General features: G+C 40.1%; 77 protein-coding genes and 4 pseudogenes (1 of these 81 cut by a window edge). 68 read left to right on the top strand and 13 right to left on the bottom strand.

Annotated elements, in window-relative coordinates; genetic code table 11:
* On the top strand, positions 1-412 hold the 3' portion of the coding sequence (locus BAE31_RS01505) for a fatty acid--CoA ligase family protein (protein ID WP_076839283.1). The gene continues 1,142 nt to the left of window position 1, outside the view; 412 of the gene's 1,554 nt are visible here — the last part of the coding sequence; the start codon falls outside the window, past its left edge; its stop codon occupies positions 410-412.
* An 81-nt stretch (positions 413-493) separates the two neighbouring features.
* On the opposite strand, the gene BAE31_RS01500 is transcribed toward BAE31_RS01505, so the two are convergent.
* Positions 494-901 (bottom strand): YhfM domain-containing protein, encoded by a 408-nt coding sequence (locus BAE31_RS01500; protein ID WP_041109996.1) that lies wholly within the window; start codon positions 899-901, stop codon positions 494-496.
* A gap of 176 nt (positions 902-1,077) precedes the next feature.
* Here BAE31_RS01500 and BAE31_RS01495 point away from each other — a divergent pair, with 176 nt between their 5' ends.
* Entirely contained in the window at positions 1,078-2,361 is a 1,284-nt protein-coding gene (locus BAE31_RS01495) for a M48 family metallopeptidase (protein WP_076839281.1), read from the top strand.
* Positions 2,362-2,407: 46 nt separating this feature from the next.
* Here the strand turns inward: BAE31_RS01495 and BAE31_RS01490 are convergent, their stop codons facing one another.
* The 5 genes and pseudogenes from BAE31_RS01490 to BAE31_RS01475 all read right to left on the bottom strand — a co-directional run bounded on the left by BAE31_RS01490 (position 2,408) and on the right by BAE31_RS01475 (position 7,507).
* A complete protein-coding gene (locus tag BAE31_RS01490) occupies positions 2,408-3,553 on the bottom strand; it encodes a serine alkaline protease SapB (protein WP_076839295.1) in 1,146 nt (381 codons plus the stop codon).
* 387 nt (positions 3,554-3,940) lie between these two features.
* A complete protein-coding gene (locus tag BAE31_RS01485; protein ID WP_024426547.1) occupies positions 3,941-4,525 on the bottom strand; it encodes a histidine phosphatase family protein in 585 nt (194 codons plus the stop codon).
* 61 nt (positions 4,526-4,586) lie between these two features.
* Positions 4,587-5,102 carry a methyl-accepting chemotaxis protein gene (locus tag BAE31_RS20110; protein ID WP_394336034.1) on the bottom strand — a complete coding sequence of 172 codons (516 nt, stop codon included), beginning with the start codon at positions 5,100-5,102 and terminating at the stop codon, positions 4,587-4,589.
* Between the two features lie 240 nt (positions 5,103-5,342).
* Positions 5,343-5,882, bottom strand: a pseudogene (locus tag BAE31_RS20105) (protoglobin family protein); the annotation flags it as partial.
* A gap of 92 nt (positions 5,883-5,974) precedes the next feature.
* Complete coding sequence (locus BAE31_RS01475) at positions 5,975-7,507, bottom strand: FAD-dependent oxidoreductase (protein ID WP_076839280.1); 1,533 nt, start codon at positions 7,505-7,507, stop codon at positions 5,975-5,977.
* A gap of 141 nt (positions 7,508-7,648) precedes the next feature.
* Here BAE31_RS01475 and BAE31_RS01470 point away from each other — a divergent pair, with 141 nt between their 5' ends.
* The gene (locus BAE31_RS01470) at positions 7,649-8,509 is read left to right on the top strand and encodes an SDR family oxidoreductase (RefSeq protein ID WP_024425480.1); all 861 of its coding nucleotides are present in this window, start codon (positions 7,649-7,651) and stop codon (positions 8,507-8,509) included.
* A gap of 56 nt (positions 8,510-8,565) precedes the next feature.
* Here the strand turns inward: BAE31_RS01470 and BAE31_RS01465 are convergent, their stop codons facing one another.
* Complete coding sequence (locus tag BAE31_RS01465) at positions 8,566-8,802, bottom strand: IDEAL domain-containing protein (RefSeq protein WP_008348804.1); 237 nt, start codon at positions 8,800-8,802, stop codon at positions 8,566-8,568.
* 289 nt (positions 8,803-9,091) lie between these two features.
* Between BAE31_RS01465 and BAE31_RS01460 the strand changes: the two are divergent.
* A pseudogene (locus tag BAE31_RS01460) lies at positions 9,092-9,340 on the top strand (competence protein ComK); the annotation flags it as partial.
* Positions 9,341-9,412: 72 nt separating this feature from the next.
* Here BAE31_RS01460 and BAE31_RS01455 read toward each other — a convergent pair.
* From BAE31_RS01455 to BAE31_RS01440, 4 genes are all read right to left on the bottom strand, one after another.
* On the bottom strand, positions 9,413-10,606 hold the full coding sequence (locus tag BAE31_RS01455) for a site-specific integrase (protein WP_076839277.1): 1,194 nt from the start codon (positions 10,604-10,606) through the stop codon (positions 9,413-9,415).
* Between the two features lie 13 nt (positions 10,607-10,619).
* Positions 10,620-11,123 carry an ImmA/IrrE family metallo-endopeptidase gene (locus tag BAE31_RS01450; RefSeq protein WP_076839275.1) on the bottom strand — a complete coding sequence of 168 codons (504 nt, stop codon included), beginning with the start codon at positions 11,121-11,123 and terminating at the stop codon, positions 10,620-10,622.
* Positions 11,124-11,188: 65 nt separating this feature from the next.
* Positions 11,189-12,121, bottom strand: a complete 933-nt coding sequence (locus BAE31_RS01445) for a hypothetical protein (protein ID WP_076839274.1) — start codon at positions 12,119-12,121, stop codon at positions 11,189-11,191.
* Between the two features lie 194 nt (positions 12,122-12,315).
* Positions 12,316-12,675 carry a helix-turn-helix domain-containing protein gene (locus tag BAE31_RS01440; RefSeq protein ID WP_076839273.1) on the bottom strand — a complete coding sequence of 120 codons (360 nt, stop codon included), beginning with the start codon at positions 12,673-12,675 and terminating at the stop codon, positions 12,316-12,318.
* A 162-nt stretch (positions 12,676-12,837) separates the two neighbouring features.
* On the opposite strand from BAE31_RS01440, the gene BAE31_RS01435 reads away from it, so the two are divergent.
* The 60 genes from BAE31_RS01435 to BAE31_RS01160 all read left to right on the top strand — a co-directional run bounded on the left by BAE31_RS01435 (position 12,838) and on the right by BAE31_RS01160 (position 48,472).
* On the top strand, positions 12,838-13,062 hold the full coding sequence (locus tag BAE31_RS01435) for a helix-turn-helix domain-containing protein (protein WP_076839272.1): 225 nt from the start codon (positions 12,838-12,840) through the stop codon (positions 13,060-13,062).
* A gap of 11 nt (positions 13,063-13,073) precedes the next feature.
* Positions 13,074-13,379 (top strand): hypothetical protein, encoded by a 306-nt coding sequence (locus BAE31_RS01430; protein WP_008348790.1) that lies wholly within the window; start codon positions 13,074-13,076, stop codon positions 13,377-13,379.
* On the top strand, positions 13,376-14,065 hold the full coding sequence (locus BAE31_RS01425; protein WP_083703960.1) for an ORF6C domain-containing protein: 690 nt from the start codon (positions 13,376-13,378) through the stop codon (positions 14,063-14,065). Before BAE31_RS01430 ends, BAE31_RS01425 begins: the two co-directional genes overlap by 4 nt.
* 63 nt (positions 14,066-14,128) lie before the next feature.
* Positions 14,129-14,695: a helix-turn-helix domain-containing protein gene (locus BAE31_RS01420; RefSeq protein ID WP_076839270.1), complete on the top strand. Its 567-nt coding sequence runs from the start codon at positions 14,129-14,131 to the stop codon at positions 14,693-14,695.
* Positions 14,692-14,976, top strand: coding sequence for a YqaH family protein (locus BAE31_RS01415; RefSeq protein ID WP_237727709.1), 285 nt, complete (start codon positions 14,692-14,694; stop codon positions 14,974-14,976). The genes BAE31_RS01420 and BAE31_RS01415 overlap by 4 nt, the downstream gene beginning before the upstream one ends.
* A 206-nt stretch (positions 14,977-15,182) precedes the next feature.
* Positions 15,183-15,362 carry a hypothetical protein gene (locus tag BAE31_RS01410; protein WP_076839268.1) on the top strand — a complete coding sequence of 60 codons (180 nt, stop codon included), beginning with the start codon at positions 15,183-15,185 and terminating at the stop codon, positions 15,360-15,362.
* Between the two features lies 1 nt (position 15,363).
* A complete protein-coding gene (locus BAE31_RS01405; protein WP_076839267.1) occupies positions 15,364-16,314 on the top strand; it encodes a YqaJ viral recombinase family nuclease in 951 nt (316 codons plus the stop codon).
* Entirely contained in the window at positions 16,307-17,182 is an 876-nt protein-coding gene (gene recT, locus BAE31_RS01400) for a recombination protein RecT (protein ID WP_076839265.1), read from the top strand. The genes BAE31_RS01405 and recT overlap by 8 nt, the downstream gene beginning before the upstream one ends.
* Positions 17,183-17,343: 161 nt before the next feature.
* Positions 17,344-18,051, top strand: coding sequence for a DnaD domain protein (locus tag BAE31_RS01390; RefSeq protein ID WP_139336361.1), 708 nt, complete (start codon positions 17,344-17,346; stop codon positions 18,049-18,051).
* Positions 18,041-18,844 (top strand): ATP-binding protein, encoded by an 804-nt coding sequence (locus BAE31_RS01385; protein ID WP_076839264.1) that lies wholly within the window; start codon positions 18,041-18,043, stop codon positions 18,842-18,844. The genes BAE31_RS01390 and BAE31_RS01385 overlap by 11 nt, the downstream gene beginning before the upstream one ends.
* Before the next feature lie 13 nt (positions 18,845-18,857).
* Positions 18,858-19,034 carry a hypothetical protein gene (locus BAE31_RS19560; RefSeq protein WP_170871264.1) on the top strand — a complete coding sequence of 59 codons (177 nt, stop codon included), beginning with the start codon at positions 18,858-18,860 and terminating at the stop codon, positions 19,032-19,034.
* Between the two features lie 223 nt (positions 19,035-19,257).
* A complete protein-coding gene (locus BAE31_RS01380; protein ID WP_076839262.1) occupies positions 19,258-19,722 on the top strand; it encodes a DUF1064 domain-containing protein in 465 nt (154 codons plus the stop codon).
* Positions 19,723-19,835: 113 nt separating this feature from the next.
* Positions 19,836-19,991 (top strand): hypothetical protein, encoded by a 156-nt coding sequence (locus BAE31_RS19555; protein ID WP_162842487.1) that lies wholly within the window; start codon positions 19,836-19,838, stop codon positions 19,989-19,991.
* 73 nt (positions 19,992-20,064) lie between these two features.
* Positions 20,065-20,271: an XtrA/YqaO family protein gene (locus tag BAE31_RS01370; RefSeq protein WP_076839259.1), complete on the top strand. Its 207-nt coding sequence runs from the start codon at positions 20,065-20,067 to the stop codon at positions 20,269-20,271.
* 15 nt (positions 20,272-20,286) lie between these two features.
* A complete protein-coding gene (locus BAE31_RS01365; RefSeq protein ID WP_076839257.1) occupies positions 20,287-20,535 on the top strand; it encodes a hypothetical protein in 249 nt (82 codons plus the stop codon).
* Positions 20,532-21,464, top strand: a complete 933-nt coding sequence (locus BAE31_RS01360) for a DNA cytosine methyltransferase (protein ID WP_076839256.1) — start codon at positions 20,532-20,534, stop codon at positions 21,462-21,464. The genes BAE31_RS01365 and BAE31_RS01360 overlap by 4 nt, the downstream gene beginning before the upstream one ends.
* Positions 21,465-21,485: 21 nt before the next feature.
* The gene (locus BAE31_RS01355; RefSeq protein WP_076839254.1) at positions 21,486-21,938 is read left to right on the top strand and encodes a hypothetical protein; all 453 of its coding nucleotides are present in this window, start codon (positions 21,486-21,488) and stop codon (positions 21,936-21,938) included.
* On the top strand, positions 21,935-22,585 hold the full coding sequence (locus tag BAE31_RS01350) for a dUTP diphosphatase (protein ID WP_076839252.1): 651 nt from the start codon (positions 21,935-21,937) through the stop codon (positions 22,583-22,585). Before BAE31_RS01355 ends, BAE31_RS01350 begins: the two co-directional genes overlap by 4 nt.
* Positions 22,585-23,013, top strand: a complete 429-nt coding sequence (locus BAE31_RS01345) for a YopX family protein (RefSeq protein ID WP_076839251.1) — start codon at positions 22,585-22,587, stop codon at positions 23,011-23,013. The genes BAE31_RS01350 and BAE31_RS01345 overlap by 1 nt, the downstream gene beginning before the upstream one ends.
* The gene (locus BAE31_RS19865) at positions 23,010-23,384 is read left to right on the top strand and encodes a hypothetical protein (protein ID WP_249895834.1); all 375 of its coding nucleotides are present in this window, start codon (positions 23,010-23,012) and stop codon (positions 23,382-23,384) included. Before BAE31_RS01345 ends, BAE31_RS19865 begins: the two co-directional genes overlap by 4 nt.
* A gap of 2 nt (positions 23,385-23,386) precedes the next feature.
* Positions 23,387-23,653, top strand: coding sequence for a hypothetical protein (locus tag BAE31_RS01335; RefSeq protein ID WP_076839249.1), 267 nt, complete (start codon positions 23,387-23,389; stop codon positions 23,651-23,653).
* 14 nt (positions 23,654-23,667) lie between these two features.
* Entirely contained in the window at positions 23,668-24,096 is a 429-nt protein-coding gene (locus BAE31_RS01330; RefSeq protein ID WP_076839290.1) for a hypothetical protein, read from the top strand.
* Positions 24,097-24,108: 12 nt separating this feature from the next.
* Positions 24,109-24,258, top strand: a complete 150-nt coding sequence (locus BAE31_RS19550; RefSeq protein ID WP_170871263.1) for a hypothetical protein — start codon at positions 24,109-24,111, stop codon at positions 24,256-24,258.
* The gene (locus BAE31_RS01325) at positions 24,255-24,464 is read left to right on the top strand and encodes a hypothetical protein (RefSeq protein ID WP_076839247.1); all 210 of its coding nucleotides are present in this window, start codon (positions 24,255-24,257) and stop codon (positions 24,462-24,464) included. The genes BAE31_RS19550 and BAE31_RS01325 overlap by 4 nt, the downstream gene beginning before the upstream one ends.
* 102 nt (positions 24,465-24,566) lie before the next feature.
* Entirely contained in the window at positions 24,567-24,689 is a 123-nt protein-coding gene (locus BAE31_RS19990) for a hypothetical protein (RefSeq protein ID WP_255233654.1), read from the top strand.
* Between the two features lie 9 nt (positions 24,690-24,698).
* On the top strand, positions 24,699-25,187 hold the full coding sequence (locus BAE31_RS01320) for a sigma factor-like helix-turn-helix DNA-binding protein (protein ID WP_076839245.1): 489 nt from the start codon (positions 24,699-24,701) through the stop codon (positions 25,185-25,187).
* 3 nt (positions 25,188-25,190) lie between these two features.
* Entirely contained in the window at positions 25,191-25,646 is a 456-nt protein-coding gene (locus BAE31_RS01315; protein ID WP_076839244.1) for a hypothetical protein, read from the top strand.
* Between the two features lie 153 nt (positions 25,647-25,799).
* Entirely contained in the window at positions 25,800-26,021 is a 222-nt protein-coding gene (locus tag BAE31_RS01310; RefSeq protein ID WP_076839242.1) for a hypothetical protein, read from the top strand.
* 123 nt (positions 26,022-26,144) lie between these two features.
* Positions 26,145-26,312, top strand: coding sequence for a hypothetical protein (locus tag BAE31_RS19545; protein ID WP_165378732.1), 168 nt, complete (start codon positions 26,145-26,147; stop codon positions 26,310-26,312).
* A gap of 48 nt (positions 26,313-26,360) precedes the next feature.
* A complete protein-coding gene (gene terS / locus BAE31_RS01305; RefSeq protein WP_076839241.1) occupies positions 26,361-27,092 on the top strand; it encodes a phage terminase small subunit in 732 nt (243 codons plus the stop codon).
* Positions 27,079-28,281, top strand: coding sequence for a PBSX family phage terminase large subunit (locus tag BAE31_RS01300; RefSeq protein ID WP_076839239.1), 1,203 nt, complete (start codon positions 27,079-27,081; stop codon positions 28,279-28,281). The genes terS and BAE31_RS01300 overlap by 14 nt, the downstream gene beginning before the upstream one ends.
* Before the next feature lie 4 nt (positions 28,282-28,285).
* Positions 28,286-29,731, top strand: a complete 1,446-nt coding sequence (locus BAE31_RS01295) for a phage portal protein (protein ID WP_076839237.1) — start codon at positions 28,286-28,288, stop codon at positions 29,729-29,731.
* 33 nt (positions 29,732-29,764) lie between these two features.
* On the top strand, positions 29,765-30,346 hold the full coding sequence (locus BAE31_RS01290; RefSeq protein WP_076839235.1) for a DUF4355 domain-containing protein: 582 nt from the start codon (positions 29,765-29,767) through the stop codon (positions 30,344-30,346).
* A gap of 12 nt (positions 30,347-30,358) precedes the next feature.
* Complete coding sequence (locus tag BAE31_RS01285; protein WP_076839233.1) at positions 30,359-31,261, top strand: phage major capsid protein; 903 nt, start codon at positions 30,359-30,361, stop codon at positions 31,259-31,261.
* Positions 31,261-31,407, top strand: coding sequence for a hypothetical protein (locus BAE31_RS19540; RefSeq protein ID WP_170871262.1), 147 nt, complete (start codon positions 31,261-31,263; stop codon positions 31,405-31,407). The genes BAE31_RS01285 and BAE31_RS19540 overlap by 1 nt, the downstream gene beginning before the upstream one ends.
* Positions 31,408-31,418: 11 nt before the next feature.
* Complete coding sequence (locus BAE31_RS01280; protein WP_076839231.1) at positions 31,419-32,276, top strand: phage minor head protein; 858 nt, start codon at positions 31,419-31,421, stop codon at positions 32,274-32,276.
* On the top strand, positions 32,276-32,611 hold the full coding sequence (locus BAE31_RS01275; RefSeq protein WP_045034742.1) for a phage head-tail connector protein: 336 nt from the start codon (positions 32,276-32,278) through the stop codon (positions 32,609-32,611). The genes BAE31_RS01280 and BAE31_RS01275 overlap by 1 nt, the downstream gene beginning before the upstream one ends.
* Before the next feature lie 4 nt (positions 32,612-32,615).
* Positions 32,616-33,116 (top strand): hypothetical protein, encoded by a 501-nt coding sequence (locus BAE31_RS01270; RefSeq protein WP_076839229.1) that lies wholly within the window; start codon positions 32,616-32,618, stop codon positions 33,114-33,116.
* Positions 33,116-33,466 carry a hypothetical protein gene (locus BAE31_RS01265; RefSeq protein ID WP_083703956.1) on the top strand — a complete coding sequence of 117 codons (351 nt, stop codon included), beginning with the start codon at positions 33,116-33,118 and terminating at the stop codon, positions 33,464-33,466. The genes BAE31_RS01270 and BAE31_RS01265 overlap by 1 nt, the downstream gene beginning before the upstream one ends.
* Complete coding sequence (locus tag BAE31_RS01260) at positions 33,459-33,935, top strand: phage neck terminator protein (RefSeq protein ID WP_083703955.1); 477 nt, start codon at positions 33,459-33,461, stop codon at positions 33,933-33,935. The genes BAE31_RS01265 and BAE31_RS01260 overlap by 8 nt, the downstream gene beginning before the upstream one ends.
* 4 nt (positions 33,936-33,939) lie before the next feature.
* Entirely contained in the window at positions 33,940-34,974 is a 1,035-nt protein-coding gene (locus BAE31_RS01255; protein WP_076839226.1) for a DUF3383 family protein, read from the top strand.
* A gap of 16 nt (positions 34,975-34,990) precedes the next feature.
* Positions 34,991-35,392: a phage structural protein gene (locus BAE31_RS01250; protein ID WP_076839224.1), complete on the top strand. Its 402-nt coding sequence runs from the start codon at positions 34,991-34,993 to the stop codon at positions 35,390-35,392.
* 91 nt (positions 35,393-35,483) lie between these two features.
* Complete coding sequence (locus BAE31_RS01245; RefSeq protein WP_139336360.1) at positions 35,484-35,786, top strand: hypothetical protein; 303 nt, start codon at positions 35,484-35,486, stop codon at positions 35,784-35,786.
* 7 nt (positions 35,787-35,793) lie between these two features.
* Positions 35,794-35,934, top strand: coding sequence for a hypothetical protein (locus BAE31_RS19535; protein ID WP_170871261.1), 141 nt, complete (start codon positions 35,794-35,796; stop codon positions 35,932-35,934).
* The gene (locus BAE31_RS01240; RefSeq protein WP_076839221.1) at positions 35,935-39,564 is read left to right on the top strand and encodes a tape measure protein; all 3,630 of its coding nucleotides are present in this window, start codon (positions 35,935-35,937) and stop codon (positions 39,562-39,564) included.
* Positions 39,564-40,109, top strand: coding sequence for a LysM peptidoglycan-binding domain-containing protein (locus BAE31_RS01235; RefSeq protein WP_076839220.1), 546 nt, complete (start codon positions 39,564-39,566; stop codon positions 40,107-40,109). Before BAE31_RS01240 ends, BAE31_RS01235 begins: the two co-directional genes overlap by 1 nt.
* 10 nt (positions 40,110-40,119) lie before the next feature.
* On the top strand, positions 40,120-40,470 hold the full coding sequence (locus tag BAE31_RS01230; RefSeq protein ID WP_076839218.1) for a phage baseplate plug family protein: 351 nt from the start codon (positions 40,120-40,122) through the stop codon (positions 40,468-40,470).
* Positions 40,457-41,452: a phage protein gene (locus tag BAE31_RS01225; protein WP_076839216.1), complete on the top strand. Its 996-nt coding sequence runs from the start codon at positions 40,457-40,459 to the stop codon at positions 41,450-41,452. The genes BAE31_RS01230 and BAE31_RS01225 overlap by 14 nt, the downstream gene beginning before the upstream one ends.
* On the top strand, positions 41,452-41,796 hold the full coding sequence (locus BAE31_RS01220; RefSeq protein ID WP_076839215.1) for a Gp138 family membrane-puncturing spike protein: 345 nt from the start codon (positions 41,452-41,454) through the stop codon (positions 41,794-41,796). Before BAE31_RS01225 ends, BAE31_RS01220 begins: the two co-directional genes overlap by 1 nt.
* Positions 41,793-42,155, top strand: coding sequence for a DUF2634 domain-containing protein (locus BAE31_RS01215; RefSeq protein ID WP_076839213.1), 363 nt, complete (start codon positions 41,793-41,795; stop codon positions 42,153-42,155). The genes BAE31_RS01220 and BAE31_RS01215 overlap by 4 nt, the downstream gene beginning before the upstream one ends.
* Positions 42,142-43,320: a baseplate J/gp47 family protein gene (locus tag BAE31_RS01210; RefSeq protein ID WP_249895833.1), complete on the top strand. Its 1,179-nt coding sequence runs from the start codon at positions 42,142-42,144 to the stop codon at positions 43,318-43,320. The genes BAE31_RS01215 and BAE31_RS01210 overlap by 14 nt, the downstream gene beginning before the upstream one ends.
* A complete protein-coding gene (locus tag BAE31_RS01205; protein WP_076839210.1) occupies positions 43,317-43,946 on the top strand; it encodes a DUF2612 domain-containing protein in 630 nt (209 codons plus the stop codon). The genes BAE31_RS01210 and BAE31_RS01205 overlap by 4 nt, the downstream gene beginning before the upstream one ends.
* A 14-nt stretch (positions 43,947-43,960) precedes the next feature.
* The gene (locus BAE31_RS19860) at positions 43,961-44,986 is read left to right on the top strand and encodes a hypothetical protein (RefSeq protein ID WP_249895832.1); all 1,026 of its coding nucleotides are present in this window, start codon (positions 43,961-43,963) and stop codon (positions 44,984-44,986) included.
* Between the two features lie 5 nt (positions 44,987-44,991).
* Positions 44,992-45,339 (top strand): hypothetical protein, encoded by a 348-nt coding sequence (locus tag BAE31_RS01195; protein ID WP_076839208.1) that lies wholly within the window; start codon positions 44,992-44,994, stop codon positions 45,337-45,339.
* On the top strand, positions 45,340-45,486 hold the full coding sequence (locus BAE31_RS01190) for an XkdX family protein (RefSeq protein ID WP_076839206.1): 147 nt from the start codon (positions 45,340-45,342) through the stop codon (positions 45,484-45,486).
* A 65-nt stretch (positions 45,487-45,551) separates the two neighbouring features.
* Positions 45,552-45,830, top strand: coding sequence for a hemolysin XhlA family protein (locus BAE31_RS01185; RefSeq protein WP_076839204.1), 279 nt, complete (start codon positions 45,552-45,554; stop codon positions 45,828-45,830).
* Positions 45,831-45,850: 20 nt separating this feature from the next.
* The gene (locus BAE31_RS01180; protein ID WP_076839203.1) at positions 45,851-46,114 is read left to right on the top strand and encodes a phage holin; all 264 of its coding nucleotides are present in this window, start codon (positions 45,851-45,853) and stop codon (positions 46,112-46,114) included.
* A 56-nt stretch (positions 46,115-46,170) separates the two neighbouring features.
* Positions 46,171-46,974 (top strand): peptidoglycan recognition protein family protein, encoded by an 804-nt coding sequence (locus BAE31_RS01175; protein WP_076839201.1) that lies wholly within the window; start codon positions 46,171-46,173, stop codon positions 46,972-46,974.
* Between the two features lie 422 nt (positions 46,975-47,396).
* A complete protein-coding gene (locus BAE31_RS01165; RefSeq protein WP_076839198.1) occupies positions 47,397-47,642 on the top strand; it encodes a helix-turn-helix domain-containing protein in 246 nt (81 codons plus the stop codon).
* A gap of 131 nt (positions 47,643-47,773) precedes the next feature.
* Positions 47,774-48,472, top strand: coding sequence for a DUF3800 domain-containing protein (locus BAE31_RS01160; protein WP_076839196.1), 699 nt, complete (start codon positions 47,774-47,776; stop codon positions 48,470-48,472).
* 314 nt (positions 48,473-48,786) lie between these two features.
* Here BAE31_RS01160 and BAE31_RS01155 read toward each other — a convergent pair whose 3' ends face one another.
* Together BAE31_RS01155 and BAE31_RS01150 are read right to left on the bottom strand one after the other, a co-directional pair.
* On the bottom strand, positions 48,787-49,107 hold the full coding sequence (locus BAE31_RS01155; RefSeq protein WP_076839194.1) for a hypothetical protein: 321 nt from the start codon (positions 49,105-49,107) through the stop codon (positions 48,787-48,789).
* An 82-nt stretch (positions 49,108-49,189) separates the two neighbouring features.
* On the bottom strand, positions 49,190-49,522 hold the full coding sequence (locus BAE31_RS01150) for a YolD-like family protein (RefSeq protein ID WP_076839193.1): 333 nt from the start codon (positions 49,520-49,522) through the stop codon (positions 49,190-49,192).
* 304 nt (positions 49,523-49,826) lie between these two features.
* Between BAE31_RS01150 and BAE31_RS01145 the strand changes: the two are divergent.
* From BAE31_RS01145 to BAE31_RS01130, 4 genes and pseudogenes are all read left to right on the top strand, one after another.
* Positions 49,827-50,183 (top strand): annotated as a pseudogene (locus BAE31_RS01145) (competence protein ComK); the annotation flags it as partial.
* Positions 50,184-50,350: 167 nt separating this feature from the next.
* Positions 50,351-51,453, top strand: a pseudogene (locus BAE31_RS01140) (alanine racemase).
* Positions 51,454-51,683: 230 nt separating this feature from the next.
* Positions 51,684-52,580: a nuclease-related domain-containing protein gene (locus tag BAE31_RS01135; RefSeq protein ID WP_076839190.1), complete on the top strand. Its 897-nt coding sequence runs from the start codon at positions 51,684-51,686 to the stop codon at positions 52,578-52,580.
* A 238-nt stretch (positions 52,581-52,818) separates the two neighbouring features.
* Positions 52,819-53,301, top strand: a complete 483-nt coding sequence (locus tag BAE31_RS01130) for a hypothetical protein (protein WP_076839188.1) — start codon at positions 52,819-52,821, stop codon at positions 53,299-53,301.
* The last annotated feature ends 145 nt before the right edge of the window (positions 53,302-53,446 follow it).

Genomic DNA, 53,446 nt, shown 5'->3' with positions numbered 1-53,446 from the left:
TACGGAAGCTGCACTAAGAGACGGCTGGCTGTATACTGGTGATTTGGCGAGAAGAGATGAAGAAGGATATATTTATATTGTCGATCGGAAAAAGGATATGATTCTTGTTGGCGGTTATAATGTTTATCCAAGAGAAGTAGAAGAAGTACTCTATCAACATGAAGCTGTAGCAGAAGCCGTCGTCATCGGTGTGCCAGACCCAAACACAGGAGAGGCAGTCGTCTGTTACATTTCCCCTAAGAAACATGCTCACATCAATCAAGAAGACATCATCACACATTGTTCACGCTATTTAGCAAAATATAAGCAGCCCCAAACGATCCATTTCATAGATGATATTCCTAAAAACACAACAGGTAAAATTTTAAGAAGAGCGCTAAGAGAAAAGTATCAAGCAGAAGAAAGTAAATAAAAAAAGGGAGTCTCTGATGAGGAGACTCCCTTAGCATGTAGACAAATCCTCGCAATTCAAGGTTTTCTCTCAAAGATCATTTCAGCTCTTTTGAATGGCTTCTTTTAACTGTCTTTGAAAAGAATTCGACTGTTTTTGATTCAGTTCATAAAACGTTCCATCAACTAAAAAAACGACCTGTGATCGGTTGGTCCAAAGCTGGAAGGTGGTGCCGTTTGTTCGTCCGAACATCACCTTGGCGATATAATCGGGCTTTTTTAAATTTTTCTTGAGATGATTGCTTGTTTGTTTGCCTTTATTTAATTCTTCAATTAAATCTTCTACTGTGTCTTTATCATCTATTTCATAAGAGATGGCTTCATTCGCAGGTGAGAGCAGCAATTTTTCTGCTCGATTCTCATCAAAGATTTCGCTCGTCCGGCTGAACACATAAAAGAAGGTGATTAATAAAAGTCCAAAAATCACAACTCCTGCAAGGATTTTCTTCATTTTGATCCTCCAACTTACTGTTTTACATGTAGCTTCTCCGATTTTTGAGTCGCATAATCATTTTTTTCGCGAAAGCTTTTTCAGATGGGGCATGCTATGATGGAGCCACATGAGACAGGTTCTAAACGAAAAAATGCGTGACTAGAATAGAGAGAGGATGGAAAGGAGGCTGACCTGTGCGAGTACGTAAATGGGTAGCTCTTGCAACGGTAGCATACATATTGTACGGTCTTTTTATTTATTCGTATCTGTTTCTAATGGGGGATTCATCGGTACCTGAAAGTGTAAAAGGGACAAGTGCAGATCCGCATACCTTTATGACGAGTCATGAGCTTGTGATCAGCGAGAATTTCTCGAATATACGAAATCTGCTGTATTTCATAACCATCCCATTAGATTGGTATGTCTTTTTTCTTTTGCTCATTTTAGGGTTTTCACGGAAAATAGCAGACTGGAGCCTGGCAGCAGCTCGTTTCAAGTTTTTAAGCAAACTTGTGTATGTGTTTGTGCTGTCACTTCTAACAATGATCATTTCATTGCCAATTAAGTGGATTGGCTATCAGCTGTCTTTGCACTACGGAGTTTCTGCACAAAGTACGGCAAGCTGGTTAAAAGATCAAACACTGGATTTTTGGATTCAATATCCGCTCCTTGCCCTTTGTGCTATTGTGTTCTTTTGGCTGATTCAAAAGAGAAGAAAACGCTGGTGGCTGTATGCGTGGTGTTTGACAGTCCCAGTTACGCTGTTTCTCTTCTTTATACAGCCGGTCGTCATTGATCCGTTATATAACAATTTTTATCCACTAAAGGATCAAGCTCTAGAGAAGAAAATATTAACGCTGGCAGACAAAGCGCATATTCCGGCAGATCATGTATATGAGGTCAATATGTCTGAGAAAACGAATACGATGAACGCTTATGTCACAGGAATTGGTGAAAATAAGCGTATTGTCTTATGGGACACAACACTGCAAAAGCTGAAAGACCGAGAAATTTTATTTATCATGGCGCATGAAATGGGTCATTACGTCATGAAACACGTCTATATTGGATTAGCAGGATATTTAGTGCTGTCATTGGCCGGATTATTTGCGATCGACCGTCTTTATTTTTATCTTTATCAAAAAGGAGCGACCACATTTCGTCTCAAGGTGTCACATGACATTGCTGCTCTTCCGCTTCTTTTAATTATCGTATCGATGCTGTCATTTGCAGCTTCACCTTTTACAAATGCAGTGTCAAGGCATCAAGAACGGGCAGCCGACGAATATGCGGTGAACATGACAAAAGACGGGGAGGCAGGCGTAACGTCTTTTCAAAAGCTTGCAAAATCAGGGCTGTCCCAGGTAAATCCACCGTTTTTAGTGAAGGTCTTCCGCTATGGACATCCGACCATGATGGAGAGAATCATGGATATGGAAAAAGCGGCGGAAAAAGAGAAAACGCCGAAAAAGCAGTAATAATTAAAATCCGGCTGGATCAGCCGGATTTTTTTATCACACTTGGTTAGTTAGAAGCCGCTTGAACGTTAATTAACCCTTTTCCGTAATAGAATGAGTCACCAAGCGGTGTCGCTGTGTTTTCTAAGCGCTGGCGAACCTGTGAATTTGTTAGGTTCGGGTTTTTAGAAAGAATAAGCGCTGCTGCTCCTGCTACATGAGGAGACGCCATAGATGTTCCAGTATAAGAAGTGTATCCACTGCTTGGCACTGTACTTAAAATAGAAGTACCAGGTGCAGAAACATCTAATTCAGGACCTGCGCTAGAAGATGAGTTTCTGACATTGTTACTGTTTACATTGGCAACAGCAATTGTAGAATCGTATTTTGCTGGATAGCCAACGGTGCTAGTAGAGCCAAATGAACCTGAATTTCCTGCTGCGGCAACGACAACTACTCCGCGGTTGTTTGCTGTATCAACGGCATTTTTAAGTGCTGTTGAACCGCTTGCTCCTCCTAAGCTCATATTGATGACATCCATGTTATTGGCAACAGCCCATTCAATACCGCTAATAATCCAGCTGTATTGTCCGTCGCCATTACGGTCTAATACTTTCACAGCATATAGGGAAGCGCTTGGAGCGACCCCAAGAACACCAATTGTGTTATCAAGGGCAGCAATGGTTCCAGCTACGTGAGTTCCATGTGATTGAAAGTCTTGGGTGGCATTTGGCTCTGAAGGGACGAAGCTCGCACCGCCTGCAACATTTAAGTCAGGGTGTGCAGCGTGGATTCCAGTATCAAGGACAGCTACTTTGACATTAGCACCTTTATAACCTTGAGCGTGTACAGCTGGAGCTTTGATTTGAGGGATTCCATAAGGGACGGTTTGTGCATATGCTTCTGCTTTATGGTCTTCTTCTACGTAAGCAATGCTAGGGTCATGTTCAAGTTTTTTGGCGGCTTGTTCGGACATTTTCACTTGTGCAGCATTAATGAGGCGGTATTGTTTTTCTAGTTTTCCACCATTTTGAACGACAGCTTGTTTCTTAGAGCTGTTTGTGGTGGCAGAGGCTTTAAAACCAACAATATAGCTTTTTTCACTATCTGTTTTGGAGACCGTCTCGGCATTTGCCATGGATCCTCCAAACCCTGCTGAAAACAGAAGAGGGACAGCCAATAAAACACTTGTCATCACATTTTTCTTTTTCACGCACATTCCACATCCCTTTTTTCTTATTTCAGAATAATCATCCGTAGTCTATAAGAATGAACCGTTTGATTATTCTGTATATTCAGTTTAAGGGAAGTAGGCAAATAAGAGTAGACCCGAATTTTTGTGAAAGTCCTAGCGAAAATTGGGGAATTAAGTCACTTGGAACTGGTGGTAAAATATGTTTATTCTATCATTTCAGCGATAATCTATTAAAAAGGGAGTGTGCTTTTTTTCTCATGATCCATTTCCGGTTAAATATTCGATACCCGAAAAGCCATAAAATAGGTAGAATCGTCTAGCATCTATTTCGAATTTCGATATAAAAAAATATTATTTTATCATTGTTTTTGTCATAAAAAAGAACCTGCTCAGATAACAGGCTCTTTAAGAAGGGGCGGATTGAGTTAAATGGCTGACCACGTTGTAATCACGGACCTTCCATTTACCATCTGACCATTCCACATAATTTAAGCAAGCATTAACAAGTCTCGTGTTCTGTAGACCCATATGTTCATCAGCCAAAGTGGTGAGTAAAGCATGGATAGCAGCTCCGTGAGCCACGATCAGGACATGTTGATCTGGATAGGCGGCTCTGACTTTCTCAATACCTTCTAGCATTCGGTTTTGAATCGTCTCAATTGGTTCCATATTTGGATACTGTTTATCTGGAAACAGCTTCTGACGCTCCTCAAACGACATGCCTTCAGCGTCACCATAATCTCGTTCTATAAAATCATCCATGATGACAAGTGGGGCATGGACATGATTTAAAATCAAGTGTGCCGTTTCTTTTGCCCTTGTTAGTGGACTGGAAATGACAACATCCCAATGGACATCCTTTAAGTAAAGTCCAGTTTGTTCAGCCTGCCATTTACCTGTATCGTTTAAAGGGATATCTGTTCGTCCTTGAATTCGTTTCGCTGCATTCCAATCTGTTTCCCCGTGTCTGACTAGGCAAATTGTTGTCAATCAAATCCCGCCTTTTCTATCTTTTCTTCTATTATACTAAAGCAGAAGAAAAAAGACTGTATTAGCGATTTGTCAGGCTTGTTAAGGATTCGACGGAGCTTGCGACTTGAGACACCGTTTGTTTGACTTCCTTCAATTCGTTAAGGAAGGTCTGAAGGTCAATTTCAATTTTTCCGTTTTGGTTTTTGCTTAAGTTCATGCTGCTGACGATATCATCAAAGAGTGAATTGATTTGTGTCATTTTTTCTTTACTGTCTGTCACAAGTAAATTCACGTCTGCAATGTGCTGAGACACAATGGCGATTTGTGAATTGGTATTGTTGACGAGTTCAGATACAGTTGAAACCGTTTTCTTTGTGTCCTCAGATAATTTGCGCACCTCGTTTGCAACGACAGCAAAGCCTTTTCCATGTTCTCCTGCTCGTGCAGATTCGATTGAGGCATTTAAAGATAACAAGTTTGTCTGCTCTGCAATGCCTGTGACAATCCCAAAGATTTGTTCAATTTGTTTGGCGATTTCCTCAAGGCGCTTAATTTCTGTTTCAATCTTCGTCATGCTGCCATCAATTTGGTTCATTTGTGTTTGCTGAATTTCTAATTCTTTTTTACCGCCGATTGATTTTTCTTCGACCTGTGCTGAAATTTGTGTTCCAGCTTGTGACATGTCCGCCATCTCATCCGATTTTGAGACAAGCTTGTCGACTGCACTTGTTGTGTTTGAGAAGAGCGAAGCAAGCGAATTTGAAGTCTCTGTGATTTTTGTATGAAGCTCCTGCTGCTGCTCTTCTGCTTCATCACGAATTTTAGAATATTCATTTTGGAATGTATCTAGGACTAACTGCTGTTCTAAATTTAAAATTTTCGTCGTCGCTTTGACCGCTGTCTGATATTCTTTGAAATCTTGGATATGATTAGCGAATAAATCCATAATGGATAGCAGAAGGTCTTGGAATGCTGCCATATACCATTTAGGCTGGAGTCCAATCCGTAAATGAACTTGCGCAATTTTAATGCGTTTTGCCACATAGGCTTCGTCAATCACACCTGCAAACATTTCGCTAATATGAATGCGGAGTGTTTTTTTCAAACGATCGACAGAACTATTGTCTTGAATGATATGCATCAAGGAAGACTCGACTTCTAAATTTTTATAAAACTTATCAACAATATGTGCAATATCATCCTGAACAATTGGATTGAGCTGCTTTAATATCAATAGGTCATGCTGCGTCAGGTCAATCATTTTGATTTGTTTGGCGATGTCCGTATTGTTCGAGAAGTTGATTCGTTTTATCCCATCATCCTGCTGTGTGAAAAAAGCAGTGTTTTTTCTTTTCGGTTCTTTTTTAAATAACAATGTGTTTGTCCCCCCATAATCATCAAAAATATCAGACTTTATGTTTTTTATCGGATAATATTGGATTTTTTAAAGGGGGGACGAGTGAAATTTCACTGTTCTTTATATGACCTTTTTAGTGGTTTTTTAGCAGGGCCTTCTACTACTTCTCCAGTAATGGAAAAACGTGAACCGTGACACGGGCAATCCCAAGTGCGGTCACTATTATTCCAAGCCACTTCACAGCCTAGGTGAGTACACGTTGTATCGACTAGAAAGACATTCCCATCCTCTGATTTATAGGCCCCGCACTTTTTATGTTCATACGAGATAATGCCGCCCTCGCCTGGTTTTAAATCATCGATTGTTTGATCAGTTCGTTTGAATTTACCACTGATCAGCTTGGCAGCGACATTGGCATTTTCTTTAACGAAATCTTTGACGAAAGAGTCAGTAACAGGTCTTGATGGCGTAAAGATTGATTCATATGGATTCGATTTTCCTTCAATTAAATCACCGATAAGAGTGGCTGCGACGTGGCTTGTGGTCATGCCCCATTTTCTAAAGCCGGTTGCTACAAAGATATTCTGGTGGTGTTTGGTCAGGCGGCCAATGTAAGGGATTTGATCCATTGTGACCATATCGTGTGTCGACCAGCGATACAGCACTTCTTCTATTCCAAGGGTGGCGTCTCCAAACGTTTCTAGTCCTTCATAGTGAGCGGATTCATCTCCGCCTTGTCCAGTTTTATGGCCTTCTCCTCCGATGAGGACTACTTCTTCACCGTGCCAATCTGCTGTTCTTAAAGAGTGAGCAGGCTGGTCAATTCCTAGGTACATTCCGTCTGGGAGTGGTTTGGTTGTTCTAGCTGCTACGACATAGGATTGCTCTGGATGAATTCGGGTGAAATAAAGTCCTTTTCCATCATAAAAAGGAAAGTGTGAGCATGAAATGACATAGCGCCCTGTCAGATGATGTCCGCTTTTTGTGACGACAGCAGGGCGGTTCCCTTCTTTTACATCAACAGCGGTTGTTTGTTCAAAGATACGTACACCTCGCTCTAGGAGCTTGTCGATTAGTGCATTGAGATAATGAAGGGGATGAAACTGTGCCTGCTTGGTCATCGCAAGGGCTGCTTTGATGTCAGCGTCAAAAGGAAGCTTTGTTTTCCATTCCCGGTCAATACCAAGCTGTTTGTAGGCATCTAATTCCTTCTTTAACTTTTTTACACCGCTTTCTTCCTTTGTATAAAGGTAAGCATCTTTTATCTCTAGCTGACAATCGATGTCGTGCTCTTTGATACGAGCTTGAATGAGGTCTTTTGCTTTCTCATTTGCTTCTACATACAAACGTGCTTTTGGCATCCCAATTTGTTGAATCAGCTCATAATAGTAGACATCATGCTGTGAGGTGATTTTAGCCGTTGTGTGTCCGGTCGTGCCTTGCAGCAATTGTTCGGCATCAATGATGATTACATCTAATCCTCGCTCTGTCATTTCAAACGCCGCAGCGATACCGGTAATACCGCCGCCGACAATGATCACATCTGTTGTGAGATCTTCACTGACAGCAGGAAAAGAATGTTTCTGACTGTCCGCCAGCCATAATGATTTTGCCTGTTCCATTCCTTTATGTTCTTGTTCCATGTTGTCGCCTCCATTGACTTGTTGTGTATAATTTTTCCACAATGCTGAAAATCATACATCTGAAAGGAAACAGGGGTGCCATACATAAAAAAGCCGCCAGCACATAAAAATAAACAAGATAAAAGGAAGGAGTGGACTAACGTGTCAACAAAGCAGCCGAAGAAAACATTGCCACCTCAGCACCAAAATGAACGTCCGGGTCTTGAATATAAAATGAACCCTAGACCTGTCTTTGATCGTGAGGTACAGGATAAAAAGTTAGCAGGAAAAACAGCCATTGTGACAGGTGGAGACAGCGGGATTGGAAGAGCAGTTTCTGTTTTATTTGCGAAAGAAGGTGCCAATGTCGCCATTGTTTACTTAAGTGAACATCGTGACGCCGAGGAGACGAAGGACTATATTGAGAAAGCGGGAGGCCGTGTCATTCTAATTGCAGGTGATTTAGGGGATGAGGCTTTTTCGAATGAGGTCGTCAAAAAAACAAAAGATGCCTTCGGTTCCATTGATATTTTGGTGAATAACGCCGGGGAACAGCATCCGCAAAAAAGCATTGAGCAAATTACCTCGCATCAGCTTCTTCGGACATTTCAAACGAATATTTTTGCCATGTTTTATTTAACAAAGGCTGTTCTTCCTCATTTAAAAAAAGGAAGCAGTATCATTAATACAGCATCTGTCACCGCCTATAAAGGGCATGAAACATTGATCGATTATTCATCCACAAAAGGGGCGGTCGTAACCTTTACGAGATCATTATCTTTATCGCTCATTAAACAAGGGATTAGAGTGAATGGAGTAGCTCCTGGCCCTATTTGGACACCGCTGATTCCCTCAACCTTTACGGAAAAAGAAGTCTCTGAATTTGGCGGAGATGTCCCAATGGAACGTCCTGGTGAGCCAGTAGAGCTTGCGCCAAGTTATTTATTTTTAGCGAGCGAAGACTCATCTTATATGAATGGACAAATGCTGCATGTGAATGGCGGGACCATTTTAAATGGATAAACAAAAAACTTGCGGTAAAGAGACGAGTTGATGTCTCTCTGCCGCAAGTAAAATCATCATGATTGATGTAAGCAGTGTTCTGCATATTGAGCTGACAGGTCATTGAATCGCTTTTCATCACGCTGATCCAGTGCCTTATCAATCTCTTCTCTTAAGAAGGTTAAGCGCTGTTTATAAAGCGCCTCATCTAAAACCATTTGAATATAGATGTCTAAAATGGTGACGCCGTTTTCTTCGGTTTTTTGGGTGTTGCGGGACTTCATGAGCTCAGCGTACGTTTTTTTCTCTTTCATAAAGAATCCCCCCGATGCCTTTTTTATAGTATATGGATTGGCGGAGAAAAAATCAACAAGAATTTATAATTTTTAGACAATTTATTTTTGAGCAGAATCGACACCTCTTGTCCAATCGACAGGATGTGATATATCTTTAAAAATGGCTTTTCGATAGATCGAATGGACTAAAAAATATGATAAAAAGATGATTTTTAATAAATTTTGAAAAAATCCTGTCGTTTCTTATATGTTGGTGATAGATTAATAGTATCTTAAATAACCAAATATTAACACAGGAGGAAATGAAGTGTCAGGAATTAGTGAAACACCTTTAGATTCATACGTCATTAATCAAACAACAATGGCGGTCCTTCCAGTTGAAGAAGGAAAAAGAGTATATTCAAAAGTCATAGAAAGAGAGACAAGCTTTTACGTTGAATTAAAGCCCCTGCAAATTATTGAACGCAGCTGCAGATTCTTCGGCTCAAGCTATGCAGGCAGAAAGGCGGGAACATACGAAGTAACAGGAATTTCTCACAAGCCTCCATTTGAAATATAAACCCTTGATATATAAGGGTTTATAGGCGGTTTCCCTGTTTTTTGATGCCGTATTGATGCCGAAACATTTTTAAACAGTTCTCATGAGGTCTCCAAACATCTTTGAAGCCTCTTTTTTTCTGTCACTGGTAATGTGTAAATAAACTAATCTGGTTGTTTTATCTTCGGTATGTCCTAAGCGAGCCATAATCCTGTGAAGATCTACGCCTGCTTCTGCGAGAAGTGAAGTGTGAGTGTGTCTGAGAGAATGAGGAGTTAATTTTTTCTGAATACCTGACTTTTTCAATACTGAATTGAAACGGTTCTCAATAGTTTTAACAAATGGCGGATAACCATAATATTTTGTTCTCTTCATTCTACCAAAAATAAAGTTGCCATCAAACCATTCATTTTTAATTGCAATCTTAACTGCATTTTGATTAGCCTTGTGTTTTTTTAATACTGCAATTACTTCAGGTTCAATGTCAATGACTCTAACGGAACCTTTTGTTTTTGGAGTTAAAATTTCAAATTCCTTGGTATTGTCACGATCATTAAAATATGTTTTTGTGATACTAATGCTGTTATTCTCAAAGTCCACATCACTCCATTTAAGTGCAGCTAATTCGCCGACCCTTATGCCTGTCCATGCCAACAAGAAAAACATTGTATAGTATTCATGATCAAAGTTCTTATTTGCTATATCAAGAAAAGTCTTAAGCTCGTATTTTTCAAAATATTTATCTTCAATTGATTGTTTTTCTAAATCCTCAACAGTTTTAATGTCTTTAGGTTTTTGAGCGTATTCAGTGGGGTCATCTAAAACGATTTTTTGTTGTTTAGCTCTTCTGAAAATCAATCTAGCTACAGCATGTATATTGCTAATATTTCCTTCTGACAAACCATCTTCATCTTTTAATTTCACTAACATTTTTTGGTAATCCTTATCGGAAATATCTTTAACTTTTTTATTTCCTAAATGCTTATTTAAGTACCTGATTTCTTTCCTTCTAGTTCGTAAAGTGCTGTTTTTAACTCCAGACAGCTTGTATACTGAGTGCCATTCTTCGCAAAGCTCTTTGAAAGTTATTTTGTTCTTCATATCGAGTTTAACTTTACCAAGAATATACTCCATTTCAGCAGCAGCTTGCTTGGCATCTTTTTCTCTCAAAAAACCACGCTTTGGTATCCTTTGTCTTTTACCGGTTTTTGGGTCAATGCCATTTTCAATGACATACATCCATCGGATGCCTTTTTTAGTTTCATACTTTTGAATACTTGCCATGTTAAAATCCTCCTCAATTAATTTGTTTTAAAGTATTCTCATATAAAGCAAAAGCAAAGCTTTTTCTTCTAAACATTTCTAAGCGGGTAGCAGCAAAAGAATAAGTCACATTAAAGGTGTCTCCAATTAGCTTTATCGCTTCAGATTGCAAAGAAGGCAGGTTCAATTTTTGCAGCATAAAGGAGGGCACACAGAAATGATACATAAAACTATTAGCCTGATATTCTTGTAATTCTCGAAAGAGCTTATGCATATCGAACTGATTTCCGTAGTGCTTCATCACATGACATAATTCGTGACCAAACTCTTCCCATTGTTGTTTTTTGTTTAAACGTTTATCAATGACCATGCTGTAAGAACCATTAACGCAAATAACAAAACTAGTCCTTTTTTCAAAATGAAGCCATATTCTTAAAGAAGCTGCTATACGTTCCATATCAATTGCCTCTGGTGTAAACATATTTAATTTTGTGTAAATTTTCTTCACTTCTTCTTCCAAATGTGATAGTCCTTTCAATTAAAACACCCCTAAAATAAGAATATATGTTCTGTTTTTGTTTTAAAAGAAAAGCCTTTATCAGGCTAATCCTTAATTTTATAAGATTCATTGAATGTGTCTGGAACTGCTAGCTTTGACTGATCTTTATAAACAAAATAAATTCGGGGATCTTCAGCAATACCGCCGCCTTTAATTCTATTTTTAATATCTGATCCAGTTTCATTAACCCAAGATTCCTTTTCAGATAATGGCATAGTTTTGAAGGAATCTGAAACAAATGCATAAACATTGTCCCAACTGTTTGTCATAGGTTCGATTTTTATTAATTGGCCATTACTGTTATCTATATATTTTTGCAAGCGATCTATAGTATTAGTCACTAATTCTTTATCATTTTCTTTTTGTTGTTTCTTATTAGTAGCCTGCTTCTTATTGAATTCTTCAGCTTCAGCAGCTTCTTTATCTCTATTTTCTTTTTCAGTAGCTTCTTTTTTTAGTTTAGCTGCTTCAACGGCTAGACGATCTTGTTTTGCGCTTGGAAGGTTGTACGCAACGATGGGTACAACAATTAGTAATATTGTTATTAAGTATATTGCTGTTGCAATGGCCATCTTTAATTTGTTTTGAGAGCGAAACCCTAGAATTTTATTTTGCCACTTTCTCTTTTTGGAAATCATCTTAATATTATGTTTCTCGAGCTGCGAGTAAAAAGGTTTGTCTTCTGTAATTTTTAAAGTGACTTCTTTTTCTCCTAACAATGAAAATTCTGTACTAAGAGCAAATTTATCTATCTCTACCTCAGAAAATTGGTTCCAGTTATAAGAAACCATATTGCTAACCGCTTCATCCTTTAATAAAAAGATATCAAAACCAGTATCATATACAGATATTAGAACAATATCCAGCATGCCATAACCTTTAACACTGCCGCTTGTTAAACTTCCTTTTTTAAGCCCATGATGGCCAATATATTCTTCGATAATTTGAGTGTGATTCTTTTTCTTCTTTTCACTCATCTGTAAAACACCCCTTTTATCGCTGTAATTTTTACAGTTGAGCAGGCATTCAATTGTAGACTTTGCTGTAAAAATTACAGTTGAATAGCTGTTCAACTGAAGATATTACTGTAAAAATTACAGCAGAACCTTCAGCATTAATTAAATAAAACTAAACAAAGAAATATAAACAAAAGAATAATTAATGTATTAGTTTAGTCTTTTGGTTTACGACCCTTCATCTTTTCCTTCTGTTTTATGTAATTAATAAAATTGATTGTTTCTTGTCTAGCTTCTTCGGAAAAATCAGAAGCGTCTTTGAAAGCAATCTGTAATTCAGGATCGTTTAAATCATATTCAACTTGTTCCGAGGAAATGTTTTCGGTTCTGCCAAGTAGATAATCAGTAGTTGTATTTAATGCATCGGCCAAATCTTTCAGCATTTCATTAGATGGCGTACTATGGCCGTTTTCATAATTGCTTATAGTTCCTTTTGTTGTTTTAACACGTTTAGCTAGCTCTTCTTGTGTTAATCCTTTATTCTTTCTGACACTCTTTAATCGTTTAGAGAGCATGACAGTATCCTCCAATTTAAAAGTACAAGTTTATTGTACTATAAAGAAAAGATTATTAAACAAAAGTATAAGAAATTCATACTTTTATGTTGACATACAAGATTCTTATACTTATAATCAAAGTAACAAGTACAAGAATCTTATACAAAGGTGGTGAGCAAGATGAAAAACCTCAAATTGGTTCAAGCTAGAAAAGCTAAAGGCTTAACGCAGGAAGAGCTTGCTTTTAAACTCAATTGTAAGAAATCAACTATTTCTAATTGGGAGAATGGTTACTCTAAACCTAAAATGGATGATGCGTTTAAAGTCAGTGAAATTTTAGGTACGGATATAAAGGCTCTTTTTTTTAATCAAAAAGAACAAGATTCTCATACAAATACAGCGTAGGAGGTTATGACATGCCACAGACAGTTATCACTTTTGACGAAATGACAGCAACAGTGTTTCAGGATCAAATGCAAAAGCTGTTTCAGGCAGCTTATGAAAAAGGCGTTGAAGACGGAATGAATAAAAACTCGTACCCGCCTTTACTGACAAACCAGCATTTACAAGAAATCTTTTCAGCTTCAAGAAGCCCTGTATGGAAAATCACATCAAGGCCGGACTTTCCAAAATTCAATGAAATTAGTGGTCGTTATCCAAGAGACCTAGTGTTTCGATGGATTGAACAAAATTCCTCATACATTCAGGAGGTAACAGCATGAACAACCCACAGTTATTCAAAAATGAAATGTTTGAAGTATCAGCAAAAATCGAAGGTCATCTAATCATTTTTGATGCTGAACAAGTTGCGAAATCTCTAGGGTTTGTCCAAGAGAAAAATAACAAACAGTACATTCGATGGGAGCGAGTGAATGAATACCTTCCGAAAAATTCCCCAGAAGTGGGGAGAGGTGATTTCATTCCTGAACCACTTGTGTACAAGCTGGCGTTTAAAGCATCTAACGAAGTTGCAGAACAATTTCAAGACTGGCTGGCAATTGAAGTCATCCCTTCAATTAGAAAGAATGGTCACTTTGGTGTTCCTAAACCTTTAACCGAAAGAGAGCAGAGAATTGAGTCTCTTAAACTCTTATTAGAAACATCACAGCGACAAGACGAGATGTCTAAGAAATTAACCATTCATGAAAAGAAAATCCTTGAATTGAACACCAAAGTGGATGAGCAGATCACACTTGATCATGGTGAACAAAGACGGATTCAAAAAGCCGTTGCTTCTAGGGTTTACAGTTTTACAGAAGATGGATCAGAGCGTAAGCGGCTTTTCAGCGAACTGCATCGAGAAATTAAAGATCGTTTCGCCGTATCCAGCTATAAGGATTTAAAGAGAAAAGATATGCAAGTAGCTGTGAATTACATTGTTAACTGGGTTCCACGCAGGGTTTCCTAGATCCTGCCTGTCCCTTCATTAATATTTTAGCACCACAAAAAGTATAAAGCAGGAGGCGAACATATGGCGAACAGCCCTTATAACGTAGCGAACCTATGCAAGATGATGCATAAGAAGCGTCTTGAGATAGGAATTTCACAAATAGCAATGGGAAAACTTTTAGGGAGGAATCAGAAATATGTCTCAAACATTGAAAATGGCCTTGCCCCTATTTCCCCTGAAATTTGTATCCGTTGGTTTGAGATATGCGGTGCCTATGAACATATTGACCTTGTTCATTTCATTTTCAAGCTTCACCCAATGGCAGCCGCGCCAATTGATCCCGCCTTAAATGATAGTGCTCATAAAGCCCTTATCAATCTAGTGCAAGAAATGAAAGACGCACAAAAGGCTATCGGTGATCTTGCGGAATGGTTGAACAATACCCGCCCGGGAAAACACGGGGAGCTTCCAATGCAGGCTATCAAGCAAATATACGACCTGACACAAGCAAACAAAACGCTGATGTACTCAATGTCGAGGGAGTTTGGACTAAAAATTCAAGACCTAACAGAAAAATGGTCAAAAAAAGCCATTGTCGCAGAGGTGGCAATGCACAAAAGACAGGATAGGGAGGCTGTACTAGCATGAGCATGATTGAAAAACAGTTTTTAAGTGATGACGTTTCGAGAGCAAAGACGAAAATTGATTGTGTGAAAGAGCTTTTATATCTTGCTCATCAAGAACTGAAAGACGGAAATTACGAAGAAGTTGCAAGTCTAGCTGGAAGCATTAGAAATATCAGCGAGGATCTTGTACGGATGAATAACAAGGGGCTTCTAATTAAAACGGCTGCGGAAATACAGAAAAAACATGGCGTGCGGCTTGAGCTTGTTACACGCACTGAAAGGACTGAAATCATTGAATATTGAGCATCCGATGGTAACGCAGATTAATAGCTTTGGTTATCCAAAAGACTACTGGAAGGACGAAGCAGAGCGCGATGGCTACGAAGAGGAAGACGATGAAGACAAATAAAAAAACCCGCTTGGTATAGCGAGTTTTAAGGTGTACTGCTTCTGATTGGTTACGGACAGTATACCAAATCTTTAACAAAAATTCAATGGAGGTATACACGATGTCAAAATTTCAAATCAGCTTTGACCACAGAAGAGAAGCGCAAGAGCGTTTAGAGCAAGCAGGCGGTTGGATCGATTACAAAAAAGGTTTACCGGTCTTCTGTTTCCCGAATGCTCAAGCAAAACAAAAATACATTCAATTGGGGCAGGCGGCATATCGCCAAAAGGTGGGGATGTAGTATGCAAGCAAAGGTCCTTATCTCAACCGAGAAGATGACAGAAGAGCAATGGCTTGAGGCTAGACGTGCTGGTATAGGCGGTTCAGATGCCGCCGCCATTGCTGGTATGAGCAGATGGAAGTCACCTGTTTCAGTTTACTTGGATAAATTGGGTCAGTCACCAAAGGAAGATGAAGCGGGAGAAGCCGCATACTGGGGGCATGTACTCGAAGAAGTGGTAGCAAGAGAGTTTAGCAACCGCACGGGAAAGAAGGTCCGGCGAAGAAAGGCCATTCTTCAACATCCTTTATATCCTTTCATGCTTGCAAACGTTGATAGATTAATTGTTGGTGAAAATGTGGGGCTTGAATGTAAAACGGCATCTGAATACTTGAAAGAAGAATGGACAGGGGAAGAGATTCCAGATGCTTATCTGATCCAGTGCCAGCATTACATGGCTGTGACGGGTTATAAAGCATGGTGGATCGCTGTTCTGATCGGCGGAAACAAGTTCATTTATAAAAAAGTCGATCGTGACGAGGAATTGATAGGTTACTTAATTCAGATTGAAAAAGATTTTTGGGAGAATCACGTTCAAAAGCAAGAGCCGCCAATGTTTGACGGTTCAGATTCATCAACAGAATTGCTTAATCACATGTACCCCATTGGAATTGACGAAGAAACAAGCCTGCCTTTAAAAGCGGATGAAATCATAGTCCGACTAAAAAGCGCAAAAGAAGAAAAGAAAGAAATTGATGAACGAATTAAAGCGGATGAAAACCAACTCAAATCCATGCTAGGCGAAAACGAAATCGGTCTTGCTACTAAACATCGGGTGACTTGGAAGACCATTCAAACAAACCGCTTTGATACAAAGAAGTTCGCCAGTGAACATCCTGAATTATTTGAGGAATTCAGCGAAACGAAGCCGCAGAGAAGATTTTATGTAAAGGAGAGCGTAGACAATGGCTAAAAACGAAGATATTCGGAATCAGCTGGCAAACAAAGCAGCAAATAATGTCCAGCAGCAGGAGGAGAAACCCAAAACAATTGCTGACTACCTAGCTTCAATGCAGCCGGAATTACAAAAGGCGTTGCCTGAACACATGACACCTGAAAGACTCACAAGAATCGCTCTAACGACAATCAGAAGTAACCCGCAATTACAACAATGTTCACCCGCTTCATTGTTGGGGGCTGTCATGCAGTCTGCACAACTAGGATTAGAACCTGGATTAATAGGTCATTGCTATTTTGTTCCTTTCAACAAAAAGATCAAGGGGCAAAATGGTGAGAAGGATAAGTGGACGAAAGAAGTTCAGTTCATCATCGGATATAAGGGCATGATCGACCTTGCTAGACGTTCTGGTCATATAGAAAGTATCTATTCTCATGTGGTTTATGAAAAGGATCAATTCGAGTATGAACTAGGGTTAAATCCAAAGTTAGTTCATAAGCCAGCAACAGGGCATAGAGGTGAAATGACTCATGTATATGCAGTTGCTCATTTTAAAGATGGTGGCTATCAATTCGAGGTTTTCAGCAAAGAAGATGTTGAATCTGTTCGTTTACGAAGCAAGTCAAAAGACAGTGGTCCGTGGCAAACAGATTATGAAGAAATGGCGAAAAAAACTGTCATTCGCCGCATGTGGAAGTACCTTCCTATCAGTATTGAAATTCAGCAGTTCGCAGCGCAAGACGAAACGGTACGAAAAGATATTACTCAAGAAGCAAAATCGGTTTATGACGAGGAAGTCCTTGATATGCCGTACAGTGTAGAACCAACTTTAGAAAGCCCGAATACGGAGCAAGCGGATGAAAACCGAAGCCCATTTGATTAAGGTTCCTATTCCTTTTTGTTACACATGGATGGTCAAAGGCACTTCCGATCCTTTCAAATTAGCAGAAAACTATGTGAAAGATTACATCAAGACTAATGAGCCTGATATGCGCTTTGTGCGCATACAGGGCTTGTATGCACTATGTGAAAGGGGGTAGAGGCTTGAACTACCTGAAAGAAATAAACGGCTTCATGCGGTGGCTTGAAACAACAGAACTAAAGCCAGCCACTCAAGCACTGTGGTTTCACTTGATGGATATAAACAACGGTTGCACATGGAAAGAGTGGTTCACGGTGCCAAATAGTCGGCTTTATTCGCGGTTAGGAGTCAGCGAAAAGACTATGATTGAGCACCGGAAAATCTTGATAGAACATGGACGGATTGAATACAAGCCTAGAGGCACAGGGGCGGGCAGTTATCGCATCGTAAGTCTTGAGACTAAAGCGAGCATCGCCCCTGTACCTGATGAAGAACCTGAAAAGCCAAAAGAAGAAAAACCAACACGACAGGAGGACAAGCCAATGAACCCAAACCCATTTGAATTTTATGAAAGTCACTTCGGTGGCACGTTAAACAGCTTTGTTAGTCAACAAATTGGTGACCTGATAGACGATTTTGGAGAAGAAAACGTGATTAAAGCAATGGAAATCACTTTGAAAAATGGTGTTCAGAACATCAAATATGTTCAGCGGGTCCTTTCAAATCAGCGAGCACAAGAAGGAGTGAAGAAAGATGCAGAATATGGGCGATACCTTAAAGTCGTTGGAGATAGCCAATCCACATCTAGCGCAGAAGTTGAAAGACTCGAAGCGCTTGCCCGTAAAAAGGGCCTCTCAGGAAAGATACGAGACACTCACTGTGATTTCTGAACAACATTGTATGTATGGTAAATGCGATGGATCAGGGTTGATATGGATTATTGATCATGAAGAAAACAAAGAATTTATGGAAGAGTGCCCATGCAAAGAAGTGAAAAAGCTCTCAAATAGGCTTATGAGTGCAAGACTTCCAGAAGAGTTCAAAGACGCTTCTCTAAACTCTTTTGATATTAATGTTTACGACAAACCTGAATCCAAAGAGCGAGCAGCCAACGCCAAACGCGTTGCAAAAAACTATATTTTGAAATTTGAAAAGATGCGTGAACTCGGAAAAGGCTTGTATTTCTTTAGTAAGGAGAAAGGGAGCGGAAAAACAAGGCTTGCTGCCAGTATTCTTCATGCGATAACCAAAACACATGACAAGGTATACGACAAAGAAACCCAAACGTACAAACCACTTAAAATCATCTATTCGTCTACAGCTGATCTAATCGGAGAAATAAAGAGCACGTTTGATAGCGAATCAAAAGTGAAGAGTACCGACATTATGGATGCTGTTAAGACAGCGGATCTTGTTGTCCTAGATGATATTGGAGTGGAAAAGGTAACTGATTTTGTTGAAGAAACATTCACACGTATTCTTGATTACCGACTGCAAAACAAGAAGCCTACGATTCTTACAAGCAATTTAAGTATAGATGATCTTGACACAGTATATAAAAGCGGTCGGATCAGTAGCAGGATTGAAAAACTGGCGTTCCCTGTGATTATGCCAAATGAAAAGATTCGGAAAAAGATAGCGCAAAAAGAAAATGAAGAACTGCTTTTGGAACTATACGAGTAAAGGAGAATGTCGGATGTGCAATACATGTAATGGCGAGAAAGTCGTCATAAACGAAAATACCTTCATGGCGGGATTCTATCCATGTCCTGAATGTAACACCACAGGGCGTAAGCAGAGCCTAAAGCCAGTCATCGAGCAATTAAATCAAATGCTGGCAAAAGCTCAAGCACTGGAAGGAAAGACAGCATGAAGACGATGGCCGCACTAATCACTATCGCTTTAACAGCTAGATTCAGAGAAAGGAAGCTCCTGCAATGGCTGCGGGATGACGGGAGGTAACGCAAAACAATAGAAATGAATCCAAGCATCACGTCTTTACTAAAAAGAACTAACCTAACTGAACCAGAAAAAGAAAAACTCGTTGCCGAACTGAAAAAGCACTTCCAGCAACGGAAAGCGAGGATTAACAAAACATGTCTAATAAATACGGCGCACGCAAAACGGTAGTAGACGGCATCACCTTCGACAGTAAGGCAGAAGCCAAATACTATGAACATCTTAAATGGCTCAAGCAAGCCAAGCAGATAAAAGACTTTTCATTGCAACCACGCTTTGAGCTTCAAGAAGCATTCAAAAAGAACGACAAGACTTTTCGGAAGATTGAATATATTGCAGACTTCGAGATCACTAAACTCGATGGATCAAAAGAAATAATCGACATCAAGGGAATGGAAACGAAAGAGTTTGCTATCAAGCGAAAGCTGTATGAACGCAAATTTGATACGCCGCTAAAGGTCATTGCTTTTGATCGGTCGGTAGGGTTCATTGAGCTGGACAAACTCAAAAAATTGAAAAAATTGAAAAGGAAGGCGGGGAAACCAACTGTTAAACGTGGTAATAGCAGACGATCGTCCGTTGTGGGTTCAAAAGGAAGATAAGCTTATGGCCTGTATGACACGTTGTTCACAGTTTAAGCGTTGCTCAAGCCGCTTCGGAGCAGATTGTAAACGAATGGGCGGCGTTGAAATACCGAAGATTGGAGGGAGAAAACATGAGCGGAAAGCCTAACAACCCATACGCTGCGGGTCCAGTCATTGAGTGGAAGATGACTAAAGAGGAGCTAGAGGCGTATCTAGCAAAGCACCCGATTGTGTACAGAGAAGAATTAAAACCTTCACCGTCATACCAGATGGACAAATGGGCATAAAAAAACACCGAAGCCGCTGCTCCAGTGCTAATTAAATCTCACACTTTAATTATAACACATGGGGGCGGAGCGGATGAACCAACCAATAGAAATAAAAGATTTTGCTACAACCATTGATCAGAATTTAGAACCTGGGAAGGTCCGCATAATCGTGATTGACGGCAACGAAGGTACTGCCCACATCACAGACGCACCTGAACACGGAAAAACGATCATTCAAACGGCCAAGGGTGCTTTTGCTAGGGTCGATCATGAAATAGGATTCAAGATCAAAAAATAAACGGGGGTTGAGATTATGAGTCTACCAAAACACGTTGAACTGTCGCAGGCGGTCAAAGCCTGCAAAAACAAAGCGATGACGATTGATGATGCAGCTGCTGAAATTAGAGTGCCCAACTATGTGGTACCGATGCTGGTACGCAAAAACGATGATCTCGTGATAGAAGGTAACGTGGTCATGGCTAAAAGGGAATCAAACGGACCTGTGATCTTCACACTGCTGTTTTTTGTCGGAATTATATTTGTCGCTGGGTTGATGCAATGAAAAGCATCGAGCTATTCGCAGGTATAGGAGGAATTGCGCTTGCTGCAGAATGGGCGGGTATCGAAACTGTAGCCTTCTGTGAGCGTGAACCCTACTGTCAAAAACTGCTGAATCAAAACTTCCCTAACGTTCCTGTCTTTGATGATGTACGCACCTTGAATAGACAACTTTTAGAAGATGAAGGAGTGATTGAACCTAATGGAACAATTGACATTATTTCAGGAGGATTCCCTTGCCAGCCTTACAGTATTGCCGGGAAGCGAAGAGGCACGGAAGATGACCGCGACCTCTGGCCAGAAATGTTTAGGATCATCAAAGAACTCAGACCCACTTGGGTTGTTGGTGAAAACGTTGCTAACTTCGCAAACATGGAACTCGACCGCACGGTACTTGACTTGGAAAGTGCAGGTTACAAAGTCCAAACGTTCCTTATACCGGCTGTCGCCGTCGAAGCCCCGCATGAAAGAATGCGAACCTTCGTTGTTGCCCACGCCGACAGCTTCGGACGGAACAACGGGAGGAATAATCGGGAAAAACGATTCATTTCGAGTGACATCGGACGGCAACTTGAGAAAGGTGACACAAAACGGAACGGACGGATCAATAGGTCTGGGGAGATATGTTCAGTTCTTTCCGACACCGACAATGACCAAAGCTATAATGTGGCCCACGCCAAGAACGAAGGGGATGTGCGGAGGGACAGGTTCATTTCAGACAATGATCGACCTTCAAACAAAAGGCGTGATTACAGAAACCGAGAGAAAACAAATGACGGCGGGCAATGGTGGGCAGCTGAACCCGATGTGGGTAGAGTGGCTCATGGGGTTCCCAATCGGGTGGACAGAATTAAAGGATTAGGAAACGCCGTTGTACCACAACAAATTTACCCAATCTTTAAAGCGATTGTTGATATATCAAATAGAGCCTAGCGGCTTAGGAGGAAACGGAAAATGCCAAAACCTGAACAGCTTAAACGTATAAATGATATTAACGAGCTTATCAAGCTCATAGCAAGCACTGATAGGAGGACTTTTTATTGCAAATCAAAAGATTCGGTTGCCTGCTTTATATTTGGAAAACGAGGAAAATTATTCTTTGTAGACGATCGCACAGGGGAATGGGTCTATCCATATGAATTAGGGCACGGTCCAGCAAAAGGATTTTCACATGGAGGGAACATGTGGGAGCTGGTCAACAGGTTTAGGGAATTTATCATCACGAGTCGATATGGTGCTCTCAGAGATTACAAAGAAATATGGGCATATAGCGAAGAGGGTTGCAAAAAAATAAGAGAAAAAGCAAAAGAAATCGGATTTATTAAAACTGTGGACTACCCATACAGTTTCAGAGAATGGCAGACATACAGTTTAAGAGAAAGTTTCAGAAAGGAGATAGCGGAATGAACCTACAAAAAATGTTTCAAATGCAGGCGGAATTAGACAACCGCATCATCCGAGAAAAAGGGCTGGAAGGTCAAGACCTGCTGCCTAACACATATGTTGCACTCATCACAGAACTAGGCGAGTTTGCGAACGAAGGGCGCTGGTTCAAGCATTGGAGTGAAAATCAAGAACCGAATCGGACAGGTTATATAGATTGTGATGTATGCGTAGACCAACCAGGAAGATATGAAGTGATACATGAGGGTGAAAAATTATCGCTACCATGCCCAAAATGCGAAGACCACGAAGAAGTGTACGTTGGTGATAGATTACTTGAAGAATATGTGGACTGCCTGCACTTCTTCTTATCAATTGCGATTAAAAAGGGATGGAAAGAAGAGTTAAAAGTATTAGAAGAAGCGATTGAGGATTTCAAAGAAGCAGGATTTGACGGAGGGCTTTCAGGAGTTTTCGTGGAGATGCAATGGAGCTTATTGAATTCTCGAATGCTCAAGGATGAAGAAAGTAAAAAACAACACTTCCATATAGCTTGGGGATTGTTCTTGGCAATTGGAATCGTTGGCTTTGGCTTCACACCTGAACAAATAGAAAAAGCGTACATGGACAAGAACGCCGTCAATCATAAGCGACAGCAGGAGGGATACTGATGCGAGAGATTAAATTCCGTGTTTGGGATGACAATGCTCAAGAAATGGTCTGTGAAGTAGGTCTGACACCAGAAGGTATTCCTTATTCCATTCCAAACTATGCCGAGGCTAGCGATCAATTTAATTACTTTCCAGACAGCCACATAATGCAGTTCACTGGATTGAGAGATAAGAACGGCGTTGAGATTTATGAAGGGGATAATGTCCGTTTAACAAATGAATCAGGGTTTGCATCTTTAGGAGAAGTACAGTTTAACGATGGTTGTTTTGAAGTCAAGTTTCAAAGTGGTTTACCAATATTTAATGGAGCGCGTCATCAATACACGAAATATCAAGACTACGTGAAAGTATTTGCTGCTAATCATGCGATTGAGGTTGTCGGAAACATCTATCAAAATCCCTATCTTCTAAAGGAGGAAGCACGATGAACGAAAATAACCCGATTATCTATTCAGTCATAGAGAAATTGCATAAGCAGCAGGAAAAGGGCTTGCAAAAGTACGGTGTTTTTGTCAAAACCTCTTCCCACGACTTAAAAGGATGGTTACAGCACGGACTTGAAGAAACGTTGGATCTGGCAACATACCTTGAAACGGCAATTCAGTTGCTAAAGGAACAAGAACAGGCTTTCCAAGCTCGTTATGATCATCATATCTCACAAAAATACGAAGCAATGGCAGGTTTTTATGATGGGTGGAGCAGTAGCGCAGATGCTAGAAATCACCACGCATTGAGCGCAAGCCTTGTTTATCAAGACGCATTGACAGCGGGTTTTAAATTGAAAACGGAGGGTGAATGAAGATGAAATTTTACGAGGTAAACGAGCCGTATTACGCACTGATCAAAGCGAAAAACGATGAAAATGCTATGACAATCTATACTGATGTTGTAGCTGATGATGATGGCGGATTATCAGAAGAAATAACCGAAGTTACAGAAGCATATGCAACAATCATATACAGCCGAGTAAATGGGGAGGACAACAATGTGATCCCGGTCAAAGAAGTGCTTGAGCATTTAACAAACGAAGAAGAAATGGTACTGGTCATTGACGGGAGCTTGCTATGAGGAAGGGGAAAACTATGGCTCATCTATTAATTATATTAGCTATTATTCTGGTGACACAACTTTTATATGCACCATTTGCGAAAGCTGATTGGTCTAACTGGCAAAGAGGCGGATATGGTCATCAAGCGCGAGTCTTTACGGATGATACCAATTACTATAAGGATGCCTCCACTGTCGACTGGAGAGCGGAAAAGAAAGGATCGAGCACGCTTTATTACACCGCTGGAGTTTACAAAAAGAGATCCAATGGTGGATTAACTGATACTAATCTAGTGCAAAGGGGCAGATTCAAAGCGTCCACGCCTCTAAAGTCGTTTAGTGTTAAAGAAATCCGCAAACGTACCGGCAGAGGAACATACGTGATCCAGCTGGACTGCTACACTGATTCAGCAAAGAAAAAATACATCGGAACTTTTGAATCCGTTAAATTCAATATCAGATAAGGGAGAGCGAAAATGATAATCAAATTTGATAGATCAGAACTAGCGGTCATCAAGGACAACATTCTACACACAAAAATGCACGGCCATAAGTTAACGGAAACAGAAAAATGGATTTTAGCAAAGGTTAATGCTGCTTTATCAGAATTGGAGGTAGCGGAATGACGAAAATGACTGCAAAGAAAATGGCTTCTATGTTAGAAGACTATGAACAGAATGCTTATGCAGAAAAATTTGGATTAGATTGGCTTGCTGATGTAGGCGAGAATCTGAAAATGTATATGATTAACTGCCATCTTGAAAAACGTGATCCAACCTTTGAAGGATTAATGCAATGGATCACTGATCTTCATATTAAGGCAATGGCTTAAAAACTAAACAAGTCCAAGACGGAGAGCCTGCGGACACTGATCAACACCTTTTAAGGGTGCTGGTTGGTGTCCGTTTTCTTTTTGTCTGAACGGAGGATGAACATGAAGAAGGAGAAACCAAAAAAACAGCCGCAGAAGCTCACTGACAGAGATTTAAGAGAGTTGATGGGGCAAAACATGCAAAGACTGAAAAGAGCCAAAGGCGGGGCTTACAAGCGTAAATAGGAGGAAGCCATGAACGAATTGATTCTTGAGTATAAACGAGCGTTGAAAGATACAAAAAGAAGTTATGAGCAGCTGGACGAAACAGATCCAAGCCGCAAGATTTTCAGTGCGATGATAAATGATCTTGAGTACGTGGTGAAATGGTTGTCCACTGGTAGGCAGCCAGAAGCAAAACGAGCGATTGACCGAAGATCCGTTTATCAACGTACTGTGTTTGCTTCACCGGAAGTGCTTGAGGCTTTAGCGAATCAATACAAATTCCCGAAAGAGTCACCACGCACAGTGAGTGATGAAGATAAAAGGCTGATCGAGTACGCCTTATCTACCCTTACACAAAAGCAAAAGGAAATGTATCTCTCACATGTTGCTGACGGCAATTCACTAGGCAAAATTGCAAGTCTCACGGGAGTTAGCAAAGGCACCGTGCAAAAAAACATAGAACGAGCAAAGAAAAAGATTGCTATTCAACTAGATTTAATACGATCGAAGGGAGCATGAACCATGAACAAAAAAGAGATTGAAGGACTCATTCACAATTATCACTGGATGGCAAAAGAGGTTCAACGGCTCCAACGTGTTTTATATGGCACTGACATCCCTATGCGAAGTTGGGGTGTGGCGCAATACGGTATCGAGGCAACTCTTCCAAAGGGGAGCAAAGGGAAAAGCCAAGCTGAATTGCGTGATATGGATATGAGGGAAGAAAGATTATTTAAACGTCTTCGGAAATATGAAGAACGTGTATATGCGATAGAGGCAGCAGCAAGCAAAATCGAAGGAGAGAAAAACAAAGTGGTTTATGACTGCATGATGGAAGGGATGAGCTATCGAGCTATCGGACTTCACTTGGGACTGTCTCGTGAGAAGGTCCGGCAAATGAAAGATAATATCATCGACCAATTATGCCAATATTGCCACTTTGTGCACTTGTTGAAAGACGAAAAATCCGTAGTGTAAAATGGAAGGCAGGACGGGGAGGCATAATTTTCCCGCGTCACCACAATTTAATATATTTTCACTTGCTCTTGCGAGCTTGGGATTCGTTCGACAAATTTCGCGAATAGTTCCATATGCTTACTTTCTGCCGATATAAAGGCGGGAGGGGATAAAATGTGGAACAAAAACCACTTGAGTAATCACAATAAAGCAGAAAAACCTTTTTTTACAATATTACAGGATAATGGGAACGTGGATATTCTTAATAAACAAGGTGACGAAAAAAGAATCGGTGTAAACACTGACGGCATGTATATATTAATGCGAGCATGGCTTCAAACTAACCATATGCTTGACAGAGAAAAAAGAGATAAATTAATAGAACTATTGAAATAGCATCCTGCGGGGTGCTTTTTTTGTTCCCTGTAAACTGCTTCCGATAATTCTTTACACCAAGCATCGGCTTAAAGGTAGAGTGCGGCGGCAGTTTAGAGCGAACAAATTAAAGGAGTGGATGATATGACAACGGAACCGCCTTTAGGTGTTATTCCTAAGTGGCTACATGATGAACGTAGAACAGAAGATATAGCAGCAGCTATTGAACGAAGAATATCAGCAAGGTCAGAAATTCCTCTTGAGTGGTTTGAAGAGTACAACAACCTCATCAAGCACCAAGTGAAGAAATAAAGATCCCGAAACAAACACGAATCAGAAGGAGGCGGCAGGTGAATGTAAATGGAATCCAAGCACATTCAGGCGGAGAAAGATTACGTCAAAGGTATGAAATACAAGGACCTTGCCGAGAAATACGGGGTGTCGATCAACACCATAAAGTCATGGAAAAAGCGGCATGGTTGGGAAAGAAAAAAGGGTGCACCCAAAAGAAAAAGTGTGCACACAAAAAAGGGTGGTCAACCCGGTAACGTTAATGCGTTAGGTAATAGCGGGGGAGCAGCACCAATACGAAACCAAAACGCAAAGACGCATGGCTTTTACTCAAAGCACATGCCAGCAGAAGCGTTTGAGATCATGCAGGACATTCAAGAGTTTTCAACTGTTGACCTGCTGTGGGAACAAATACAAATTCAGTTCACAGCTATTGTAAGAGCACAAAAGATCATGTTCGTTGAAAGCAAAGATGAAATGATCAAAGAGTTGAAAAAGAAAAAATCAGTCGTTTCAGATTCAGCTGACATCGAAGAAGAAGAATACGAATTTCAGTTTGCTTGGGATCGTCATGCTACATTCCTAAACGCTCAATCTAGGGCGATGTCTGAGCTTAGGGGCTTAATAAAGCAGTTTGACAACATTGCCCATGAGACAGACGAAAGACGGCTTAAACTGGAGCAGATGCGCTTGAACATTGAGAAGACTAAGAAAGCCATTGATGGCGGTAGTGAAGGCAGTGGAGAAAACAAAATTGCTTCAATGCTTCAAAAGATGGTGAATGAACATGGAATTGAATAAAAAGCAAAAAGAGGTATGGGACAGCTTCGTAAAAGAACGTCCTAAAATCCTTTTGTGTAGCGGAGCAAAGAGAGCAGGGAAAACATTCGTGCTCCTTTTAGCGTTCCTTGCTCACATTAGCAAATATCAAAACAAGGGTCTTTCATTTATCATCGGTGGTGCTACTCAAGCAGCCATCAAGCGTAACGTATTGAATGACCTTGAATTGATATTAGAGAAAGAGCTTAAACTAGACAAAGCAAATGCCATTGAGATATTCGGCAACCGGGTCTATTGTTTCGATGGTGCCAATGTGGATGCTTGGAAAAAAGCTAGGGGTTTTACATCAGCTGGCGCATTTTTAAACGAAGCAACCGCTCTTCATGATTCATTCGTGAAGGAAGTTATATCCCGTTGTTCGTACAAAGGCGCAATGGTTTTGATGGATACAAACCCTGAAAACCCAATGCACACCGTAAAAAAGGATTACATCGACAAAGACGGGCAAAGATTAAAGAGTGGCCGCCTTAACATCAGGGCTTTTCATTTTTCTTTGTTTGATAATAACTTTCTTGATCCTGAATATGTTGAAAGTATAGTGGCATCGACACCGAGCGGCATGTTTACGGACAGGGATATTCATGGGTATTGGGTTGCGCCAGAAGGCGTGATATACAAAGATTTCAACAAAGATGTACATTACATCAAGTCAGATCAATTAGAGAACGTCAACTTTGTAAAATACTTCGCTGGCGTTGACTGGGGGTATGAGCATTTTGGTTCCATCGTCGTTATTGGAGAGGATGATAAACAAAATTATTATCTCTTGGAAGAGCATGCAGCGCAGCATGAAGAAATAGATTATTGGGTCAAAGTGGCGAAAGATATAAAAGAGCGTTACGGCAGCATGAATTTTTATTGCGATACCGCTCGACCAGAACATGTTGTTAGATTCAGGCGTGAGAGGTTAAGAGCCTTGAATGCTGATAAGGCTGTGGTGTCTGGTATAGAAGAGGTGGCAGGCTTGTTCAAGAAGAACAGGCTTTTTGTTGTTGAAGACAAAGTAGAGCGCTTCAAACAAGAAATATTCATGTATGTGTGGAATCAAAAGACGGGTGATCCAGTTAAAGAATGGGATGATGTGCTTGATTCAGTGCGTTATGCCCTTTATACACATAATAAACCGATGAGGCGTAAAGGAGCGAGGTGAGCAAATGAATGAATTTGTACAGTATTTAAGAGAAAACGATATTAACAGCAAAGTCATTGATGCGATTATAAATTCTCATAAAGAACAGCGAGATAAAATGATCAATCAGTACGAGAGATACAAAGCGGCCATTGAGGGCGTGCCAATTCTCCAAAGGGATGCTTTTACACTTGAGCATCAAGAGGACTTTGAAACAGGAGCGATCCTCAGAATAGATGATCGAGTTAATAACCGATTAAACAATGGCTTTGATAGTGAGATTGTTGATACAAAAGTGGGTTACATGTTTGGTCATCCAATCACTTATGAGGTGGATAAAAACCAAGTAAGTGAATCAGGGGCTTTAGTCGAAGTGATCAATAGATTTAATCTGCTAAATACTATCGAGGATGCTGATAGTGAACTGGGTAAGAAAGCGGCCATCTGTGGGTATGCCGCTCGGTTGGCTTATGTTGACACAGCGGGAGAAGTTAGGACCGTGAATATTGATCCGTGGGAAGCGGTCATTATTGGTAGCGGCAATGACATAACTGAACCTGAATTTGCTCTTCGATATTATGAGGTGACAACCTGGGTAGATGGAAAGCAGATCAAACGTGAAAAGGCGGAGTTTTATGACTCATCTCACGTTCATTATTTCGAGAAGAATGAGAATGGATGGACAGAAATCGAAGTTAATAAACATCTATTCGACCACTGTCCTTTATTCGGTTTGCCAAACAATGATGAGTTTATGGGTGATGCTGAAAAGGTCCTTTCTCTAATTGATGCTTATGATCGAACGCTGTCAGACGCCTCAAATGAGATTGAGCAGTTGCGACTTGCTTACATGATCTTTAAAGGTGCTGGTGCTGACGAGGAAACGCTTGAGAAGCTAAAGAAACATGGGGTCTTTGAGCTGTTTGGTGACAACGATGACGTGAAGTTCCTGACAAAAGATATAAACGACACAATGATTGAAAATCACTTGAATCGTTTAGAGGAAAACATTATGCGTTTCTCTAAGTCGGTTAACTTCTCAGATGAAGCGTTTGGCGGCAATTTAACAGGCGTTGCAATGCGGTACAAGCTTATGGCATTAGAAAACAAATGTATCACTATGGAGCGGAAAATGACTGCTGCTTTGAGGTACCAATACAAGTTGTTGTGTTCAGCGTGGTCAAGAAAAAACGCTGCTATTAGTAACGATGATTACCTGAAAGTGTGGTTCACTTTCACGCGAAATCTTCCTGCGAATATCGTTGAAGAAGCTGAAACCACAGCTAAACTCAAAGGCCTGGTAAGCGAAGAAACAAGGCTGTCACTTCTTACATTTGTTGACGATGTTCAATATGAACTGGAAAGAATGATTGAAGCGAAATTAGATTCAATATACAGCTTTGACGAAGATGAAGAACTAGACAAACGACCTGCCGGAAGTCGTGAAAAGACGGAAAACTTAGACGTGTAGGCTCGTACTACATGGCTTGGAGGATGAAGAATAATGAACATTGAAGAAATTAAGCAGTTTCTTGAACAAAATAAAGAGAATGAAGAAGTAAAAGCGTTTGTAGGGGAACTATCAGCCGTGTCAGCAGACAAGGTGAAAGGATTCCTAGAAACAGAAGAAGGAAAGAAGCTCTTGCAGCCACGCTTGGACCAACACTTCACTAAAGGTCTAGCGACTTGGAAAGATAACAACCTTGAAAAAATCGTAGAGGAAGAGGTTTCAAAAAGGAATCCTTCTAAAACGCCTGAACAAATTGAAGTAGAAAAGCTCAGAAAAGAAATTGAAGCAGAAAAAGCGGCACGAAATAGAGAAACTTTAGTCAATAAAGCTCTTAAAGCAGCTGATGAAAAGAAGTTGCCAAAGGACGTTATTGACTTTTTTATTGGAGAAAACGAAGATTCTACGCTAGAAAATCTAAGCAAGCTTGAAGAATCATTCAATGCTGCCGTGCAAGCTGCTGTAGATGTGAAATTCAAAGAATCAGGCCGTGAAATTGAAAGAGGAAACGGAGCAGGTAATTCTACTGGAAACATTGATATTAGAACACTTGCTCAAGAAGCAAACATTAGAAAATAGGGGGAAATAATTATGGTAATGCTACAAGATGCAAAGACAGGGTCGGTTCCTACAGAAACGGGAACATTAGTATTAAAAGACTTTATGACACAATCAGCAGTGACACAGCTGGCTCAATATGAAGAAATGACTAAGCCTAAAAAGGAGTTTACTTATTTAGCTTCTGGACCTGGGGCTTACTGGGTTGGTGAAGGCGAAAGAATTAAAACGGATGGCGCGAAATGGTTGAAAGCGGAGATGGTTTCTAAAAAACTAGGCGTTATTATTCCTGTTTCAAAGGAATTTTTACGTTATTCTGTGCCGGACTTCTTTGCAGAAATGCAACCAGCAATTGCAGAAGCTTTCGCAATTAAATTTGACCAAGCTGCTTTGTTTGGCATTGGCTCTCCATTTGGTACAGGTGTATCCGTCATGGAGAGAATTGAATCTAAAGGGAATAAAATTGAATTAGATTCTTTGGGAGGCCTGTATGACGAGTTAAACGCTGTAATGGCGCTTTTAGAAGAAGCTGATAAAGACGCAAATGGTTTTACAACAACTCGTCGTTTTAAACAAAAATTGCGTGGTGCAAAAGATGAAAATGGCTTGCCGATTTTTAATGATCCAAAGGGCGGTGCCACACCTGATGCCTTGGGTCTACCAATCGGATATGTTGATTCTAAGTCTTGGAAGTACGATAAAGCTTCATTGTTTGCTGGTGATTGGACCATGGCTAGATACGGTATCCCACAAGGAATGGAATACAAAATTAGTGAAGATGCTACGCTTGAAGGTACTCTTGATAAAGATGGAAAACCGATTAGCTTATTTGAGCAAGATTTAGTGGCTTTACGAGTTACTCAACAAGTTGGCTTTATGACTCTTAATGATGATGCATTTGCTGCTATCACGCCAAAAGGAGCTGCTGGAGAGTAATGAAAATTAAAAAAGGTAAGCATTCACTTGATGTCACTGAAAGAGCATTTGAAGTCATCTACAAAGACTTAGGATATAAAGTCGACAAAAAGGGCGAGAAGCAAGATGAAGTAGAGGAAGTTCCTGAAGAACTAGTAGAAGAATAAGGGGGATGACGGTGGATAAAGGGAAATTTTTAAACGAGCTTTTGAAGCCGTTGGACCTTAAAGAGCGAGGGGCCATGAGAAGGTTAAAAAAGCTGTATCGTGAAGCCTCAAAGGAATTTATGAGTTCTCTTACGGACATGTACGAGAAATTAGATCAAGGTGAAGACCTTTCATATGCTGACATTAATCAATTCGATGATATAGAAGCCTTGAAATCTCAAATAATTGCTTTGGCGTCTAAGCTGGATGTCCGCTCTCAAAAGGAAATCATACGGCTCTTAGAAGATACCTATGATTTTTCATATGACTGGATGGCATCCGTTGTCGAAGTAATGATTGATCAAAAGCTGAAAAACGCCACACCATCTTTGCCTAGATTGGTAGAAGAGGCTCGAAAGAATGCTGTATTTGGACTCAAGCTAACGCAAGCATTGGAAAAGCATCGTGCAATGATTGTAAAGGACATAAACGAAGCAATAGAAAGAGGGTTTATTGAGCGTGAACGCTTTTCAGACATTGCTAGACGAGTTAGAAGCGCATTTGATAGCTCCTACTATAGATCGACCGTTATCGCTCGTACAGAAGCCCACAGAGTGCGAGAAAAAGCCACGCACAATAAAGCTGAAGAATTTGAGCAACAAGGCATAGTTATGGAGAAGGTATGGAACAACGTTGATGATGAGCGGGTCCGACAAACTAGGAAGGCGAATCATAAGGCGTTGCAAGGTCAGCGTAGAAAGGTCAATGAACAATTCGATCTAGGAAATGGTGTCACAGCAGTTGCGCCCGGACAATCAGGCAGCGCAGCCAATGACATACATTGCCGCTGCTTTCTAACATATGAAGTAGTGGGATTGAGGGGTGAATAATGGACTTAATAGAGTTGAAAACCCGTTTAGAGATCCCTTTAGATGATGAGTCACAGGATGAAAAGTTGAAACTGGAATTGCAAGACGGCATTGAATACGCACAAGAATATTGCAACAACCCCTTTTTAAACAAAGAGGGGTTACTTGAATTGCCGTCACCAGTCAAAAAAGGAATTGCCATGATGATTAAGATTGACCGCTCGAACGAGGTGGGTGTTTCCTCCGAATCTATCGGCGGCATGAGCAAGACATACACAAGTGATTATACACGGTATGAAGCTGTGTATAAGTTGTGGAGAAAATACAGGAAAGTTAAGTTCCGCCCGTTGAGGTGATGATATGGGGCGTATAAAGATCAAAGACAAAAACCGTATTCCGAAAGTGGTAAACGCACTTGGGAATGGTGAGAGAAAAGCAAGAGTGGGCGTTCTTGGAACAGGAAAAGAAGCCATGATTGCAGCTGTGCATGAATTTGGCACACGTATCACAGTGACGCCAAAGATGCGTGCTTATCTTCATTCTCAAGGTCTGCATTTGCGAAAAGATACCACTCACGTTGTAATCCCCGAACGATCTTTTATTAGATCGGGATGGGATGAAAACGAACGTGAAATACTCCGTAAATTAGACAGATTTCTGCTTGAAGCTGTCCAAAAAGGAATCAGCACTCGAAGCATAATGAATGCCATCGGTCTTGAGACAAAGGGCAAAATACAAAAATACGCCCGGGATCTGAAGTCACCAGCAAACCAACCATTTACCACTCAACAAAAAGGGTCATCAAATCCGCTTGTTGATACAGGTGAGCTAATTGGTTCCATTGATTATGAGGTGCAGTGATGAGCAAGTTTAATTTCATGAAACTCATAGACAAATATAGTGTGACTTTTGATCTTATTGTGCAGAGTGCTGGAGATTATGATGATCTAGGGCGCTGGCAAGACGGTGAATCCATAACCACCACGCAGAAAGGGGCGCTTGTTGTTCTACCTAGTCAATTAATCTATCAATCAGGTGGCCGATTAACGACATTTGACCGCCAGTTGTATATTAGCAAATCTGTGGAGATCCCTTTGAAATCTAAAGTAATTTACAAGGAAAGCTCATACCATGTTGAATCTATGAATCCTTTCGAGGATTACGCAGACTTCAATAGTTACATCTTAAAGGCGGTGAGCAGCTTTGATTGATTACGAATCCATTATAAGCACGGTGATTGGTGTCATTAGAGATAGTACCGGGCACAAAGTGATTATGGAAAACGGAACAGGAAAGCAGCCTGCTTATCCTTTTTGCACATATAACGTTACATCACCATACATTCCCCAACATCGGGGAATTATCGAAGGCGATGCGATCACTGAAGATGTAGATATTTTCTTTTCGTTCACGTGGATTTCCGATGATGCTATTGAAGTGATTTCCTTAACACAACAGACTGCTACGCTTTTGAGAACAATGAAGGCGAAGCAGGTTCTTTATGATAAGGGAATCGCGTTTATTAAAGCGGAGGGAACAGGTAACAGAGATACATTTTTATCTATTGAAAATGAGCGTCGTCATGGCTTTGATGCACGGTTCAGAATACGAGTAACACATAACGGGGCAGAGTCAGAGTATTTTGATTCCGTCACCATAAACGAGAATATAGGAGGGTAATTACATGCCTTTATCAGACGTAAAAGTCAAAATTGATATTTTAAAGCCCACAACGCTTGTAGGTCTTGGCATTCCGCTTATCTTGGTTAAAAACACTAGCGCAACTGAAAGTGTTTATCGAGAATACGGGTCGCTGGAATCATTAAAGCAAAATTACGGAGAAAGTACGGCCACTTACAAAAAGGCGGCGGCTATCTTTGCACAAGGTGACAATGCGCCGAATAAGGTCGCTGTGGCTTCATTTGGACATGAATTCGAAACAGGAGATACAGAGAACCCTAAACAGGTTTTCAGCGTTAGAAACGCATTAGAAGAGTATTTTGACAAAGACTTTCATTTTGTATTACTTGCTGCTGTTAACGCAGAAGACCGCCTTGAGGCGTCTAAATTCTTTGAAGAGAAGTCATATAAATTTGTTGTCTTGAAAGTCGCTTCATTTGAAGAGCTTGAGCAATACACAGGAAAAGATCGGACCATTGTATTCCATCATCCGCTTGTTGATGAGGAACCGGATGCCGCGCTTATCGGAGCAATCGCTAACAAACCTGTCGGGTCAATTACATGGAAGTTTAAAAGTCTTGTTGGTGTCACACCACAAGATTTCAAAGTCGATACATTGGAAAACATCCACAAAGCGGGTGCTATTGCATTCGTCACTAAAGCTGGTCGAAATCAAACAAGCGAGGGTATTACAGCTTCAGGTGAATTTATTGACGTGCTACATGGCAAAGATTGGGTCAAGCTCAACATCGAAACATCAATTCAAACAGCTCTCAGCACCACGGATAAAATTCCGTATACAAATGAAGGATTCGCTTTACTCGAATCACATATTATCAATGTTTTAGAAACAGCATTCACAAACGGCATCATTGCACCTGACGAGGACGGACAGCCTATCTATTCTGTTCAATCGAAAGGTCGAAGCGAAATGACAGACGAAAACCGCAAAAACCGTGTGTATGACGGGTTGTCGTTTACATTTGAACTTGCCGGAGCGGTTCACACAGCAGAAATCACAGGAGAAATCATTATTTAAAGGGGGGGCTTAATTAATGGCTGGAACTTACACTTATAACCCAATGGATGTCACAACCACAATCGCAGGTAAAATAGTGACGGGGTTTTCAGAAGGAACAATGGTGTCAGCATCAAAAGATGAGGACAACTTTCAAGTAAAGATGAGTGCAAAAGGCGAAGCAAGCGTTGCTGTTACAAACAACAAGCTAGGCACAATTACATTAACATTATCACAGGGATCGCCATTTGTTGCGTTACTAAACCAATATGCAAACACATCAAAACTTTTCCCTATTTGGATTAAAAATAATGGGATGGTTAAAGAAACGATTGGCGGAACATCAGCAGCAGTAAAGAAAAATGCTGATGCTGAGTACGGAGACGAAGTCGGAGACAGAGAGTTTGAAATTCAAGTCTTTGATTACACAGTGAAATAACATGGCTCAAAAAAAGAAAACGAACACACGAAAGCAGTCTGAAAAGGCTGCTTTTATTCATATGAACAAACCACTAAAGGAGAGAAAACCAATGGCTAAATTTGGAGAAAAGAAAGAAGTAACAGTAAAAGGAATCACATATACACTTGTTCATCCGGGAGTAAGAAAGATAGTTCAAATGCAATCATCTGTAGCTACTAGGGACGGTTCTGTTAATTTGGATGCACTGTATGAAATTTATATGAAAGATGTAATCCATTCTCCTAAAGTAGATTGGTCCCATTGGGAAGAGCAAGGTTTAAAGGCCTTGCAGGAGGTAATGAACCAATGTGATACCTTTCTTGCAGAGGAAGACGAAGGACAAGAACCACTACAAGAACAAAGCAAGGAATGAATGGGACATGTGGCGGCTAGTAATGGAGCGAGTGATCAGTTTTGATGTTGCTAGATATATGACGCCTGACGAGATCGCCGAAGCTAATGCCGCCCTTGATCTCATGATAGAAGCGAAGAACAAAGCAAATCAGAAAGGAGGTAAATAGATGTCTCAACCTTTGCGGACCACTGCCATAGAATTAAAACTTATTGCTAACTCGAAACCATTGCAACAAATGAATACTCAAGTAAATAGTATGCTTAGTAGTATTCAGGGAGCAGATCGACCAATTCAAGCGATGAGTAATGGTCTTAACAATACTAGTCAGATTGCAGCTGGAGCAACTAGACAACTTAGGCTAGCGAACGGGCAGGTTGTAAACCTAACCCGTGGAATGAGAACAGCGAGTCAAAGTGTCACCTCAACAAACACCAATATTAACACAGCAAGCCGCAGTATAATGCGTTTCACAAGATCCACTGACACAAGCGCTAGAACAATCCGAGTAGCAAACAGTCAACTATCTGCAATGCGTACTAGATTAGAAGACAGCACAAGCAATGCAGGAGCACTTACCCAGCAAGTTAACCGTATGGGCGGACAAGTAGGCGGGCAGTTCCAACAGATGACACAAAGTGCATCGAGGTTGGGCGGAGTTTTTGGACGAATCCCATCATCGGTTAGTTCAATGTCGCGAAGTGTCGCCAATAGTGTTAAATCAGGTATCACAGCTCCATTCCGTGAAGCAAAAACAGCTGTACAAGGATATGCAGGAGCATTAGGGCTGTTATCAGGTGGAGCTTTAGCCGCAACAGGTATGGGGCGTTTATCTGCTATTGAGCAGGCTAAAACCTCCTTATCTGTTTTGATGGGTGATGCGAAGAAGGCACAAAGTTTTTTAGACGATATGCTGGCCTTTGCTAAAACAACACCATATGCATTTACAGACATCGCAAACAGTGGTAGAAATCTTATTGCTTTTGGTATGGATGTTAAGAATGTAATACCTACTATGCAAGCAGTTGGAGACGCCGCTGCTGCAAGTGGTAAAGGTGCCGAAGGATTTAGACAGATCAGTGACGCCTTTGGAGCTATGCAGGTATCAGGTACCTTGTCTATGGAAGAAATGAACCGGCTCATGGATGCTGGTATACCAGCTCTAAAGATACTGGCAAATGAAACAGGTCAAGATGTTATGGACCTGAAAAAAGTCATTTCTAAAGGTGCTTTTGAAAGTGAGGAAGCAATTGCCGCGCTTGTAAAAGGAATGCAGAAAGGAACCAAAGGGGCAGCTGGCGAAACAGCAGCGATGGCCGGTATCATGAAAGATTCAAAAGATACGTGGGTCGGGTCTGTTGATAGCATGAAATCGTCTATTAGTTCGACAATGGCAAAAATCATGGAGCCTGCAAAGCCTCATATTCAAGCTGCAATGGGATGGTTTTCTACTCAGTTTAGTAAATTGCCTGATGTGATTTTCGGCATTGGCAAAGTAATGCAACCAACTTTCAATACGATTGGTTCTGTATTTAAAAATATATCAGGTCCAGCCCAAACCGCTAAACAAGCGATTATGGGCGTATTTGGCGTTATGCAAGGTAAAGGTACAGGAGATCGTTTAGAAGGTTACGGTATATTGTCACAGCTTTTCCCTCCAAGTACGGTAGATATGATTGTGGGAGTAACGGATAAAGTGAAATCTGTTTTTGATACCGTTAAATCTTCAATAGCTGGAGTATCGCCATATGTACAAGCTTTCATATTGAGTTTTATCACAACAATGAAAAGCATGGCGCCAGTGTTTAGTACAATTTTCAATGGTATTTTGTCAGCCGTCCAATTTATCGCGCCATACATAGGCCAAGCATTGGGGGGAGTGTTTAGCTTTTTGGCGTCCATAGGAAGTCAAGTGTCGGCATTTTGGAAAGAAAATGGCACACAAATAGTCCAAGCACTTCAAAACGTCTTTAGTGTCTTACAAAAGGTGTTTGTGTTCTTGATGCCGATAATACTTACTATTGTTCAATCTGTATGGGGCAACATTAAAGGTGTTATTACTGGTGCGCTTAATATAATCATGGGTGTCGTTAAAATCTTCACAGGCTTATTCACAGGCGACTTCGGTAAGATGTGGGAAGGTGTAAAGCAATTATTCTTTGGAGCAATTTCTTTTATCTGGAACGGCTTACAACTTCTATTTATCGGCCGAATTGTAAAAGGAATCATGGGGCTTGTGAAAAGTGTTGGTGGTCTAGTAGCTGGTATGTGGAATAGTGTAAAAAGTTTCTTTGCTAACGGTGCGACAAATGCTTCAAACCTAGTTGTAAATATGGGAAGAATGATTATTAAAGGCTGGAGTTTTGTGAAAAACAACGTCGGTAGATTGGCTGGCGCTCTATGGGATCTAGTTAAGAAAAAATTTGGTGATATGGTCGCTGGAGCAAAAGCTTTACCTGGGAAGATTGGTCAAGGTATTAAATCAATGGCATCTAAAGCGGTTAGTGGCGTGAGAAGTCTTGGAAATATGTTAGCGGGTGCATTGGCGACCGCCGTGAACGGAGTGACAGGCGGTATAAACTGGGTGTTAGGAAAGATCGGTTTAAAAGACGTGAAAATTCCAAAATGGACACCGCCTAAATATGCGAATGGTACAAATGGTCATCCGGGAGGTCCTGCAATATTAGGTGACGGTGGAGGACCCGAATTATATAAAACACCGTCAGGTCATGTTGGATTATCGCCAGGAACCGACACACTGATGAATCTACCAAAAGGAACACAAGTATTATCACATAAACAAACGCTTGAAACTCTGGGGAATGTCCCTATGTATGCTGATGGAACTAAAGGGAATAAAAAAGGGGCAGGATGGCTTGGTAAAGCTGTTGAGGGAGCTAAAAGTGTAGTGGGCAAAGTGAAAAGCGCTGCTTTTGACGTGTGGGATTACATTGCTAATCCGACAAAGCTCATGAATAAAGCCTTTGAGATGTTTGGTGGAAAAGTACCTTCATTAGCTGGAGGTTTTGGTGATATAGCAAAGGGGCTATTCACTAAGGTTAAAGACAGCGTCATGAGCTGGGGAAAGAAAAAGATTGAAAGCTTTGGCGGTATGTTTGGCGGCGGTGGATCTGCTGCCGTTAAAAAGTGGGTTGCTCAAGCTATTTCAATTAAAGGAATTAGCCCTAGTTATGCTGGTGCCTTGCAAACCATCGCCATGAAAGAGTCAGGCGGAAATCCTAATGTAGTCAACCGATGGGATAGTAACTGGAAAGCCGGACATCCATCACAAGGGCTTATGCAGTTTATACCAAGCACATTTGCTTCTTATAAAGAACCGGGATACGGCAATATCAAAAACCCAGTTCATCAAATCATAGCGGCCATTAACTATCTTAATAGAAGATACGGCGGGATCTATAACCATCCGGGCTTAAAATCAATGGCGCGCGGTGGTCCATATAAGGGATATGCAGCAGGTGGCCGTATCATTGGTGATCAATGGGCAATGGTTGGTGAGCAAGGACCAGAGCTTATGCGTTTGTCTGGCGGGTCAACAATTTACAACAACCGTAGAACAAACAGCATGTTAAGTGACGCAGCCTATACACCTTCATCTAGTTCGACAACATATTCTAATTCTTCAAACAGCAATAGTTTTTCACCGACAGTTTATGTCCAAGTTTCTGGTGGTGCTTCATCTGGCAGCGAAAGCAGTATTAAACAAGCGGTTCAAGAAGCTCTTAAAGAAACATGGGAGAAACTGAATCCAATGTATGCGCCAGAGGGGGAATATTGATGGCGAAGCTAGGGAAAATCAAAATCGTTAACGAAAAAGAGTCAGACAATCCAGAAATAGATGTGACATCATACCCTGTTGAAAAAGGAATCCCCATAACTGATCATGTACAACGAAAACCCGAAATCACTTCAATTTCGGGTTTTTTGCTGGGCAAAAATCCAAACAAAGACTTTGCTTATCTTAAAAAGCAGATGTATGCGGGTAAACTGCTTAACTACACAGGAAGAAAAGTGGCGAAAAACGTTGTCATTACAAATCTATCTCGTGATATTGGAGAATACAAAAACGGTTTTGCTATCTCAGTTGAGTTACAAGAAATCCGTATTGCAAAAAGTCCGTTTGTAAAAAAGAAAGTGAAATCATCTGGGAAAAAGAAGAAATCAAATACAAAGAAAAGCAAAGCTGTCTATCACAAAGTTAAGAAAGGCGAAACATATAGCCACATGAGGATGTGGTACGGTACTAGCCTCTCACAGCTTAGGAAGTGGAATAAGTACCCTGACCGCCGCATTCCTATAGGGGTCAAATTACGGGTGAAGTAGGGGGAGCAAAATGGCAACGAGAGACTATATTCCGATTGATATAGAAGACATTCCGCAGCAGTTTGAAATTGATCTAGCTGACAGCACATTTGTTTTTCAAATCAACTATAACGAAACGGATGACAGCTATTCTATCGACCTGTATGACATGGACATGGATCCAATTGTCTTGGGGGAGAAAATGATATTAAATGTGCCGTTATGGGATGACATTATAGATGATCGCTTGCCAGCTCCTTCAATTATCCCGATGGATGAATCAAATACAGAAACGCGTATTTCATCGGTAAACTTTATGAAAACCACGTTTCTGTATATTGACGATGTAGCGGAAGAGGGTGAAGAAGATGGCGACGAATAATAACAAATTGTTATTCGGTCGTATTGTAAAAGTGACGATTGATAGCGGGTCTTATAAAGGGACCTTTGATTATAAAGATTTAGAAGTGAGGTTTGAAGTTCCGTTCGATGATGACGCCAAGCCAAATGAAACAAAGGTCGAGATTTTCAACCTAAGTAGTAGCACGATTAACAAGATCAAAAAAGGCGCTACTATGACCGTTCAGGCGGGGTATAAAAGCGACTTTGGGGTATTAGCCATCGGAAAGGTTACGAAGGTACTGACGAAGCGTACAGGGGTCGATAAAATCACTTCAATTTTCATGAAAGAGGGAGACGATTACTCTCATATTAAGGTCGACCAAAATACCGCTGACGCTCCTGTTAAATATTATGCCAACAAGCGGTATAAGCTTAAAAAACCGATAAAAGTTGAAACAAAAAAAGTGTACAAGTTGAAATCAGGTAAGACTTCTGTCCGCAAAAGCACAAGAACAATTAAATACAAAACAGTCCGTGAGGCGAAATACAGAAAACAATCAATGAAAATCACCTTTAAAAAAGGAACAACAGCCCGCACGATTATAAAGCGTCTTATTCGTATCCTTGATATAAAACTTGCGAAGCTGTCTTTACCTAGAAACAAGGTATATAAAAAGGGCTACACCGTCACTGGGTCAATAGAAAAAAAGCTAGAAGAAGTTGTACATGATTGTGGTGCTTCTTTGTATTATAGGCGCGGCCGTCTTGTTATCAGATCCATTACAGAAGGGGATGATGAGCGGTTTGAGCTAAAAGAATCAACAGGTTTGCTTGATTCTCCTGAAGCGTTTGAGGATGAAAAGTTGAAAGGGTACTCGGTTAAATGCTTATTGCAGCACCGCATAACCACCGCTTCAATTATTATCATTAAGAGCAAAACAGCCAACGGTAAGTATCGTGTTAAAAAGGGTAAGCATGTGTTTGATGGGAACGATTTTTATACAGAAGCGGATGTGATCTAATGGCGGCAGATACGAATTTTTTCGATAATCTTATAAAAGGCATCAAGCATTCTATTCATGTTTGCGCTCCTGGTAGGGTCGTTTCTTACGATGCTGCCAGTCATACGGCAGATGTAAAACCGCTCTTTATGACCGCTGACGACGACACTTTATATGAACAACCATTGGTACAAGACGCCCTTGTGTTAAAGCATGTCGAGCCAGACATAAAGGTTGGAGCAATGGTATTTCTATCATTTGCAGATCGGGCGCTTGATAATTTAACAAACAAACCTTTTGATCCTGATAGTACCCGTACACACGATATAACGGATGCTGTAGTGATAGGAGTGTTTGAAGGATGAAGACTTTAAAACTGGTAAATGGTGATCTCGTTTTCAAAGATGAAGAACTAGAAATGATTGAAGGCGATGAAGAGCTTGCACAATCTGTAGAAATGATCTTGAAAACAAGTTTAGGAGAGTTTGAACTAGATGAGTTTTTAGGTGTCGATCGTGAAAACCTTCTTGGAAAAAACCTCGATGAAGAAGAAGCGCAATATGACATCATTGAGGCAATAGCTCAAGAAGAACGTATTGCCACAGTAGAAGATATAGAATTTCAGTTTGATCGAAAAGCACGCTCCAGTCGTATCAAACTAAAATTGATCAAAGAAGAAGACGGCCAAGAGTTACAGTTAGGGGGTGTTGATGTTGTTGAATGAAAATGGCTTCCAGCGAAAAACATATTCAGACATTGTAGACGAAATGGAAGATAAGGCAAAGGAACAGTTCGGGGAGGATGTAAATACATCAAGCCGGACGCCTCTTGGAATCATCTTTAGAATCATTGCATGGTTTTTGGCAGGCGTTTGGGACATTGCTGAAAGAGTATACAACAGCGGCTTTGTTAGTAAGTCTGAGGGAGTGCAGCTTGATAGACTTGGAAATAACAACGGCATTTCAAGAGAGCCGGCAAGTGAATCATATGCGACGCTTGAAATTGAAGGTGAGCCGGGTCACATCATTGAAGAAGAAACCCAGTTTGCAACGGAATCAGACATATATTTTGAAGTGCTTGAGGAAGCAACGATTGATACTAATGGAAAAGCTTTAGTCGACGTCATTTCAGTCGATAAGGGCGCAAGTAACAATGTGGCAGCTGATACAATCACTGTACAGGCTGAACCAACGGAAAATATCACGTCTGTGACTAACCCCGAAGCGGCCGCTGGCGGTTCTGATATTGAAATAGATTCGGAGTATCGTGCACGAATTAAAAGATCAGTAGAAGGCAGTTCAGCATCTACACACAGCGGGATCATTGCGGCACTGATAAAAACATCTGGGGTCCGTTCAGCTAATGTGGTGATGAATAACACAATGGAAGTAGATGCTGACGGGAACCCACCTAAAAGTATTCATGCTTATGTACTTGGAGGTATAAAAGAAGATGTTGCTGATTCACTTTTTAATAGTGTAGCGGCAGGCATAGAAACAGTAGGTAATCAATCTGTTGTCATTACTGATTTAAGCGGAATTGATCATACAGTCAATTTTGATTTCGCTCAAGAGGTGAAAATCTATGTCCGTCTTGAATTAAAGACAAATGCATCATTCCCCATTGATGGGGATGATCTGATCAAGAATAATGTTGTATATAAAATTGGTGGTGTGGACAAATCGGGATCTTCATTCACGGGATCTCAAATGGGTGACGATGTTATTTTATCTCAACTATATAATGCTGTGTATCAAGTGGCCGGTGTTGATGATGTTGTTATCAAGATCGGAAAAAGTCCTGATACTCTCAGCCAGTCAAACATAGAGATTGAGCCTAAACAAGTAGCGCAAGTTCTCTTCTCGGAAATCGAGGTGGTACATTTATGATTAAGGACTTAATCAGTAAGCTGACCGATGCTTTTCAGAAAGATGAGAAAAGCAATATCGGAAAGCTTTTTTTAATTGTAGATGAACAACTGACCGCAGCGAGGAAGACGCTGACTACCGCAGAAAAATGGCGTGATATAGATAACGCAAAAGGTCGTGGTCTTGATTTAATAGGTGATAACGTTGCTCAAAATAGAGGCAGAGCCACAGATGAAATTTATAGGGTTCTGATCCGTGGTAAAGTAGCACGGAACATTTCTGATGGAACAACAAACCGTATTATAGAAGCTCTTGCGAAGACTTTGAATTGTGCTTTTGAAGAGATAAATATCTACACTGTGAAAGAAGATAATGAAGATGAACCAGCTGCAATCATTGTGAAAAAGGCACCACTTGAAGCACTTAATAAAGTAGGAATGTCCGCCACGCAATTTTCATCTATTGTGCAAAAAACAGTTGCTGCTGGTGTCCGAGTTGCTTATATCAATCTTAATGGAACTTTCAGTTTTTCAACTATTCCTAATGAAATCGAGACAAGCCAATTCGGGTTTTCATCTGATGGAACAGACGGTGGCACATTAGGTGGCATCTTTGAACCAGAGGATGATTATCCACTACCAATCTAATAAGGAGGGAAAGCATGGCTTTTACAAAAGAGTTACCACAATGGGACAACGCAGGGCAAAAGCCGCCACAAAGTAAAATTAGCGAGGGATTTAAACCAATGGACCATCCGCCTGCCGATTGGTTCAACTGGTACATGAATGGCACCTATGAAGCTTTAAATGAGTTGCAAAGTGAAGCAGCAACAACATCTGAAGTTACAGCAGCTTTAAAAGTCTTATCAAACGATATAACAACACATTCTAATGCAAAGAATAACCCTCATGCTGTCACGAAATCACAAGTCGGGTTAGGGAATGTCGATAACATTAAGCAAGCTTCAAAAGTTGATTTTGATAATCATGTTAACGATAAAAAGATTCATGTTACAGAAGAAAAACAAGATTTATGGAATAATAGTCAACTTTATAAATTGACTACAGATTCAGGGTTTAGACAGGCGGTGCCAAACACGATTGCTGGTACTAATTTATTTGAATTACCACCCGGTTACTATTATGGAGCTGGTCAATATTTCACCAATCTACCAACTACAAATGATACGTCTTGGTTTAATGTTGATGTATTTACTACTGGGATACGTAAGAACTTCCACGTTATACGCAGTGCTGATAATACGCATTGGTTTGGAACAATTCATACTGATGGGTCATTTAAAGGGTGGAAACGTATCCTAACGGATGCTGATACAAAACTCAATTGGAAGTTCCCAACGATTGAGAATGGATGGAAAACATATAAATCCGAGGTCAATAATGACTATCGGGTTCGCGTCGCAAAGGATGCGATGGGAATTGTTCATGTAACAGGAGCCATCGCGGGTGGAACACTTGGGGATGTACATGCCTTTATGTTGCCAGAAGGATGTGAGCCGCCTTTCCCTCTCTATAATGTGGGCATTGCTTCAAGTACTGGTGGTTTTAAAGGACCACAGGTTAGTCGTCAGTATATTGCTACGGATGGCCGTTTTTGCATTCAAGATACAACCAGCAATACTGAGTTCATCGTAGTAAATTGCGTGTTTAAGGCAAAGGAGGGATAAATCATATGAAACCTATATACGCTTATGATGAAAATTTCAAGTATATACCTGGTGGGGATAAAGAAATACCCGATGATGTTGAAATTCCAGAGGGATTTACGGACGTCCAACCCCAAGACGGGTTATATTTAGCGGAATACAATCCCACAAGCAAGACATGGAGCGAGTCAGCCACCAAAGAGTACATTGATAGTTTGCAGCCTGATCCAGGTCCACCATCAGATATTGAGCTATTAAAACAGCAAAATGCTGATCTGCTCCAGCAACTGGCAGAGTCAGAAAAGAGAGCAGAAGAACAATCAAAAACAACAGCAGAACTTGTCATGTTACTGACTGAAAAGGGGGTAATTTAATTGGATTGGTTCCGTAGTATTTCATTGTTTTATCAATGGAAGTGTTATGTAAATGAGGACGTAGCAAAATTTGTTCGCTTTGAGAAGATCACGCCGGAACAATACAAAGAAATAACAAAAGAAGAATATCAAACAAACGCTGAATAGGCGTTTTTATTTTACCTTCTTTAAGGAGGTGAGGAATCTTGAAATTGGACTAGGGGGGCTTACTGATGTCAGAGGTGACGGAGGTCAACAACTTGAACATCATACAAAAAGATATGTCGGAATTAAAGACCAGTCAAAAAGCTTTGGAGCAGCGTGTTTCTGTACTTGAAAGAGGATATGACAGACACGATCAGCAAATTATTAGTCTTGATCAAAAGCTAAACAAAATTGAAGAGAACACTACATGGATTAAGCGAACTATTACTGGTGCGATTATAACCGCTGTTTGCACGGGGGTAATTGGCGGCGGGATCGCTCTTGTTTATACAATGATTCAAAAATAAAAAGAAATGAGGAATTTAATATGAAAAACTTCGACAAAGGCACTGTGATCCGTACGGTGCTTCTTTTTATGGCATTGATCAACCAAGCGTTAATTCTATTTGGCAAGCCAATCTTGCCGATCAGTGAGGATCAAGTCACTTCGTTGGCTGAGACATTGTACCTTGCTGGTTCAATGATCTTCACAATCGCAACAACCCTTGCCGCATGGTTCAAAAACAACTATGTGACCGACAAAGGTAAGCAACAAAAAGAAGTCCTGAAACAAAAAGGATTAACGAAGTAAGGAGCTGCCACGAGGTGGCTCTTTTTATATTAAATTGATCAAAGGAGACGATGAATGTGGTAAAGATCATTCAAGATTATATTTCAAAGAGCAACGGGAACAGACCAGGCAACTATATGAAACCTTTATATATTACGGTTCATAACACAGCCAATACAGCAAAAGGAGCTAACGCAGCAAGTCACGCTGCATTCGTCAAAAGGTCTAGTACAGCGGTGAGCTGGCACTTTACTGTGGATGAAAATTGTATCTATCAACATCTCCCGTTGAACGAAAACGGATGGCATGCAGGAGATGGACGAGGAACCGGAAACATGAAGTCAATTGGAATTGAGATTTGTGAAAACGCAGACGGCAATTTTGAAAAGGCGGTAGAGAACGCCCAATGGCTCATTCGTCAGCTGATGACAGAGCAAGGCATTCCATTGGCCAACGTTGTGCCACATAAGAGATGGAGCGGCAAGAACTGTCCTCGCAAGTTGTTGAATCGTTGGGATTCATTCAAAGCGGGTATTGCAACCGCTCATACAGGGGAAAAGGCAACAGCGAAGCCGGCGACACCTGTAAAAAACACATCCAAGCCAAAAGCGAGTAAGCCTAAAAAGTCGTTTAACTTACCATCTGGCATCATTAAAGTGACCAAACCTTTGACAAAGGGCGCTGGAGTAAAAGCATTGCAGAAGGCTCTGGCTGCTGTGTATTACTATCCCGATAAAGGAGCAAAAAACAACGGTATTGACGGATACTATGGTCCAAAGACAGCGAATGCGGTCAAGCGGTTCCAGCTCATACACGGTCTTGTTGCAGACGGCATTTATGGACCGAAAACAAAGAAAGCCATTGAAAAAGCATTGAAATAAATGTGAAAAAACCTCTCTAAAAGGGAGGTCTTTTTTTATCTAAACTGTAGACGTAAGTCTATAGTTATAGTATAATAAATATAGGAGGTGAGGAAATGCTAGACAACATGATAAAAGTCCTTCAAATCATCTTTTACGTTGCATCTATAGCGTGGATTGCCCAACAATCACACGACGCAAACAAAGATAATAAGAAGGACTAACAGTGGGGAAGCGAGTTAATCGCTCGCTTCTCAATATAATTATAACCAGTCTAGCATATAATATGAACCAAAAACAATTGATCTTCTTTATGATCCTCTTGAGCGCGGCTTCAATTGTAACGCGTTCAATATGGACAAATACTTTCACAACGGTAATCATGGCCGCTTTAATACTTGCAACGCTTTTTGTAATCATCAAAGACGTAAGGAGAAAATAACATGGAATATCACTTGAAGAACCGCCAGGAGGTTGAGGACTTTGTTATGAATGAGCTCCTGACCTCTTCAGAGGCGCAGGAGCTCTTAAATGTAAACAAGCAGCGCATGAGTAAATTGCATACTGATGGTCGAGTACGATCGATAAAAAAAGTGGGTAAGACTGTTTTGTTCTTAAAATCAGATATAGAGCAGCTGAAAACAGATTTAGAAGAAGGGCGGAAAAAATACCGTCCCTCTTCTAAATAATCAGTAACTAAAATGTTCTTTGTTAATTAATGAATAGATTTTGTTGCGACTTTCACTATGGTTTTTGTGTATAATAGATTTATGGTCACAAAATTTGGTATTAAATTAATGAAAAATTGGAAGTATTGGTGATGAATATGAAGTATTTTCTGATTTTGGATGACTCAGGCCAGCTGCACCCTAATTACCCCTTTTCCGATGTATTTGTATATGGTGGAATCCTAGTTAGGGAAAAGGATTATCATGGAATTAATACGGATTATAAGAAATTTATTGATAGAATTCGTAAAGAAAAAGACGTTACAAGTGAATTGAAAACCTCAATGATGAAAAATTCTTTAAGAAGACGTGTCCTTAATAAATTAAAAAAATACAATTTTGTTCAAGTTTTTGTAAGCGTAAAAGTATCTTCTTTAGTTAGATTAGATTTTTCTAAGAGTAGACGTGTGACAGCTTTTAAAAATTATATGGTTAGAAGACTAATTGATGAATTGATGCAAAAAAATATATTGCCTAAAGATTGTGATTGTTTAAATGTTTATATAGATAATCAAAATGTGGCACACTCATCCATTGATTCACTTGAAGACTATTTAATTCATTACTTCAACGAGGATAATATGTACAATATTCATAAGGAGTATACAACAACCTCTTTCAAGAGTGATTTTAAAGTTAGTTATAAGGATTCAAGCTCCAACTATTTAATACAGGCGGCTGATATTTTAGCTAATACAAAATCACATGTTCTTTGTGGGAAAAATGATTTAAGAAGGTTTCTTAAGAAAGGATATACAATTTTAAAACTTCCTAATGAAAATGTATATTAATGTTCTTGACAGGAAAGTTTATATATAGTATTGTGTATTTACAGCACAAGGAATTGTGACTGTCTGACTTGTGGATTAGCTAAATTTTAGTAAGAGTACTGTGTGTGCTCCTGTCCATGAGGGCATCCTTGGGATGCTTCAAATACATAATACAAACCCCATCCTTGTTGATGGGGTTTTTTGTTCGTCGTAATTACATACATTATTACAAACCAATCCTTTGACATTCGGTTATTTGCTTAATATGTGATTATAAATGGGAGGGTTTGATTAAGGCCCATAAATCCAAATTGTTAAAGAGTATTCATTGAAAATTAAGCTAGAGCCGCTAACACTTGAATAACATCTAACAAGCTTACTGAAATACTCCCTCCAGGGATTTGAATAGTATAACTTAACTTATCAGGATCAGGATTTGTTACATCAACATTTCCTTCTACATCTGTTGTCAAACTATAAACAGTTACCCTTTGACCAAAGACTCTTACCACATGGCGGTGAACAATTTTAACACGAAATTGAATTTTTGTTCCTTCGATAACTAATCTTTCAACATCTGCGTGTCCTTCGTTACCATGTGCAGTGCTGTCAAAAAAACGGTCTAATGCCTCTCTTACTACTGTTTCTGTTAACATTACTTTTCCTCCTTGTAATAATATACAATCTTATTTGTTTGTCAAAATCAAAAGAACATACATAGAAAAAACACCCTGTTTATCAGAGTGTTTTTACATAAAGAATATCTTTAAAATTGATCAAATTTGTATCAGCTCGACTGTCTTTCACATGAAGCAGTTTCTTTATGTGATCAACGTATATAACTCGTCCTGATATCTCTCGAACAAACCCATCATCAAGCTCGAAATTCAAAGCCAAGTCTTCGCTCATAGCAGTCGCTATTGTATATTCAAACTCTTCCAATTGTTCCGGGCTTAAAACTGGCCGCTCAATTTTTTGTTTTGCAAGATGCAGCTGTCTTAAAGCCTCGTTATGTTCTGGTAAGATGAATTTCATCTTCCAGCGATTTTGATCTTTTTCTTCGTTCCACATTTCATCCACCTCATTAGAGATTATAACCGAATGTTTGTTCGGTGTCTAAATGTGGTGTATAATAAGAGTATACGGTTTACCCGCGGAAACGGGATTAAAAAATTCGTATATTTCAATGATTAACTTCTTCTCAATATTACTCACACCCGGCCGTCCTCATGGATGGCTTTTTTGATGCCATTTTGATGCCTAAACCAAAAAACACTCAAAAACGAACGAGAACATATGATCGTTTTTGAGTGTTGGTGGGGTATTTAATGAAAGGTTAAAAATGACTAAAAACACCTAAAAACATCACAATGGTATTTCTCACAAACCCCCAATTGTGATTGACTCATCCAATCATCTGTATTTCTTCCCAACCTATTCATCCAACCGTCCTCAGTGCGGCTGGATCTCCCACAAATACATTCATACCTTCCAAGAATCATCCCTCGGAGACACGGTGGTCACCTTTACAAATGAGCAAACCGTCAAACTTGATGTCTCATATAAATCATTTGAGAGTCAGGTGCACCGGACAGCATATCTCCGAACGAAATTTCAAGATCGTCTTGATGGAGGTCTTCCGAAGAAACAAGAATTTATGCTGTATCCAAAGGAACAGCAGCTCAATCTCGTATACGATTTTATATTAAGGGAGCTTCGCAACAGATATTAGTCAAAATCCAGCGGCAGTACAGCCGCTGGATTTCTAAGAATTGCGATTTAGCGCAAATTTCTTCTTTCTCATGGAAAAAGGTCTTGATAGTTGTATAAAAAATTATATAATTTAAATATAACGTATAAAATTTTATATGATAGCTAGCTGTGAAAGGGGATAGGATGATGACTTATGATGAACTCGATACACCGGCGCTATTAATTGATAAACGGGTGATGATGGAGAATCTCTCTGCTATGCAGCAATATGCGGACCGTCAGCAGGTCAAACTGCGTCCTCATACAAAAACTCATAAAACACCGAACCTTGCCAAGATGCAGGAAGAGATGGGGGCATCCGGCTTAACCGTAGCGAAAGTAGGAGAAGCGGAAGTGATGGCATCGCACGGTCTGACAGATATCTTTATTGCCAATCAAATTGTAGGCGAGATAAAGCTGAAACGAATTCGAAAGCTGGCAGAATCGATACACATTTCATTTGGTATAGATTGTGCCGAGCATGTGTACCAAATTGAACAGGTCTTTCGTGGAGCAGAGAAAAAAGCAGAAATCCTAATTGAGATAGAGGTTGGAGAAGAAAGATCTGGTGTCATTGAAGAGAGCGATTTCCGTCAAATTTTGCATGCCATTCAAACATGTGAATTCGTACATTTAAAAGGGATTTTTTCTCATGATGGACATACATATAAGGCGGAAAGTAAAGCGCATTGTCAGACTTTATATGAAGACGCTGTGAATCGAACGCTTCGGTTTGCACAGATTGCTGAAGAGGCAGGCATGCCGCTAGAGGTTGTGAGCATAGGATCGACACCGCCCTTCTTATTTCAATTTGATATTCCAAAAGGAGTCACCGAAATCCGGCCAGGCACTTACATCTTCATGGATGCCTCTCAGTCCAATGTGATCGGCACTTTTTCACATTGTGCCGCAACCGTGCTGACGACGGTGATCAGTAAGCCAACAAAAACCCGGGTCATCACAGATGTTGGAGCCAAAGGCTTGACGGCTCAAACTCGTACAAAAGGGCTCACAAAAACGAAGGGATTAGGCAAAGTAAAAGACAAAGAGGATGTATTTGTTTCAAGTGTATTTGATGAGCATGCCATCATCACGAAGGCTTCCGTCGAAGTGTCCAGATCGGTGAGAAGGTGCAAATCATTCCAAATCATATTTGCCCGGCGGTCAATCTCCATGAAAAAGCATATCTTATTGAAGATGGTGAAGTAGTCGAAGAGCTTGAAATCGCTTGTAAAGGTAAACTTCAGTAAATCAACAGCATGTATACTTTCATTTTGTGAAAATACTTGGCTGGTTGAGCAGCGGGGAGTCATCAATACATGGAATGCCTCTTCTCGGCTGTAGGAGAAAAGGTTATATAGATGTAAACACTAAAAGGCGCCGATCGGGGTCTTTTTTTGTTCGACAAATTCCGCGAAAGTCGAAAAAAATATAAAATATGCCGATGGTAATAATAGGAATAAAATGGAGGTGGATGTACATGAAGATTTTTGTGATCATGCTCATGTTAATTCTTGTTGGCGCTTGTTTACATTTATCAAGAAAAATAAAACAAAACAAGTTATTGTTTAATGAACAATTACAACAAGTGTTAAAAGCAAGTGAAGAACAGACTGCAGCAATGGAAGATATAATTTATGAGAAGGAAAGGTCAATTAAAGAACTTGAACAAGCAAAAAAAATAGAAGCCAAATTTCAAAGAAATAAGGGGGAAGTTATAACGCATCATTTATTATTGAACATAAAGCAAAGTTTAATAAGTGAAGGACGCATTACTCATGATCAAATGATGATTATGGGAAATGAATTCGTGCCAGACAGTAGAGGCAAGATATTAGGAGCGAGACAAATTGACCATCTTGTCTTATTACCGACTGGTGTTTATATCATTGAAACAAAACATTGGAGAGGAAAAATTTTATATGACTATACAAAAAATGATTTGGGGGAGTTCAGTTACTTATTCGATATGATGTTTCCAGAGATGGAAGAGCATCATAGAAAAACACTAGTGATTAGAAATTCAAAAAATCCATTTTCTGAAGATAGCTCGAAGGATGCACAGTTAGAAATTCTATCCTACGGTGACCCAGCATTACAAGTAAGAAGCACAGCTCAAACACTACAAACATTTCTGAAGGAAAAGGTTCCGAGTGTACAATGGGTAAAAGGGATTCTATACTTCGGATATAAGCAAGATCAAATAAACTCTGTACATAAAAAAAACACCGACAATGAAAACCCTCTTGTGATATGTAATGAAAAGGAGTTAGGGGTGTTTTTTCAAGAAGAATTGAGAAAACCTGAAAAACTGTCGCAACACGATATACGTAAGATTACACAATTAATTAGAAACGTTAATGATTTATCATCTTAAAGTTTTTTAAAACGATAAAGTGAAACTATTTAGAATGATGAAACCGTCTTTTAAATGTCTAAATAATCTTTAATAGTTAATTGATATAAGTGAATCCTTAGACATATTTTCATCCATTTACTCATAAATCACAGAAGTGACACGAGCTTGTCTGTTACAATAAAAGAAATCTTATGTGGTAAAGGATGCTTATATTTGACCGATATGAACGAATGGGATAAAGAAATGGAGGCTCTGTATGAAAAAACAATCACATTTGGTGCTGCTATTTATCCTAACAGTGACATTACTAGCAGCCTGTCAGCAAGCAGGTCAATCGCCTTCAAAGCAAGACGCAAAAGAAGCTGCTTATGAACAATGGGTTCAGTCTTATATGGATGAGTTAAACGAAGCATATGAAAAGATGACCGATCAGTTTATCTCAGATGGACATGGAAAGATCCAAACAAATAAAAAATTGACAGAAGCGACGAAAGCATTTGATCGTGTGATTCAAAAAGGGCTGGATCATCAAGAAGTTCCAGCCGCTTATCAAAAGGCCGATCAACAATTAAAGACAGGCCTTGCTTCATTTGAAAAAGGGATTAGTAAGGTGGAAAAGCTCTTGAAGCATCCCGATCAAGAAAAGCTGTTTATTTCCGCTACCCATCATTTTCAGGATGGCTTGCAGCAGACAGCCGCATTTATTGAAGAAATAGGTCAGATTCAGCAATCATCCTAAAAAAGCCTGGAAGTAAACGGGACTGACCCCATAAAGTGAGACAAATAAAAACACCTTTAAATTGAAAAATCGGGTATAGCATATCTGAAAACAATTTGGAGGTGTTTTTTGTATGGGAAAAAGAGTTAGTTATCCGATTAGTGTA

It is taken from the genome of Bacillus sp. I-2 (assembly GCF_001974945.1).
Lineage (GTDB): Bacteria > Bacillota > Bacilli > Bacillales > Bacillaceae > Bacillus > Bacillus safensis.
Note: the sequence above shows the minus strand (reverse complement) of the source record. Positions and strands in the feature narration are given on the sequence as shown.

Excerpts from the sequence above, each read along its gene's own strand:
- BAE31_RS01465 (WP_008348804.1), bottom strand. The coding sequence starts at position 8,802 with ATGAAAGAGAAAAAAACGTACGCTGAGCTCATGAAGTCCCGCAACACC.
- BAE31_RS19545 (WP_165378732.1), top strand. The coding sequence starts at position 26,145 with ATGACAACGGAACCGCCTTTAGGTGTTATTCCTAAGTGGCTACATGAT.
- BAE31_RS01245 (WP_139336360.1), top strand. The coding sequence starts at position 35,484 with ATGGCTAAATTTGGAGAAAAGAAAGAAGTAACAGTAAAAGGAATCACA.
- BAE31_RS01270 (WP_076839229.1), top strand. The coding sequence starts at position 32,616 with ATGGGGCGTATAAAGATCAAAGACAAAAACCGTATTCCGAAAGTGGTA.
- BAE31_RS01320 (WP_076839245.1), top strand. The coding sequence starts at position 24,699 with ATGAACGAATTGATTCTTGAGTATAAACGAGCGTTGAAAGATACAAAA.
- BAE31_RS01160 (WP_076839196.1), top strand. The coding sequence starts at position 47,774 with ATGAATATGAAGTATTTTCTGATTTTGGATGACTCAGGCCAGCTGCAC.
- BAE31_RS01210 (WP_249895833.1), top strand. The coding sequence starts at position 42,142 with ATGTTGTTGAATGAAAATGGCTTCCAGCGAAAAACATATTCAGACATT.
- BAE31_RS01135 (WP_076839190.1), top strand. The coding sequence starts at position 51,684 with ATGAAGATTTTTGTGATCATGCTCATGTTAATTCTTGTTGGCGCTTGT.
- BAE31_RS01475 (WP_076839280.1), bottom strand. The coding sequence starts at position 7,507 with ATGGAACAAGAACATAAAGGAATGGAACAGGCAAAATCATTATGGCTG.
- BAE31_RS01300 (WP_076839239.1), top strand. The coding sequence starts at position 27,079 with ATGGAATTGAATAAAAAGCAAAAAGAGGTATGGGACAGCTTCGTAAAA.
- BAE31_RS01285 (WP_076839233.1), top strand. The coding sequence starts at position 30,359 with ATGGTAATGCTACAAGATGCAAAGACAGGGTCGGTTCCTACAGAAACG.
- BAE31_RS19540 (WP_170871262.1), top strand. The coding sequence starts at position 31,261 with ATGAAAATTAAAAAAGGTAAGCATTCACTTGATGTCACTGAAAGAGCA.
- BAE31_RS01345 (WP_076839251.1), top strand. The coding sequence starts at position 22,585 with ATGCGAGAGATTAAATTCCGTGTTTGGGATGACAATGCTCAAGAAATG.
- BAE31_RS01370 (WP_076839259.1), top strand. The coding sequence starts at position 20,065 with ATGAACCAACCAATAGAAATAAAAGATTTTGCTACAACCATTGATCAG.
- BAE31_RS01195 (WP_076839208.1), top strand. The coding sequence starts at position 44,992 with ATGAAACCTATATACGCTTATGATGAAAATTTCAAGTATATACCTGGT.
- BAE31_RS01445 (WP_076839274.1), bottom strand. The coding sequence starts at position 12,121 with ATGAGTGAAAAGAAGAAAAAGAATCACACTCAAATTATCGAAGAATAT.
- BAE31_RS01220 (WP_076839215.1), top strand. The coding sequence starts at position 41,452 with ATGGCGGCAGATACGAATTTTTTCGATAATCTTATAAAAGGCATCAAG.
- BAE31_RS01150 (WP_076839193.1), bottom strand. The coding sequence starts at position 49,522 with ATGTGGAACGAAGAAAAAGATCAAAATCGCTGGAAGATGAAATTCATC.
- BAE31_RS19860 (WP_249895832.1), top strand. The coding sequence starts at position 43,961 with ATGGCTTTTACAAAAGAGTTACCACAATGGGACAACGCAGGGCAAAAG.
- BAE31_RS01240 (WP_076839221.1), top strand. The coding sequence starts at position 35,935 with ATGTCTCAACCTTTGCGGACCACTGCCATAGAATTAAAACTTATTGCT.
- BAE31_RS01315 (WP_076839244.1), top strand. The coding sequence starts at position 25,191 with ATGAACAAAAAAGAGATTGAAGGACTCATTCACAATTATCACTGGATG.
- BAE31_RS01250 (WP_076839224.1), top strand. The coding sequence starts at position 34,991 with ATGGCTGGAACTTACACTTATAACCCAATGGATGTCACAACCACAATC.
- BAE31_RS01455 (WP_076839277.1), bottom strand. The coding sequence starts at position 10,606 with ATGGCAAGTATTCAAAAGTATGAAACTAAAAAAGGCATCCGATGGATG.
- BAE31_RS20110 (WP_394336034.1), bottom strand. The coding sequence starts at position 5,102 with ATGAACCAAATTGATGGCAGCATGACGAAGATTGAAACAGAAATTAAG.
- BAE31_RS01230 (WP_076839218.1), top strand. The coding sequence starts at position 40,120 with ATGGCAACGAGAGACTATATTCCGATTGATATAGAAGACATTCCGCAG.
- BAE31_RS01225 (WP_076839216.1), top strand. The coding sequence starts at position 40,457 with ATGGCGACGAATAATAACAAATTGTTATTCGGTCGTATTGTAAAAGTG.
- BAE31_RS01235 (WP_076839220.1), top strand. The coding sequence starts at position 39,564 with ATGGCGAAGCTAGGGAAAATCAAAATCGTTAACGAAAAAGAGTCAGAC.
- BAE31_RS01435 (WP_076839272.1), top strand. The coding sequence starts at position 12,838 with ATGAAAAACCTCAAATTGGTTCAAGCTAGAAAAGCTAAAGGCTTAACG.
- BAE31_RS01380 (WP_076839262.1), top strand. The coding sequence starts at position 19,258 with ATGTCTAATAAATACGGCGCACGCAAAACGGTAGTAGACGGCATCACC.
- BAE31_RS01255 (WP_076839226.1), top strand. The coding sequence starts at position 33,940 with ATGCCTTTATCAGACGTAAAAGTCAAAATTGATATTTTAAAGCCCACA.
- BAE31_RS01330 (WP_076839290.1), top strand. The coding sequence starts at position 23,668 with ATGGCTCATCTATTAATTATATTAGCTATTATTCTGGTGACACAACTT.
- BAE31_RS01355 (WP_076839254.1), top strand. The coding sequence starts at position 21,486 with ATGCCAAAACCTGAACAGCTTAAACGTATAAATGATATTAACGAGCTT.
- BAE31_RS01335 (WP_076839249.1), top strand. The coding sequence starts at position 23,387 with ATGAAATTTTACGAGGTAAACGAGCCGTATTACGCACTGATCAAAGCG.
- BAE31_RS01420 (WP_076839270.1), top strand. The coding sequence starts at position 14,129 with ATGGCGAACAGCCCTTATAACGTAGCGAACCTATGCAAGATGATGCAT.
- BAE31_RS01295 (WP_076839237.1), top strand. The coding sequence starts at position 28,286 with ATGAATGAATTTGTACAGTATTTAAGAGAAAACGATATTAACAGCAAA.
- BAE31_RS01410 (WP_076839268.1), top strand. The coding sequence starts at position 15,183 with ATGTCAAAATTTCAAATCAGCTTTGACCACAGAAGAGAAGCGCAAGAG.
- BAE31_RS19555 (WP_162842487.1), top strand. The coding sequence starts at position 19,836 with ATGAGCGGAAAGCCTAACAACCCATACGCTGCGGGTCCAGTCATTGAG.
- BAE31_RS19560 (WP_170871264.1), top strand. The coding sequence starts at position 18,858 with ATGTGCAATACATGTAATGGCGAGAAAGTCGTCATAAACGAAAATACC.
- terS (WP_076839241.1), top strand. The coding sequence starts at position 26,361 with ATGGAATCCAAGCACATTCAGGCGGAGAAAGATTACGTCAAAGGTATG.
- BAE31_RS01265 (WP_083703956.1), top strand. The coding sequence starts at position 33,116 with ATGAGCAAGTTTAATTTCATGAAACTCATAGACAAATATAGTGTGACT.
- BAE31_RS19865 (WP_249895834.1), top strand. The coding sequence starts at position 23,010 with ATGAACGAAAATAACCCGATTATCTATTCAGTCATAGAGAAATTGCAT.
- BAE31_RS01405 (WP_076839267.1), top strand. The coding sequence starts at position 15,364 with ATGCAAGCAAAGGTCCTTATCTCAACCGAGAAGATGACAGAAGAGCAA.
- BAE31_RS01325 (WP_076839247.1), top strand. The coding sequence starts at position 24,255 with ATGACGAAAATGACTGCAAAGAAAATGGCTTCTATGTTAGAAGACTAT.
- BAE31_RS01430 (WP_008348790.1), top strand. The coding sequence starts at position 13,074 with ATGCCACAGACAGTTATCACTTTTGACGAAATGACAGCAACAGTGTTT.
- BAE31_RS19550 (WP_170871263.1), top strand. The coding sequence starts at position 24,109 with ATGATAATCAAATTTGATAGATCAGAACTAGCGGTCATCAAGGACAAC.
- BAE31_RS01415 (WP_237727709.1), top strand. The coding sequence starts at position 14,692 with ATGAGCATGATTGAAAAACAGTTTTTAAGTGATGACGTTTCGAGAGCA.
- BAE31_RS01275 (WP_045034742.1), top strand. The coding sequence starts at position 32,276 with ATGGACTTAATAGAGTTGAAAACCCGTTTAGAGATCCCTTTAGATGAT.
- BAE31_RS19990 (WP_255233654.1), top strand. The coding sequence starts at position 24,567 with ATGAAGAAGGAGAAACCAAAAAAACAGCCGCAGAAGCTCACTGACAGA.
- BAE31_RS01155 (WP_076839194.1), bottom strand. The coding sequence starts at position 49,107 with ATGTTAACAGAAACAGTAGTAAGAGAGGCATTAGACCGTTTTTTTGAC.
- BAE31_RS01310 (WP_076839242.1), top strand. The coding sequence starts at position 25,800 with ATGTGGAACAAAAACCACTTGAGTAATCACAATAAAGCAGAAAAACCT.
- BAE31_RS01165 (WP_076839198.1), top strand. The coding sequence starts at position 47,397 with ATGGAATATCACTTGAAGAACCGCCAGGAGGTTGAGGACTTTGTTATG.
- BAE31_RS01440 (WP_076839273.1), bottom strand. The coding sequence starts at position 12,675 with ATGCTCTCTAAACGATTAAAGAGTGTCAGAAAGAATAAAGGATTAACA.
- BAE31_RS01205 (WP_076839210.1), top strand. The coding sequence starts at position 43,317 with ATGATTAAGGACTTAATCAGTAAGCTGACCGATGCTTTTCAGAAAGAT.
- BAE31_RS01180 (WP_076839203.1), top strand. The coding sequence starts at position 45,851 with ATGAAAAACTTCGACAAAGGCACTGTGATCCGTACGGTGCTTCTTTTT.
- BAE31_RS01500 (WP_041109996.1), bottom strand. The coding sequence starts at position 901 with ATGAAGAAAATCCTTGCAGGAGTTGTGATTTTTGGACTTTTATTAATC.
- BAE31_RS01290 (WP_076839235.1), top strand. The coding sequence starts at position 29,765 with ATGAACATTGAAGAAATTAAGCAGTTTCTTGAACAAAATAAAGAGAAT.
- BAE31_RS01350 (WP_076839252.1), top strand. The coding sequence starts at position 21,935 with ATGAACCTACAAAAAATGTTTCAAATGCAGGCGGAATTAGACAACCGC.
- BAE31_RS01185 (WP_076839204.1), top strand. The coding sequence starts at position 45,552 with ATGTCAGAGGTGACGGAGGTCAACAACTTGAACATCATACAAAAAGAT.
- recT (WP_076839265.1), top strand. The coding sequence starts at position 16,307 with ATGGCTAAAAACGAAGATATTCGGAATCAGCTGGCAAACAAAGCAGCA.
- BAE31_RS19535 (WP_170871261.1), top strand. The coding sequence starts at position 35,794 with ATGTGGCGGCTAGTAATGGAGCGAGTGATCAGTTTTGATGTTGCTAGA.
- BAE31_RS01365 (WP_076839257.1), top strand. The coding sequence starts at position 20,287 with ATGAGTCTACCAAAACACGTTGAACTGTCGCAGGCGGTCAAAGCCTGC.
- BAE31_RS01215 (WP_076839213.1), top strand. The coding sequence starts at position 41,793 with ATGAAGACTTTAAAACTGGTAAATGGTGATCTCGTTTTCAAAGATGAA.
- BAE31_RS01425 (WP_083703960.1), top strand. The coding sequence starts at position 13,376 with ATGAACAACCCACAGTTATTCAAAAATGAAATGTTTGAAGTATCAGCA.
- BAE31_RS01130 (WP_076839188.1), top strand. The coding sequence starts at position 52,819 with ATGAAAAAACAATCACATTTGGTGCTGCTATTTATCCTAACAGTGACA.
- BAE31_RS01360 (WP_076839256.1), top strand. The coding sequence starts at position 20,532 with ATGAAAAGCATCGAGCTATTCGCAGGTATAGGAGGAATTGCGCTTGCT.